Here is a 56,452-nt window from a genome sequence, read left to right as displayed (position 1 = left end):
GAACGCGAGCAGAAAACCGGGATACGGCTCGGGCGTGAGTTGCGAGCGGCTCGATTTTGGAATCCGGTATGACAGCGGATTGAAGTAAAGCTGCATGTTCGCATGCTGGCTGGCCGGATCGGTGCTGAAGAAACCGCCAGCCTGGTTCACGCTCATCGCAAGCGGTCCTTTGCGCGTCAGCAGGTATTGCAGACCGAGTTTCAGCTTGCCCAGAAGCGAGCCGAAATCGCCGTTCAGCGTCGGCATGTTCGCGCGATAGTAGTAGCTCGCGCAAAGATGATCCTGCAGGTTCTGACCGACGGCCGGCAGCGCATGCACGACAGGAATGCCGTGGCGCGCAAGCAATTGCGCCGGGCCGACGCCGGACAGTTGCAGCAGCTTCGGGGTATCGACGGCGCCTGCGCACAGCAGCACTTCACGCTTCGCGTTGAACGTTCGCGTGACGCCGTTCTGCGAGACTTCGACGCCGGTGGCACGCCGTCCATCGAATAACACGCGCGTGGTCAGCGCATGATGTTCGATGCTCACATTCGAGCGTTTCAGCGCCGGTTCCAGATATCCCACATTGCTCGATGCGCGCTGGCCGTTGCGCGTGTTGACGTCATACACGCCCACGCCTTCGATTCGCGCGCCGTTGAAGTCGTCGTTGCGCGGGATCTTCAGCTCGTCGCAGGCATCGAGGAAATGGCGCGTGATCGGATGGATGCCATCTTTCATCGATGTCACTTGAATCGGGCCGCTCGAACCATGCACGACGGTGTTTCCAGCGGCATGCGTCTCGAGCTTGCGGAAATACGGCAGCACGTCTTTATACGACCAGCCCGCGTTGCCGGCTGCAGCCCAGTCGTCGAAATCGCGTGGCGCGCCGCGCACGAAGATCATCGCGTTGATGGAACCCGAGCCGCCTTGCACCTTGCCTCTCGGCGCGTAGATCTTGCGGCCGGCAAGTTCCGCTTCGGGCTCGGAGTAATACATCCAGTTGCACGCGGGATCGTAGTAGGTCTTCGCGAAACCCACGGGTATCTTGAACCAGAACGAATCGGCCGTGCCGCCGGCTTCAAGCACGAGCACGGAATGTTGTCCCGATGCCGACAAGCGCTCGGCCAGAATGCAGCCCGCCGATCCGGCGCCAACGATGATGTAGTCGTAAGTCATATTCAGTTACTCGCTTCAGCCTTTGGCCGGAGAAGAATCCCGTACATCGGCGGGCTTTGACGCCATCTGCAGATGCAGACGATCGCCGGTATAAGGGGAATGCGCGCGCACCACGTCCATGTTCAGTTCCACGCCGAGTCCCGGCGCTTTCGACGGGATGATGTAACCGTCTTCCCACTGAATCGGCGTCTTCAGGATCTGCGCATGAAAACCGTCCCACGTGCCGATGCTTTCCTGAATCAGGAAGTTGGGCGTGCACGCGGCGAGTTGAATGCTCGCCGCAGCGCCGATGGGGCCGTTGTAGAGATGCGGCGCGATTTGCGCGTAATAAACCTCGGCGAGCGTCGCGATCTTCTTGGCTTCGAGCAGGCCGCCGCAACGCGCGACGTTCAGTTGAAGAATCGATGCCGCGCTCGCTTGCAGCAGCTTGAAGAATTCGTACTTGGTGGTCAGCCGTTCGCCGGCCGCAATCGGGATGCTGGTATGGCGCGCGACTTGCGCCATCGCGTCTTCCTGGCCGGGCGGCACGGGCTCCTCGAACCACAACGGATCGTATTTTTCGAGCCGCTGAGCCAACCGGATTGCCGACGATGGAACCATCTGCCCGTGCGTGCCGAACAGCAGATCGCAGCGGTTGCCAATGGCTTCGCGAATGCGCTTGCAGAACGTCTCGCAGCGTTCGAGCACGTCCAGAGAAAGCTGATGGCCCGAGTACGCGGTGTACGGTCCGGCGGGATCGAACTTGACCGCGGTGAAACCGAGGTCCGCGTTCTTAACCGCGCACTCCGCGGCGAGATCGACGTCGTCGTAATCGTATTCACCGGCGGCGTTCTTCGGGTAAAGATACGTGTACGAGCGCAGCCGTTCATTCACGAGGCCGCCCATCAGTTCGTACACGGGCTTGTCCGCCGCCTTGCCGATAATGTCCCAGCACGCCATTTCCAGGCCGCTGACGACGCCCATCATCGTGAGGTCGGGGCGTTGCGTGAAGCCGCTCGAATACGCTTCGCGGAAGAAGCGCTCGACGTGATGCGGATCGTGGTTCTGCAGATAACGCCCGAACACGTCGTCGATGATGTGCGCCATTGCTTTCGGATGGAACGTCGCCGAATAGATTTCACCCACGCCTTCAATGCCGCAAGCCGTTTTCAGCTTCACGAAGATCCAGTACATGCCACCGAGATGCGGCGGCGGCACGGCTACGAAATGCGTTTCGAGGGAGACGATTTTCATCGGATGGCGTCCTTTGCAACGGTCTTGCGCATGCCCATCAGGGCGAGGGCGGCCACGCCGCCGATCACGCTGACCACGGCAATGTAGGAGAAGTAAATCTGATAGCCGGGAAGGCCGGGGAAATGCTCGGTGGTCCAGCCGTTCACGAGCGGCAGGAACACGTCGGGTGAATAACCGATCAGCGAAACCAGGCCGATCGCCAGGCCCGTGATGCGCAGCGGAATGCCGCAATCATCGAGCAGCGACCAGTAGAGACCACGAATGGCGTACGTCAGGATGCCGATGACCAGCACCACGACCGCAATGACCGCAACGCCCACGCGTGGTTCGATATGCATCGTCGGCAGCACGGCCAGCGCCACGAGTCCGATCGCGGCGAGGAACAACGCGGTGCTCAGAACGCCGAGCGTGGAAAAACGATCGCCGAGATATCCGCCGCCAATCCCGCCGATGGGCCGCATCCATAGCTTGAGCGTGGTGAGCGTGCCGGCCATCACAACGGTCATTTTCAGATCACCGACCTGAAGGTACGCGGAGAAGCTGTAGGTCGCCCAGAAGATCTGGTATCCACAGAACACGACGGCGGCCATCAACCAGAGCTGGGGGATACGCATCAGCGTGACGAGGTCGCGCCATAGATTGTGTTTCTGCGACAGGTTGTCCGCTGCTTGCTGAAGCTCCTGTTGCGTGGCGGGCGGTTCTTTCACCATCACCATCAGCAATCCCAGGCCGATACAAAACCCCGAATATAGATACACGACGTAGCGAAAACCGACGTTCGTCGGCAAGCCGTGTTTTTCGGTCGCGGCGGCGAAGATCACGAGCGCGATGGTCGCGAGCAGCGCTTCGATCAAACCCCGGCCGCCATCCAGCAGACCGAAAAAACGGCCTTGTTCGTCGTGCGCGGCGATTGTTTTGACGCGCTTTAGAATCGATGCCCAGAAGGTCAGGCCGGTGGTCAAGCCCCAGCAGCAGAACACGACGAGCAGCACGGGGAGGCTCGGCGCGGTCGAATAAACCAGCCCGAGCGCGCCGGTCGCGATCAGCGAAAAGCAGATCAGGAAACGTGGCGCGATGCGGTCGGCAAGCCAGCCGCTCGGCAAATAGCAAAGCAGGAAAACTGTGCCGAGGATGGAATACAGATACCCGAGCTGGCTGTTGTCGATATGAAAAAACTCGAGCATCGGCGTCTGGTACACCTGACGCAAATACAGCAGCGGGTAGATTGCGCCAGCGGCAATGACCAGCAGCAGGAGCTGGATGTATCGTTGCGAGCGGCTTGTTTCGACGACTGCCGGCGTGATGCCGGTCAAGGTTTTATCCACGATAAGTCTCCTTCAGCGCGCTCCGAAGGCGCGCTGTTTTTATCGATCTATGCAGGTTGGGGAAAAGTCAGTACTTCAGAACCACAAGGCGGGTCTGCGTGAATTCGAGCATGCCGTGCTTGCCGTCGTCGCCGCCGAGTCCAGAACGTTTCCAGCCGGCGTGGAAACCTTGATACGGATCGGCAGGCGTGCGGTTCACGTACAACTCGCCAGCTTCGATCTCATTGGCCACACGCATGGCGGTGCGATAGTTCTCCGTATAAAGCACCGAAGACAGACCGTATTGATGGTCGTTGGCCATCGCGAGGGCTTCGTCGAGCGTGTCGTACGAGATCACGGGCAGCACCGGTCCGAAAATTTCCTCGCGCACGATTTCCATGTCGTGGCGGCAATTGAGCAGCAAGGTGGGCGGATAGAAATAGCCGGCGGTGTCGGGCAACGTTCCGCCGGTTGCGACGGTTGCGCCTTCGGCGACGGCGCGTTGCACCATCGCGTGAATGTTTTGCTGCGCCGACCGGCTGACCAGCGGTCCCATCTTCGACGCGTCCTTTGAACGATCGCCGAAACTCACCGCGCTCATCTTCTCGCGCAGCAATTCGACAAAACGGTCATGCACGCTGGCATGAACGTAGACGCGTTCCATCGCGGTACACAACTGCCCGCAATGCGTGGTCTTCGATCCAACGATCGCGCTTGCTGCGGCTTCAAGATCGGCATCCGGTTCGATGATTGCCGGCGCCTTGCCGCCGAGTTCCAGCGAAGGTTTCGCGATGTTCGACTTGCAGTAATCCAGCACGATGCGTCCCGCGTTCACGCTGCCGGTCAGCGTGATCATGCCGACGGCCGGATGCGTGCAGACCGTCCCCGCGGTCGCGTGGTCCATGGCGAGCACGTTGAAGATGCCTGCGGGGAGGCCCGCTTGCTGCGCGGCTTCGGCGATTTCGAAAGCGGACGTGGGCGTGTTGTTGCTCGGCCGGACCACGACCGCGTTGCCCGTGATCAGCGCGGGCGCGACCTTGCGCAGGAGCGTGTAGACCGGGTAGTTGAACGGGATCAGGCACGCAACCACGCCAATCGGCTCGCGATGCAGCACGAGATTTTCGTTGGGTGTATCGCTGGGGATGACTTCGCCTTCGATCCGGCGCGCCCATTCGGCGTGGTAACGGGTGATATCGGCGGCGTAGCGGGCTTCGTTTTCCGAATCCGCCAGGCTTTTGCCCGATTCCAGCGCCAATGCCGCGCCGATCTGCGGCGCACGTTCGACGATGGCGTCGGCGAAACGGCGCAAATGTTCGCCGCGCTTGATCGAGCTCAGCTTGCGCCACGTTTTCTGCGCCCGCGATGCGGCTTCCACGGCGGCGAGCGCATCGTCCTCTGACGCCAGCGTGACGCGCGCGACGATCTCGGCGGTGGCGGGGTTATCGACATCGGCAAACCGATCGGACGATGAGTCGATCAGGCGGCCGTCGATGAAGTTACGGTAGGTGCGCATCGTGATTGCCCGGGAAAGAAGCGCCGCAGCGGATCCGCGACGTGAATGGCGGTAGTTTTAGCGGGCGTGACACTGAGCCACAAGCGATTAAATCTCGACCCGTCCATGCGTAAAACGCACACACGGCGGGAAGCTTTGCTGATGCATCGATGCCAACGGCGAGCTACCATGCAAAAACCCGCAGACCTCGCTGGACCAACCGGAGGAGACATCCACATGTCGCAACACTTTGACGCCATCGTGATCGGGACCGGACAAGGCGGCGCGCCGCTTGCCGTGAAACTTGCCGAAAGCGGCAAGCGCACGGCGGTGATCGAACGGTCGTTGTTCGGCGGGACGTGCGTGAACGTTGGCTGCACGCCGACCAAGACGTATGTGGCGAGTGCCCGGGCGGCATACGTCGCGCGCCACGCGGCGGAGTATGGCGTGATCCTGGATGGCGGGGTTCGCGTGGACCTTGCGCGCGTCAAGGCGCGCAAGGACGAGGTGATCGGCGAATCGCGTAAAGGCGTGGAGAAGTGGTTGCGGGGGACATCGGGCGTGACGGTTCTCAATGGTCACGGGCGGTTCACCGGACCGCATTCCGTCAGCGTGCAAGGCAACGACGGCCAGCAGCACGAACTCTCGGCGGATGCGGTTTTCATCAATACCGGGACGCGCGCGACCGTGCCGGAAATCGAGGGCCTGGCGGAAATCTCTTATCTGACGAATTCCACGATTCTCGAATTGACTTCCCTACCCGAACATCTGGCGATTGTGGGCGGAAGTTATATCGCGCTGGAATTCGCGCAGATGTTCGCGCGTTTCGGCAGCCGCGTGACGGTGCTCGTTAGAGGCGACCGGGTGTTGGCGCGCGAAGACAAGGATTTTGCGGAGCAGGTTCAGAAGGTTCTTACACGCGATGGCGTGGAGTTTCGCTTCAACACGGAGACGTCGAAGGTCGAGGCGGCGGGCGATGGCGTGCGGATTTTTCTTGGCGCCGGAACCAGCATCGATGCATCGCATTTGCTGTTTGCCACGGGACGCACGCCGAACACCGACGACCTCGGGCTGGAGCACGCGGGCATTGTGCCGAACAAGCACGGTCTGATCGATGTCGATGGCCAGCTTCGTACCAAAACGCAAGGCGTCTGGGCGCTCGGCGATGTCAACGGGCGCGGCGCGTTCACCCATACGTCGTACAACGATTACGAGATCATTGCGTCAAACGTGGTCGATGGCGAATCACGCAGCGTCGATTCGCGGATCATGTGTTACGCGGTTTTTGTAGACCCGCCGTTCGCGCGGGTAGGCATGAGCGAAACCGAGGTCCGCAAGGACGGCCGCCCGGCGCTGATCGCCACCATGCCGATGTCGCGCGTCGGCCGGGCACGTGAGCGCGGCGAGACAGACGGGTTCATGAAAGTGCTGGTCGACGCGCAGACAAAAAAGATTCTGGGCGCGGCAATCCTGGGTATTGAAGGCGATGAAGCGATTCATACGTTTATCGACATCATGAATGCCGACGCGCCTTACACCACGCTGCAGCGCGCGATGCATATTCATCCGACGGTGAGCGAGCTGATTCCTACGCTGTTAGGGATGTTGAAGCCGCTTGAATGACTCAACTCCGTCGGCGCTTGATGCGCTCGGCGATCGCCGGGCTTTTGAGCGAAGTTTCGTAGGCGGATCGATCGTTCAAGGCCGAGGAATCGCCCGCCGCGATGGCGCCGAGTTGCCGTTTCATCGACCTTACGACGCTCGGTTCGCAAGCGCGCAGGGCATCGACATATTCCGCCGTTCGCGTCGTCAACTGATCGGCCGCGACCAGATCCGTCAGAAAGCCGATGCGCAACATCTCCGGCGCATCGATTGCCATGCCGGTGAGAAACAGCCGCTTCGCCTGTGCCAGCCCCAGCTCGCGGACATATCGGCGCATACCGTCCGGGTAGTAATGCAAGCCGATGCGCGCCGCCGGCATGAACATCCGCGAACCTTCAATGCCGATCCGGATATCGCAGCACAGCGCAAGATCCGTCGCGCCGCCGTACACGCTGCCGTTCAGCGCACAGATCGTGGGAAGCGGACACGCCTCGAGTTCGTTGAGCACGCTTTCAAACGAATCATCGATATCACCGGCTGCGAGCGCTGAAAGCGTGTAGCCCGAGCTGAACGTGGCCGGGCCGGTGCCGGTGACTACCAGCGCGAAAGTCGTGTCATCGGTTGAAGCGGCGGCAATTGCCTCACGCAGTCCCGCAACATCTGCAGGATCGATACGATTGTGCTGCTCCACGCGCGTCAGCCGGATCGTGACCACGCCCTCGTGCCGCGACCACGAAAACCCTTCACTGACGCTCGTCTCGGTCATATCCGTTCACCCCGCAGGCGTGGCTTCCTTGTCTTTTTTCGCGGCTTCGTCGTTCGCGGCGGCGTCGCGTGTTTCCGGCATGGCCAGCCACACCAGCGCAACGGCCAGCGCGCCCGCTGCCGCAAGCCCGAAAAAGCTCGTATTCACCCCGAACTTGTCAGCGACAAACCCGGCAATCGCCGTACTCAACGTCGCGCCAATACCCGCCGCAAGACCGAAGAAACCGATACACAAGTTGTACCGGCCTTTGCCGCCGGCAACGTCGGCTGCGATCAAAGGCAGCATCACGCCGAAGACTGCCGCGCTGATACCGTCGAGCATCTGCACCGGCACGAGCAGATAAGGGCTGCTCGCGCTGCTGGCCGCCGCGAACAGCAGCGCGCGCAGCGGCAACGCCGAAAAACCGAGGATCAGCACCGGCCGCCGGCCCCACGTCTGCGCCTGTCGCCCAACCCACGGCGACAATCCCGCCACGATGAACTGCGGCACGATAATGCACGCCGCGATCACCAGTTGAACGTTGTCGCCCATGTGCGCGGTGACTTCGCCGGCGGCAAGATTCAGCATCGCCGCATTGGACAGGTGGAACAGCACCACGCACGCGGCAAAGGTCAGCAAGCGCGGATCGCGCAGCAAATCGCGCAGGCTTTCCGGGCGCTCGCCGTCGGCTGAACTGAGGGCATCGGAAATTGTCGAGCCAGCTTTCGATGCCGCTTTTTTCATGCGCGGCACGACCGGCGGCATCTCGTGATGGATCATGTTCAACGCGACCAGCGCCGGCAACGCGAGCGCGGCCGTCAGGAAGAACACCGAGCGCAGCGACAAATACTCGCCGAACACGCCCATCAACGCCGCGGTCAACGCGCTGCCGATCGACGCCCATCGCGCATTGCGTCCAAGCCGCGTGCCGAGATCGGCGCGCGAGACGAGGGCGAGCGAGATGGCGGCCATCGCCGGCACGAGCATGCAACTGGCGAATCCATGCAGCACTTCGGCCGCAAATACGGAAACGAATGTGGGGCTCGCGCCGAGCAGCAACGCGCTGATGATGATCGCGATGATCGCGGCGGCAGCCGCGCCTTTCTTGTTGCGCAGGGCGTCGACGAGCGCGCCGGCCGGCAACTGGCTTGCCATTGCGCTGATCGTGCCGACGCTCAGCATCAGCCCGATCTCGCCCTGCGTCCACTTGTTCGCCGCGAGATAGGAAGCGATGAACGGCCCAAAGCCGGTCTGCACATTCGCGACAAAAAAGTTCAGCCAATCCAGCGCGCGCAGACTTCGTGCAGTAACCATATTTCAGATCGTCCTCATTGTTTCGAGGGCCGTGCGGCGGATGCTGCGGCCGCCACGGGTCCCGAGGACGTTGAAGCCGGTACTGCCGCTGCCGCTGCTGCTGCCGCCGATGCCGGTTCCGAGGCCGCGGCGGGTTCGGCCGGAGGAACGACGGGCGAGATGATCTTGATCGGCTGATCGGGCGAATAGGTCGGTGCGGCCTTGATCTGTGTATCGGTGAAATCCAGTTGCAATTGCAGCACCTTGTTGCGCGAAACCACGTGCAGGTCCGGCCAGTTGGCCGCGACTTGCCGCTTGTCGCCGGCGAGGGAATCGGAGAGATCGATGACAAGCGCCTGCGGTTGCGCCTGCGAATCGATCAATACATCGACCACCCGGCCCATGCGCGCGCCGCTTTTTTGCGTGACGTTCGAATCGACGAGTTGTGCGAGAGTCGGCGGGACTTCGGCGACGGAACCCGGTTTCGGCGGCGCTTCCGCCTTCTTACCGGCGGCCGCTTGCGGCATGACAAACGTCACGGGCGCTTTCTTGTCGGCCGGATTGAAACGGAACGCGCTCCACGGGAACGTGACCTTGCGGTCGCCCACGCCGAGGAAGCCCGACAGGTTCACGATCATGAGCTTCGGCTTGGCGGCGGCATCCACGTACATGTCCACCGCGCGGCCGACGATCTTGCCGTCGCGCTGGATCTCGCTGTCGAGCAGGCCATGGATCTGCTCATGCTGCATGATGCGTGTGGTGAGAATCGGCGGCGGAGGCGGCGGCACCTTCTCTTCGACGGGCGGTGGCGGCGGTGGCGGCGGTTTCTTCGGCACGACGACGCGGCGCTTGGGCTTCGGACGCGGCGCTTTTTGCTCGACGGGCGGTTGCGTGGCAACGGGCGTGGAAGCCGGTTCCTCTTCCGGTTCGGCGGCTTCGGGCTCGCTCGCCGGCTGCGGCGTCGATAGATCGATGATCGGCGCCGGCGGCTGTGTCGGAAACAGGCTGCATCCGGACATGACCGAGACAAGCGCCAGGCCGATCAGGATCGCAAGCGTCCTGGCCATTGCGCGCCAGTGCCAGTCATACGCTCGTGGCGGAAGGCCGCCCCGAGGTAAGCCCTGCAGTAAGCCACCACTCATCACAAGAGCTCCATGTTGCCGGATCGCCTTCAAAAGAGTCGTGCGCCGCCGATCCAGATCATCGATGGCGCGGGTTTATCGGTATGTGCTGACTCGGAAGGTCAGACGCCCGACGGTCGCGACTTCGCTTCGGTCGCCTCGGCGAGCCGCGCAACCGTGTCGGGGGCGCCCATTTTCGCGGCAGCGTCGCGTGCGGTAAAGCCATTTGCGTCCTTGGCGTCCGGATTCGCGCCGTGCGCAATCAGGAATTCGACCATTTCGACGCGATTGAACATGGCCGCGATCATCAGCGCCGTGCGGCCATCGGGCGATGCGCCTTCCACGTCGGCGCCATGTTCCAGCAAGGCTTCGATGACCGGCTTGTAACCCTTGAACGCCGCGCCCGCAATCGGCGTCTGGCCGTTGTCGTTGCGCAGGTTCGGATCGGCTTTATGCTGCAGCAGGACACGCACGGCGTCGGCGTGGCCGTGATAGCTCGCGAGCATCACGAGCGTGTCGCCCTTGTCGTTACGCATGTTGGGCGGCAGGCCCTTGTGCAGCAAAGCGTCGAGCATGGCGGCGTCGCCGCGGCGGGCGGTATCGAAGACTTCGGCCGCGAAGTTGATGAGTTCTTCGCTCATCGTCTCCTGGTTCGGCTTTTGCTCGCCGGAAGGGGTATCGGTTGGCATGAAAGGCTCCATGGAGTGGGGTGGACCAAGTCGCGCCGGGGCTTGTTGCGCATGGCCTGGGCCGGGGCGGTCTTCCGGATTTCGGATGCTTGTGCACGATGCCGGCGTTCAAGTGCGTCAGGATACACAGGTTTGATCGAGGGCCGCACGAGGAAGCAGGATTCGGGCCGCGCCAAGCTGGGCGTCCGCGATACCGCTTTTGGTCGACGCCGATCTTCCCTTGACCCGCGCTAATCGCGCGCTTACGCTCGCCACCACTTCACCTGGAGATGCGCCTTGAGCACTGATCGTCCCGACAGCCTGCGCCGTATTGCGCCGGCTGCCACACGTAATCGCGATGTGATCCGCGATGTCCTCGTGCGCGTGTTGCCGAAGAGCGGAATCGTTCTCGAGATTGCGAGTGGCACTGGTCAGCACGCGGTGCATGTCGCCGCGGCGCTGCCGGACATCACGTGGCAGCCGAGTGACCCGGACGAGAAGTCGCTTGCGTCCATCGAGGCATGGCGGGCCCACGCCGCGCTCGCCAATCTGAACACGCCGGTCGCGCTGGATGTGCGAGCCACGCCATGGCCCGTGCCGGACTCGCTCGCGGGGATAGTCTGCATCAACATGATCCACATTGCGCCGTGGGCGGCGGCCGAAGCGCTGTTCCGTGGCGCCGGCGAACGGCTGACCAACGGCGGCGTGCTGTTCCTCTACGGACCGTACAAACGCGACGGCGCGCACACGGCGCCGTCAAACGAAGCTTTCGATGCCCAGCTTCGCGCGACCAATCCCGATTGGGGCGTGCGCAATATGGAGGACGTGGTGGAACTGGGCCGCCGCGCGGGTCTGACGATGGAAGAAACTGTGTCCATGCCTGCCAACAACTTCAGCCTCGTGTTCAGGCGGGCGCGGATCTAGGCTGGTTTATCGGGGAAAATCCGCAAAATTTTCTGCTCCGATGCCCGCCCCGCACGCCTTCGCCGAACTTTAAGGATGGCGCGTTTGCGCCTCAAATGGCCTCTCGCGTGTAGACTGCGGTAGACCCGTAGGTTGCATCGTCTCCCCAAAACATCTTTTCGCCAATTTCGGCTTATCTTTAGCCGATTTTTCGCCGATACCCTCAAGCGGAGGCATCGTACATGCATGTAGCGCTGCAGCAGGAAGCCGTCACGAGCGGCACGCCCGCCGAACAACCTCAAAAAACGCCGCGCGACCTGCGTCGCGTCGATATCAACCCCGATCACTGGTATCCCGTTGCGTGGTCGCGCGAGGTCAAGCGCGGCAAGGCGCATGGCGTGAAGTTTGCCGGCGACCCCGTCGTGCTGGTCCGTACCGAAAGCGACAAGGTGTTCGCGCTGGAAGACCGCTGCGCGCATCGGCAAGTGCCGTTGCATGCGGGCGTGGTCGACGGCGAATCCATCCGATGCTGTTATCACGGCTGGACGTACGACTGTTCGGGCAAATGTATCGACGTTCCATATCTCGGACGCGAGCGTCTGCCCAACGGCGTGCGTTCGTACCCGTGCCGCGAGGAAGCCGGACTGATCTTCATTTTTCCGGGCGATCCGCTGCTGGCTGAAACCGTGCCGTTCCCGGCGCTTGGTTCCGTCGGCGATAAAGCCTATAAAACCCGCCGCTTCGGCCGCGAGGTGAAGTGCCATTACACCTTCATGCACGAAAACCTGATGGACATGAACCATCAGTTTCTGCATCGCAAGCAGATGGGTCAGATGAAGGCGCGTTCGGTCGGGCGCAGCCGGGGCGAAGACTGGGTCGAAGTGAACTACACGTTCGCGCGCGAAGAGGGCAAGCAGCCGATTGGCGAAGCGCTCGTATTCAGCCAGAAACGCGGCACGAAGCCCGACGAGAACAACAAGGATGTGATGACGATCCGTACGGAATATCCGTACCAGACGCTGCGGATCCGCACGAAGGACCAGACCATGGTGATGGATCTGTGGATTGCGTACGTGCCGCTCGACGCCGAGCAGCGTACGAACCGTACGTTCGGATTGTTGTCGATCCGGCGGCCGAAGATTCCGGGAATTCTCGATGCCGCCTGGCCGTTGCTGGTGTGGTTCACCGAGCGTATCTTCAAGGAAGACCGTTGGATCGTGGAGCGCGAGCAGGAAGCACACGACCGGCAGGGCGCCGATCATAATCACGAGGTGTTTCCGGTCATTCTCGAACTTCGCTCGCTGCTGACTGACTGTGGTGCGCCGCTTCGGGAACCTGCGGTGGAACGTCGCGTGCATATGATCCAGCCGGTGACGGACTGATATCGTACGTAGCGCTGTAGTTATGTATCAACCAGAGAGGTCGATCATCATGGAACCCAACCCGACAGAAGACCGCGTCACGCCCTCGGTCAACGTCAATGAACCGCCCGAGCAGGATCATTTCGATGCCGCGATCAGCCACGTCGACAGTTCGTATTCATCGGGCGTGCTGGCCGCCAAGGCTGCGAAAGGGATTTTGTACAGCGTGATCGAAACGCTGGGGACGCTTATCGGCGATCCGGATTTGCCAGAGCACGCGCGCTCTGGCTATCAGGCGCTGCTTGTGAGCGCGGAAGAACTGCGTTCACGGATCGATTAACAAAGGCTCACAGCCAGCCTGGGGTAACGCCCAGGCAATAATTTAAGGTCAACCACGGAGCACATTATGAGTAAAGCCCAGGACGCAAAGAAAACCGAGAAAAAGGTCGCCCTCAAATCGCCGAAGGAAAAGAAAGAGGCAAAGAAGCTGAAGAAGGAGGCGACCAAGCGGCAGTAAGCGCAACGAGCACGCGGTGACTATGTAGGCATCAGAAATTTAGCCGATGGTCCGGTACAAGATCATCCGGCATGGGAGCTCCAGACATCACGTTGTAGCAGCGTTTCGAACTCCAGCGGCCCGCCTTCAGGCGGGCCGTTTGCATTGCCCCAACGGTTGTTCGACGAGCAACGGATACGGGGAATCTCAAAATTCTGTATGATAATGATTCTCAATAACGTATCCAGACCCGCGATACTCGTCCCGGGCAGGACGAGCGCGCGCTTTATATCGATGCATGACTTTTTCATGCCGGCATCCGTTGTGTTCGCGATCGCCGGTTCCCTGTTGTTCTACCTTGCCGCGCCCGGGCAGCGCTGGCTGAGCGCGCCGCTTGCGCCCCGGCTTTGCAGGACGCTTTCGGCCGTGTTCATGTGCGCGGCGATTGTGATCGGGGCGGGCGGGCTGAATCCCGCTACGTCGCTTGCCGTCGTGTTCACTGCGGCCATGGCGTGCCTGACGGCGTGTCCATTTATAGGCGTGGTTATTGCCGTAATGATCGCGCGGTCGCCGTCTCAGCCTCATTCGCCGGACGCGTCGCGGTGACTTCGAAGACTGGCCGGTCCGGCAAGAAAGTCGAAGTCACATCGCGCGATTGGACGCTCAAGACGCTGGCGGGAGCTGCCGGCGGATTCGGGTTGGGGATCGCCGCGAGCGGGTTGCTCGCCTGCCTCACGCCCGGTCCGCTCGATGCCCAAAACAAATTCCAGGTCGCAATGTGGCTCGTGCCGCCCGTGTGGATCGGCGCGATGAGCGTGAGCTTCGTGTTTCGCAGCGGACTGCGCGCGTGGCTGTGGCTCGGCGGCGCCAATGCGCTCGGTTTCGCGATGCTTGCATTGGCTCGTCATTTCATTGTTCGCTAACTGAGAAAGCATGCGCAGCGACGTCATTCGCGTCTACAAGACGGTCCATACGTGGACAGGCATCATTGCCGGACTGGCGCTTTTTATTGCGTTCTATGCGGGCGCGGTGACCATGTTCAAAGACGCGCTCGACGCGTGGGTCACGCCGCCCGTCACCCGCACACAAGTGTTTCCGATGTCGCAGGCGCCATTGGTCATTCAACAGACGCTGGCGGCTTTTCCCGCTGCGCGGCGGCAGTTCACGTTGCGGCTCGAACCTGAAGGGCGCGCCAGTTTGTCGTGGCGCGAGCGCGGCAAACCGCAGCGCGTTTCCGCCACGCTCGATACCGACGGCCACCTGGAGACGCATACCCGCGGGCTGTCGGACGCCGCGAGGTTTATCGATATCCTGCACATGACGGCCGGTATTCCCGGCGGTTTCGATGTCGGCATGGGCGTAATGGGCGTGGTCTCGCTTGTGTACGGGCTCGCGCTGGTATCGGGCGTGATCGTGCTGTTGCCGAGCCTCATCAAGGATCTCTTCGTGGTGCGCGTGGGCAAGAACCTCAAGCGGATGTGGCTCGATGCGCACAACGTGGTCGGCATCTTGAGCTTGCCGTTCCATGTGGTGATGGCTTTATCGGTCGTCGCGTTCGGGTTGAACGATTACATCTTTCCGGTACAGGACCGGGTGATCTACGGCGGCACGCTTGATGCCACCATCAAAGCGCAGAACCCGTATTTCGCGAAGGCGCCAATCGTGCCCGGCGTTGATCCCACCAGATTGCTTCCGCCCGAGCAAATCCTGGCCGCCGTGAAACAGCGTGCGCCGGTGTTCGAGCCGGCCGAGCTGAGTTATCGGGGCGCTGGGGAACCGGGCGCGACCGTGTTCGTCGCGGGTGACGATCCGCGTTATCTGGCTCGCAGCGGGGGTTTCGCGTTGCTTGATCCCGTGACCGGCCGTTTCCTGAATGCCCAATTCCTGCCCGGCGCCGATGGCACCGCGTGGTCCGCCGCCACCAGCGCCTTCTTTGCGCTGCATTTCGGCAGTTATGGCGGCGGGACGATTCAATGGGCTTATTTCTTCCTGGGACTCGGTGGCGCTTTCCTCTTTTATTCGGGCAACTTGCTCTGGATCGAAAGCCGCCGCAAGGCCGAACGCCGTGGCGAAAGCATCGTGGTCAAGCAGCGGGCGGCCACGTATTTCATGGCCGCGCTGACGGTCGGCGTGACGCTCGGTTGCGTGGCAGGCATTTCCGCGACGCTCGCCGCCGGCAAATTGTTAAGCGGACGGGTTGCCGATCTGCCGGCCTGGCATGCGCGGATCTACTACACGGTCTTTCTTGCCAGCATTGGCTGGGCGTTCCTACGCGGCGGGGCGCGCGGATCGGTCGATCTTCTGGCGCTGACCACGTTCGCGACCTTGCTCGTGCCGGCGGCATCGGCGATTGGATGGCTGCTTCCATCGACGGGAATGTGGTTTGAATCTGCCACCGTTGGCGTCGATATTTGCGCGCTGATTGCTGCGGCGTGTTTTGGGTGGATGTTGCGGGTGACGGCGCGGCGAGTCAGAACCGGTGCGCGGGATAGCGTTTGGCGGCAACCGGCGCGCAGTGAACAAAACGCGTAAGCCAATAAAAAAAGCGCCGGCGAAAATCTATCGCCGGCGCTTCAAAACACAAGACCAGAACCGCCTTAAAAGTCCGTCGTCATCGAGAACAGGAACGTGCGCGGCGCGCCTTGCGTCAAGTACCCTTGACCCGATGTCGCAGCCGATTCCCAGTATGCCTTGTTCGCCACGTTCAGAACGCTGACACGGAAAGTCGTGTTCTTGTGGAACACATTGGTCGCGTAACGCGCGCCGAGATCGAAGCGGTTCCACGATGAAATCGATGCCGTATTGGCGACATCGAAGTATTGCTTGCCCGTGTGCAGGTAACGTGCCGTGAACGTCAGGCCGGGGACCATCGGCAGGTCGTATTCCGCGCCGAGATTGAACAGGAATGCGGGTACGCCGGTTGGACGGTTGCCGTCGGTCAGGCCGCCGGCGGTGTCGAGCAATTCAGCCTGGATATAGGAAGCGCCCGCCAGCAATCGAACGCCCTTGTACGGCTCGCCCGTGATCGACGCCTCGAGCCCGCGATGCCGTTCGCGCCCGTTCGCTGCAAAGATGTTGTCGCCATTCGTGTACGCACTCGGTTCTTCGATCTGGTAAGCGGAGAAGGTCGAACCGAAGTGATTCGTATCGTATTTGACGCCGACTTCGTATTGCTTCGAGCGCGAGGGCGCCAGGTTCGTGCCGAAGTTGGATGCCGTCGACGGCGCCGGTTTGCCTTGCGCCAACGCTTCGCTGCGATTGGCGAAGAACGCGACGTTTTGCCAGGGCTTGATCACGAGCCCGAGAATCGGCGTGGTGATGGAATCATTGTACGAAGACGTGAGCGTGCCAGTGCCCGTGTCGTAGTTGTTCTGGTGCAGTTCCTGGCGGCGGGCGCCGAGCGTGAACAGCACGCGATCGTTCAAGAAGCCCAGCGTATCCGATACCGCCACGCTTCGGATCAGCACGCGATCGGTGACGAACGGATCGGCGAAATTGCCGACCGGGCTCGCTCCGGGGCGCGGCACTTGCGGCGTGTTGTAGAGGTCCGTGTTGTACGTGTTCGAGAAGTCGAAAGCCGAACGGTCTTCAATACTCGTGAGCGATCCGCCCAGGGTCACGAAATGCGAAACAGGGCCGGTGCTGAAGCGCCCGCGAACGCCGCCTTCAGTCGAATATGCATCGGTCTTGCGCGGCACGCCGAGGCGAAACGCCGTGGTCAATCCAGTATCGCCGTTGAAGTTCGGCGATGAATAATCGCCGTGCTCGTTCGCGTGATGCACGCCACCTGCCACGTACGCGGTCCAACCCGGCATGAAGTCGTATTCCGCGCGCGCAATACCCACGGTGTCTTCGAGCGCGGTGTACGACCAGGGCTGCGCATAGTTATGCGTCGCGGAAGGGACCGCTGGAATCACGATGTCCGTGCCGCTCAGGTTAACCGTCGGACGGCCTTCGTTTACACGTTCGCGCTGATAAAGGAAATCGCCGTAGAGACGCAACTTGTCACCGCGATAATCCAGCGACACGGACGTGGCCGTGCTGCGCTTGTGTTCATCGTCGACACTGGTTTCGCCGTCGCGCACGAAGCTGTTCACCCGCACACCGAATTGTCCTTCGCTGCCAAAACGGCGGCCCACATCGACATGCGTTCCGAGTTCGCCGGAAGCCGTGCCTTCAACGGTTACGCGGGTCAGGGGTTTGTCGTCGGCGCGCTTCAATTCGAGGTTCACGCCGCCGCCAATGGCGGAGCCCGTCGGCGATGCACCGCTCAGGAAGGCATTTGCGCCCTTGAAGACGTCAACGCGTTCGAGCGTTTCTGTCGCCACGAGCTGACGCGGCGTAATGCCGTAAAGACCGTTGAGCGAGATGTCGTCACCGTTGAGCACGAAGCCGCGGATCACGAACACCTGTGACTGGTTGCCGAACCCGAGTCCGGAACGCACGGACGGGTCGTTGTCGAGGACGTCGGCGAGGGTGCGGGCCTGCTGGTCTTCAATCAGCTTCGAGGTGTACGTGGTCATGCTGAACGGCACGTCGATCATTTTCTGGTCGCCCAGTACGCCGAAACTCGCGCCGCGTGCAACCTGACCGCCGCTATACGTCGGCGCAAAGTCGCCGGGGAGCGCTTCTGCTGTGCCCTGAACTTTCACCGCAGGCAGGGTCTTGTCGGCGGAGTCTGCCGTCGGGGCGCTTTGTGCATACGCATTTCCCGCAACACTAATAGCCAGCGGCATTGCCGCGCGAAGGAAGACGTAACGCACGGCAGCGGACACCGGCCGGACGCGAAGCGGTTGCTGTTTGTTTGGAAGCATCGAAGGAGCGGAGTAGCGAAGTGGTCGTGATTTCGCCCCGTTGTCGATCAAGTAGACGATCGGCAACGGAGCGGTGCTTTGTAGTGGGGTTATGTATGGACTTGCGAATCTGGATTTACAGCTGAACAACAAGACCTAACAAACGAGCGGATTATACACGAATGCGAATCGTTATCATTTGTGGCACAAAAAAACGACACGCCTTGGTTTTTACGGTGGCGGGCTGGTTTTCTGAGAAATAGACACGCGCTTCGACGGAAAAGCGAGGGTTCACGCGTCGCCGACCCACCGTTCCTCTGACGCTTTCAAGTGCGAGCGAATAGCGGCCTGCGCGGCGATCGGATCACGCGCTTCGAGCGTCCTGAGAATGCGTTCGTGCTCGGATAACGCCACGCCCCACGTGGTGATGTTTTCCGAAAGCACGCTGGCTTTTGCCGCGATCGGATCGTTGCGGCCATCGAATAGTTCGCCGACGAGCCGCGTCAGCACCGAATTCCCAGCGATTTCCGCGATAGCAATATGAAACTGGCGGTCAGGTTCCAGCGGCGAACGGCCCGCCGCAATCAAATCGCGCATGACGTCGAGCGTTTTTTGCAGCCTGGCGGTGCCATCGGAAGTAAGCCGCGTGCACGCCAGCACGATCACCGACCCTTCTATTGCCGCGCGCGCCTGCATCAACTCGGTCGGGCTTTCGCCCATCGCGGTCAAAGGTGACGTTTCGCTGCCAACCTCACAAACATAAACGCCCGAACCCATGCGGATTTCGACTTGTCCGCGAATCTCCAGCGCAATCAAGGCTTCGCGCAACGACGGACGCGATACCCCCAACTGCTGCGCAAGCTCTCGTTCTGGCGGCAAACGGGCGCCCGCCTGAAAGCTTCCGTGCCGGATCAGCGTGTTGATCTGATCGGCGATGGACTGATACAGCCGTCGTGTTTCAACAGGTTTAACAAGAGAAGTCATGGAGATGGATGCGATGTCCGGGCTGAAGCGTGTAAGGTGGCTTGACCAATTATGCTTAATTCGCGCCAGCATCGCCCGGAGCTTATGTCTTTGGATATAAGGGTAAATACCGCGATTCCAGTACAGGCATAACGCCATTATCATTAGCGACAGGTCAGGCCGCATCGCCAAACACTAAATTGGCTTGACCACTTTGATTGCAGGATCGACTTGGGCGAACTGCTACACATCGAGGAGACAAAACCGATGCATCCGTCCCAATCAGTCTCTCGGGCCGTGCGATGAACGTGACGGCCGAACCGGGCGTGTCGTCCCCGTCCGTCATGTCAGCGGATTCCTTGCTGCGCTTAAACGGCGTGGGCAAGCGTTTCCCGGGCGTGATTGCGCTGCAGAACGTCAGCTTCGATGTTCGCGCCGGCGAAGTTCACGCCATCTGCGGCGAGAACGGCGCGGGCAAATCGACGCTGATGAAAATCGTCAGCGGGCAATACCGGCCGGACGAAGGCGAAATTTATCTCGATGGCCGCGTGCAGCATTTTGCGTCCACGCTCGATGCGCAAGCCGCCGGCATCGCGATCATTCATCAAGAGCTGAACCTGATTCCGCATTTGTCGATCGCGGAGAACATCTTTCTGGCGCGCGAGCCGAAGCGCGGATTGTTTATCGACCGGGCGCGGCTTGCCGCGGATTCCCAGGCCGCGCTCGACCGGATCGGGCTGCCGCTGAAACCGCGGACGCTGGTCGGGTCGTTGTCGGTCGCGCAGCAGCAGATGATCGAAATCGCGAAGGCGTTGTCGCTCAACGCCCGGCTTCTGATCATGGATGAGCCCACGTCGTCGCTGACCGAATCCGAGACGGTGCATCTGTTTCGCATCATCAAGGAGCTGCGCAAGTCGGGCGTGGGGATTGTGTACATCTCGCATCGGCTGGACGAGCTGGCGGAGATCGCGGATCGCGTGACCGTGCTGCGCGACGGCCGCACGATTTCCACCGATGACTTTGCTGCGACGACCATCGAACAGGTTGTCTCGCACATGGTCGGGCGCGATCTCGACGATGTTTTCCCTGAACGCAAATCGCAGCCGACCACCGAAGTCCTCTTGAGCGTCAACGACCTCAAGCGTCGCGAAGTGTTCGGGCCGGTGAGCTTCGAACTGCGTCGCGGAGAGATTCTCGGCTTTGCGGGGCTGATGGGTTCGGGACGCACGGAAGTGGCGCGCGCGGTGTTCGGCGCCGATCCGGTGGACGGCGGCGAAGTGCATCTGCGTGGCCAGAAGTTGTCGATTCATTCGCCTATCGACGCCATCCGCAACGGCATTGCGTATCTCTCGGAAGATCGCAAGGGCAACGGCCTCGCGCTGCAGATGACGGTGGCGAAGAACATCACGCTCGCGAACGTCGAGGCGGTTTCCGGCGCGGGCGGATTCATCCGCTTCGAGGAAGAAGGCAAGGTCGCGCGCAAATATATCGATGCGCTCGGCATTCGCACCCCAAGCGCAAACCAGATTACGCGCAATCTCTCCGGCGGCAACCAGCAGAAGGTGGTGATCAGCAAATGGCTGTTTCGCGAATCGAAGATTCTTTTCTTCGATGAACCGACGCGCGGCATCGACGTCGGCGCGAAATACGCCATCTATGAACTCATGGACCGGCTGGCCGCGCAGGGAATTGGCGTAGTCCTAATCAGTTCGGAATTGCCCGAGATCATGGGCATGACCGATCGCGTCGCCGTGTTCCACGAAGGCGAAATAGCGGGCGTGCTCGAGACCCGCAAGACCAATCAGGAAGAAATCATGCACTACGCATCAGGACGGACGACCCATGCTTGAGATGACCACCGATCCCGCTCATGCCGATCGCGCACGCGCTCGTGAACGACGCCGTGACCTGATACAAAAGTTCGCCGCGCTCGGAAGCCTGGTGATGCTCGTGATCGTGTTTTCCGCGACGAGCAACGCGTTCATGTCGCTGGGCAACGGCATGACGGTCGCGCTGCAGGTGACGTCCATTGCGTATCTGGGGTTGGGCGCGACCTGCGTGATCATTACGGGGGGTATCGATTTGTCGGTGGGGTCGGTGCTCGCGCTCTCCGGGGTGTGCGCCGCGTTGCTCGTGAAGGCGGGCGTTCCGGTGCCGATCGGCATGCTGGGCGGCGTGATCGTCGGGGCGATTTGCGGAGCATTCAACGGCATCTTCGTGACGCGCATGGGCTTGCCGCCGTTTATCGCCACGTTGGGGATGATGCTCGTCGCGCGGGGCGTCGCGTTGCAGATCACGGGCGCACGGCCGGTGTCGGGTCTCGGCGATTCGTTTGCGGAACTCGGCAACGGGTCGCTGTTTCGTATCGTGCGGATGGGTTCGGACGGTTTCCCCGATGTCGTCTTTCCCGGCATTCCTTATCCCGTGATCATCATGGTCGTGCTCGCCGTGCTGGTTTCGATCATGCTCAGCCGGACATCGCTCGGGCGGCATATTTATGCGGTCGGCTCGAATGCGGAAGCGGCGCGTTTGTCGGGCGTGAACGTGAATCGCGTGAAGTTGTTCACGTATGTCCTGTCCGGCGCGCTTGCCGGTTTGACGGGCTGCGTGCTGATGTCGCGGCTCGTGACCGCACAGCCGAACGAAGGCGTGATGTACGAACTCGATGCCATCGCCAGCGCGGTGATCGGCGGAACGTCGCTGATGGGCGGCGTGGGGACGATCTCGGGCACGGCCATTGGCGCGTTCGTGATCGGTATCTTGCGCAATGGCCTGAACATGAACGGCGTATCGAGTTTTATCCAGCAGATCATCATTGGCCTCGTGATCCTGGGCACGGTGTGGATCGACCAGATTCGAAACCGGCGATGAGTTTTATCGGACGCAAGGGTCTTTGTGAAAGCGTCCGAGGGGCAGAAGCGAAATGGGCCGCAGAGGCCATATAAAACCAAGGAGCGAGACATGAAACTGACTACGAAAGCGATGTTTGCCACCGTGCTGGCCGTTGCCGCGAGCACCGCTTTTGCCGCGGGCGGCGAGATTGCGGTGATCGTGAAGAGCGCCGATTCCAACTACTGGCAAAACGTCAACAAGGGCGCGACTGCGGCGATGGCGAAGCAGAAGGGCTACACCATGACCTTCCAGGGGCCGACCGCCGAATCGGATATCGCGGCCGAAGTGAACATGGTCGAGAACGCGGTGAACCGCAAGGTCTCGGGCATCGTGCTGGCGGCGTCCGATCCGGATGCGCTCGTGCCGGCCGTGAAGAAGGCGTGGGAAGCGCATATTCCTGTGGTGATCATCGACTCGGCGCTGTCCGATTCGGGCAAGCAGTACTACCAGGCTTTTCTTTCCACCGATAACGCCAAGGCCGGCGAGCTCTGCGCCCAGGCGTTGATCGCGAAGGTCGGGCAGACGGGCAAGATCGCGCTGATGTCGTACGTGGCCGGAGCGGGTTCCGAAGCCGCGCGTGTCGGCGGATTCCGCAAGTATCTGGAAGCGCATTCGAAGCTGACCGTGGTCGGTCCGTTCTACTCGCAATCGCAAATGGCGAACGCGCTGAACCAGACGACCGACGTGCTCGCGGCCAATCCCGACCTCAAGGGCATCTTCGGCGCGAATGAACCGACGGCCGTTGGCATGGGCCGCGCATTGGCGCAATCAGGCAAGGCTGGAAAGGTCGTGGCAATCGGCTTCGATGGCAACCAGGATTTGCAGAACTTCGTGAAGGACGGGACCATCCAGGCGATCGCCGTGCAGGGTTCTTATCAGATGGGCTACAAGGGCATCGAAACGGTGGTTCAGGTGATCGAGAAGAAAGCGCCGCCGAAGTTTGTCGACACAGGCGTGGTGATGGTCGATAAGGGCAACATCGACCAGCCGGTCGCAAAGAACGTGTTGTATTGACGTTTTGCGATTGATCGCGATGCGGAGGAGCCTTCCGCATCGCTAAAATAAAGTTAGTGAAAACAACGAAAGAAGGAAGTTGAAAACGAGGCCCACAGGTCGTTGATCGGTTAATTCAAGGTGGAATAAGCGTCAGCAGCTAATTGACATGGCTACAAAACGTAGTCAAGATAACGTTAATTAAAAGCTCGGCGCGAATTTCCGCATCGCGAATTCGCTCGTTCAGGCAACACCTGGGGACTCGGGTCATGGAGACGTATTACCTTGCCGTCGACGTTGGCACGGGCAGCGTTCGCGCTGCCTTAGTCAACGGACGTGGAAAAATAGCCCGCATGGCGGCGCGCGAGCACGAGCAGATCGTGCCCCGTTACGGCTGGTCCGAACAACGTCCCGCCGACTGGTGGCAAGGCGCGGCCGGCGCCATTCGCGAAGTGCTCGAAAGCGTGCCGAACGCGGCCGCGAACATTGCGGCAATCTGTGCTTGCGGGCAAATGCACGGCACGGTTCTGATCGATGCAGACGGCCAGCTCACCCGCGAAACCGCGCCGCTCTGGAACGACAAACGCACGCTCGGTGAAGTCGAAGCCTTTCGGGCGCAACACGACTCGACCTCGTATCTTCCGCTGACGGCAAATCCCGCCACGCCCGCGTGGCCCGGTTTCAAGCTGCAATGGCTTAAACAGAACGAGCCGCAAGCGTACGAGCGCGCGACGACCGTCTTCATGTCGAAGGACTACATCAACTTCCGTCTCACGGGCGAACGCGCGTGGGACTGGAGCGATGCATCGACAAGCTTCCTGATGGACCCGCAAACGCGAACCTGGTCCCAGCCGATGCTCGATGCACTCGGCCTCGATATCGCCAAATTCCCGCCTATCCGCTCGCCGCAGGAGATTCTTGGCAGCGTCACGACTGAAGCCGCGAAGGCGACCGGTTTGCGTGAGGGCACGCCGGTGCTGGTCGGCGGCGCGGATTATCCGTTGTCGGTGCTCGGCTCGGGCGTGTATGCGCCGGGTCTCGGATCGGACATCACCGGCACGTCGTCGATCATCACCGTCATCGCCGATACCCCCATGCTGCATCCGGAGGTATCGAACGTGGCGACGGCTGAAGGCTTGTGGGGCCGCTTCATGCTGCTCGATTCCGGCGGCGATGCGATGCGCTGGGCGCGCCGTGCGTTCCACGAAAACACTTTGAGCTACGACGCCGTCGCACAGAAAGCAGCCGAAGCGCCGGTCGGTTCCGAGGGGCTTTTTTTCCTGCCTTATCTCACCGGCGAGCGCCTCGGCGAACACTCGAATTCACGCGCGCAATTCTTTGGCATCGGCGCGAAACACGGCACGGCGCATTTGCATCGGGCGGTTTTGGAGGGCGTTGCGTTCGGCGTGCGACGGCACATTGGCGTGATCGAATCGGCCGGCGTGCGCATGGAACGGCTCGTTGCCGCGAGCGGCGGCGCGAAGGCCGCGTTGTGGCTCGATATCAAGGCGAGCATGTATCGAACGCCCATTCTCGTGCCGGCCGAAGTGGAATGCGGCGTGATGGGCTGCGCCATTCTCGCGGCTACCGCGCACGGCCAGTTCGCGCGTCTTGGCGACGCCGTCGCCGCGTTCGTCCAGTTCGAGCGCGAAGTCCAGCCGGACCCGCACGCAGCCGATACCTACGACCGGATGATGCCGATCTTCGAGCGGCTCTACGCGAGCTCGCAACAGTTCTACGACGACCTTGATCGTCTCGCCGAGACCCATGCATGACGCAAGCAATCAAAGCAGTTTTGTGGGATATGGACGGCACGCTCGCCGACAGCGAAGCGCTGCATCTCGCGACGCTCGTCGCGGTACTGAATCATCACGGCATCAAGGCGGACGACGACCTGCATGCATCGATATTCGGCAAGACCGCACGCGAAGTCCATACATTGTGTTGCGAGCGTTTTGGCGTCGATTTCGACTACGACCAATGGTCGATGGCACGCGCGCGCCACTACGTTTCCGAAGCGATAAACATGCGGCCGCGACCTGGCGCCTTGGGCGTGTATCAAGCCGTGCGTGCAGCGGGAATCCGTCAGGCGATCGTATCGAACTCACCGCGCATGTTGCTCGAAGCCGGACTTCGCGCGCTCGACTTGCAAGACCCGCAACTCATCTCGATCAGCGCCAGCGATGTCCGCGCCGGCAAGCCTCATCCCGAACCGTACGAACGCGCCGCGTGGCTTTTGCGGATCACGCCGGATGAAGCAATCGTCGTCGAGGACAGCCCGACGGGCGCGCGCGCGGCCATCGCAGCAGGCATGCGCGTGCTGGCGTGGCCCGAACATCCGGATGCTGCGCCGTCATTTCCTGACGGCGCCGAACTGGTTTTCTCCGAACACGAACTCGCCGCCGCACTCGGCGTTCAAATAACTTCCTGATCCACGACCATGCTCCGAACCAGCATTTTTCCCTCGCGATACGTCCAGGGCGCAGGCGCGCTCGATTCCCTCGACGCCGAACTTGCGCGGCTGGGCACGCACGCCGCGTGTCTCGTCGATGCCAACGTCGCGGCGTTGTTGCAACCGGCTTTATCGAAGGCGGAGCGCGTGAAGCTCGTCGTGCGTTCAGTCGATGCCGCCTGCACCGAGCGTTCGGTCGCCGCTGCCGCCGATTGGATTCGCGAGAGCGGGGCGGATATCGTGGTGTCGTTCGGCGGCGGCAAGGTGGTCGATACGGGCCGCGCCGCCGCCGACGACCTGCGTCTGCCGTTCGTGTGCGTGCCGACCATCGCCGCGTCCGATGCGCCGTGTTCGGCGCTCGCCGTGATCTACGACGAAGAAGGGCGTGTGGTGCGCGATCGTTTCGTGCGTCGCAATCCGGATCTCGTGCTGCTCGATACCAGCCTGATCGTGCGCGCGCCGGTGCGGTTTTTTATCGCGGGAATCGGCGACGCGCTCGCCACATTCTATGAAGCCGATGCCTGCCGTCGCGCATACGCGAACAACCTCTGCGGCGGACGCGGAACGGCGCTCGCGTTCGAAGCCGCGAAGCTCTGCCGCGATACCTTGTTCGCGCACGCCGTGCAGGCCGTGGACGATTGCCGTGCGCAGATCGTCACGCCGGATTTCGATGCCACGCTGGAGGCGACCGTGCTGCTTTCGGGCGTGGGCTTCGAGTCGGGCGGCGTTGCGGCGGCGCATGCGATTCATCATGGACTGGCTGATCTGCCTTCATCGCGTGGTTTGTTGCACGGCGAGAAGGTCGCGATCGGCGTGCTGGCTTCGCTGTTTTTATCGGCGGTGCCTGATGACGAGCGTCAGCGCGTTTTCAGATTCTGCCGCGCGGTCGGATTGCCGACGCGGCTCGCCGACATCAACGTGGACGTCACCAATCAAGCCGCGCTCGAAACCGTCGCGAAGCGTGCGTGCCGCGCGGGCGAAATCATCCACAACGAACCGTATCCCGTCGATGCACCGCTCGTCGTCGCTGCATTGAAAGCGATGGACCGTTACACAGTCCGATAAGCGGCGCGCTTCCAAACCTCAATCTGAACTCACGCGAGAAACATCATGGCAACTGAACTCAAAGGTCAGGAAACAGCGGCGTTCCGCCCAGGGCTCTTCGATGGAAAGAAGGTGCTTGTATCGGGCGCGACGAGTGGTATTGGTCTTGCGATTGCGCAAGGGTTTGCAGCGCTGGGCGCCGACGTGATCGCGACCGGCAGCTCCGCGCGAAAGCTGGAAGCATTGCGCGCGGACTCGACGCTCAAAGGCATCCGCTTCGAGCAACTCGATGTCCGCGACAACGACGCAATCAAGGCGTTCGTCGGAAGCCTTGCCGAACTCGATGTGCTCGTGAATGCGGCGGGCGTTGCGCGTCCCGCCGATGAATATCGTGACGACGTATTTCGCGAAGTGATCGATGTGAACCTGACCGCCGCCATGCGTCTAGCAATGGCATCGCGCGACATGCTCGAGCGCGCGCATGGGGCGATTGTCAACGTGGCGTCGATGCTGAGTTATATCGCCGATGTGGAAGTGCCCGCGTATTGCGCGAGCAAGACGGGCATTCTCGGTTTGACGCGTTCCCTGGCGCACGCGTTCGGGCCTGCAGGTGTGCGCGTGAACGCGATTGCGCCGGGCTATCACCGCACAGATATGACGCGTGCGCTTTGGGAAGTGCCGGCAAGCGCGGACAAGATCGCGGCGCGCAGTGCGCTCAAGCGCTGGGGCGAAGTCGATGACCTCGTCGGGGCGACGTTGTTTTTGGCGTCACCGGCGTCGGCGTTTATCACGGGCGTGACGTTGCCGGTCGATGGCGGGTATGCGAGCGGGGTTTAAAGACGCTGGCGTTAATCGCTCTTCGGGACCCATGTGACAAACAGCGGTGAACTGTGCATGTGATCGCGGTGTTTCCGGAGGCTGGCCTAACGCGTGTCGATGTAACTGTACATGGTGCACGGCCCGGAAATGTCGCCACAATGCGGACTTATCGCGGGTGCGTTTCATCCAACAGGGGCATGGACATGAACCGTCGTTATGTCACAGCGGACGTCTTTACCGAAACACAATTCCACGGCAACCCGCTCGCCGTCGTACTCGACGCCGAAGGTTTGTCGACCAGCCAGATGCAGGCGATCACCGCCGAATTCGGCTACAGCGAAACCACTTTTGTATTGCCGCCGCGAGACCCTGCGAATACCGCCTGGGTGCGCATTTTCACGCCGAGCCGCGAGATTCCGTTCGCAGGACATCCGAACATCGGCACGGCGTTTGTTCTCGCGACGCGCGCTGCGGCAAGCGGCAAGCCTCTGCCGGACCGGCTCGTGTTCGAGGAGGCCGCGGGTCTCGTGCCGGTTACGCAAATGAAAGATGGCGGCCGTGTGGTCGGAGCAGAGCTTACGGTGCCGGAACGGCTGACGCGCGCGTCGGCGTTATCGGCGGAGAGCGTGGCCGCGTGTTTATCGCTTGATCCAGGCGATATTCGTACCGATGCCCACCCGCCGCAAGTGGCGTCGGTAGGCTTGCCGTTTGTCGTGGCCGAGCTTGCATCGAGGGAGGCGTTGCGCCGGTGCGTTCCGAGCCTCGTGGACTACAAGAAGGTGTTGCCCGTCGACGGCGCCACATCCATCTACGCCTATACGCGCGACGTTGGCGACGACACTTCGAGCGACATTCAAGCGCGCATGTTCACGCCGCGCATGACCGAAGATCCGGCAACGGGCAGCGCGACGGCAGCGGCAGTTGCGCTTGTTGCCGACGTGCGAGGCGTTTCCGAACTTTTGCTGCGCGTGGGGCAGGGCGTGGACATGGGCCGGCCGAGCATTCTGATCACAACCGTCGATGTCCATGAAGGACAGTCACGCGTGCGGATCGGCGGGAAGTGCGTGAACGTGATGGAAGGCTCGTTTTCGCTCGAAAGCTGAGCCGGCATGAGTTATTACCCCGGATCAAATCACGCCGGTTGAACGCATATCTGCCAGACGCTTCTTCATGTCCAGCACTTCGAGCGTGTGCGCTTCGCCTTTGCGCAACGCGACGCTCGTCGAAAGAATATCGATGATCACGAGCGCGGCGAGACGTGAAGTCGTCGGCGTATAAACATCCGTGTTTTCCAGCGTCTCGGCGATCACCGCAACGTCGGAAAAGCTCGTTAGTGGACTGTTCGATCCGGTAATCACGATCACGCTCGCGCCGCGTTCCTTCGCCGTCCTCGCGACTTCAATCAACGACCGTGTCGATCCGGTATTGGAAATTGCGACGACCGCGTCGCCGGGCTTCAGCATGGATGCCGCAATAAATTGCTGATGCGAATCCTGATGCGCGACGCACGGCACGCCGAAGAGCGGAAACTTCTGCTGCGCGTCCAGCGCGACGATCCCCGAAGCGCCAAACCCAAAGAACTCGATCCGCCGCGCTTTTGCAAGGAGATCGACCGCGCGCCCGACGGCCGCGAAATCCAGTTTCTTGCGCGCCCAGTCGAGGCTCGTAATGGTGTAGTCGAAGATCTTGGTTGCGACGGTTTCTGGATCGTCGCCCTTGCCGAGCACCGAATGCGTGGCGGGCGCGCCGAGCGCGAGGCTTTGCACCACGCGGATCTTGAAGTCCTTGAAGCCGCTGCATCCGAGCGACGCACAGAAGCGCAATACGGTCGGCTCGCTCACCTTCGCGTTGCGCGCGAGTTCTGCGAGGTTGATGTCGGAGATGGAACCGAGGTTTGCAAGAATGTACTCGGCCACTTGCCGGCTGCCGCGGCGTAGATTGGGACGCGCGCGGTCGATCAGTTCGAGGATGTTGTAATCAGGCACTCGATGTTCCTTCGTTCATTATGAACGGGGCGCCGCAAGCGGCGCCCCGAGCTTCATGCAAATGGCCAAGCTTTCCAAGTGTATCGGAACGGCGGAGCCAGGAATCACCGGCGCCAAAAACGCGCGCCGCGCTGCGACAGGACCGCCGCGACAATGATCACGCCCATCACCACTTGCTGATGGTATCCCGGCACGCTCGCGAGATTCATGATGTTGCCGATCACGCCGAGAATCAGCACGCCCATCAGCGTGTTCAGCGCGCCGCCCTTGCCACCCGCAAGACTTGCGCCGCCGATCACCACCGCCGCGATCACGGTGAGTTCGTCGCCCACGCCGACTGTAGGTGCGCCGACGCCCGCACGCGACGTCGAGATGATCCCGGCCAGCGCCGCGAGCAATCCCGAGCTGACATACGTGCCGAGTACATGACGCGCTACCGGCACGCCGGAGAGCCGCACGGCTTCTTCGTTCGATCCGATCGCGCGAACCACGCGGCCCGCGCGCAACCGGTTCAGCGCGATGCCGCCAATCAAGAACACGATCAGCATCACGAGCGTCGGACCGGGGATGCCGAAGTATGAATGACGGCCAAAGTCGAGCAGGGCCTGGCCGGGGTCATCGACGAGAATGGGGGAGCCGTTCGACACGATCATCGCAACGCCGCGCGCAACGGTCATCATGGCCAGCGTGACCACGAACGGCGTCAAACGGAACCACGCGATCAACGCGCCCGATACGAACCCGCAGAACCCGCCGACCACGAGCGTGGCGAGCAGGGCGACCGTCAGCCCGTATTGCGGAATCAGCAACGCCGACAACACGCTGCCAAGCGCCGCGATCGATCCCACCGACAAATCGATACCCCCCGTCAGCACGACCAGCAACATGCCCACCGACATGATGCCGACGCCCGCCACTTGCCGCGAGATATTCGACAGGTTGGGTACGGAGAAAAAGTCGCTCGATACAAACGACGCCGCGATCACGAGCACGATCAGGATCGCGACCGTGTTGAAGCGGCGCGCGACAGACCACCATTGTTTTGCGTGGGCCTGTGCCGAGCTCGCCTGATGCGTTTTCGGGGTGACGGCGCTGGGATTCATGATGCGAGTCTCCGGGTTATTCACAATGCATTTAATGAGTGAGCGTGGCCGGCGCTTCGTCCGGCGCGCGGCGCAACGAGAGCGAAAGGATCTGTTCTTCGCTGAAATCGGCGGGTTGCAGTTCGCCGCGAATCTCGCCTTCGCCCATCACGAGGATCCGGTCGCACAAGCCCATGAGTTCCTGGTGCTCCGATGAAATCACGAGCACCGCCTTGCCGCGTTCGGCCAGCTGGTTGATGAGCGTGTAGATCTCGACCTTCGCGCCAACGTCGACGCCGCGCGTGGGTTCATCGAGGATGATGAGATCGCCGTCCGCGTGGAACCACTTCGCCAGCACCACTTTTTGCTGGTTGCCGCCGGAGAGCGTGGAGACGTCTGCGTCCATGGAACGCGCCTTGATGCGCAGTTGTTCCATCAGCTTCTGCACGAACGCGCGCTCGCGGCCGAAGGCCAGGAAGCCGCCTGGGCCGCTTACCGACTTCAGCGCGGCGAGCGTGGCGTTGACGCGAATCGGCATCGATAAAACCGCGCCCTGGCCCTTGCGGTCTTCAGGCACGAAACCGATACCGGCTTTGACTGCGGCCATCGGCGAGCGGATCGCCATGACCTTCTGATTCAATTCGATGGTGCCGGAATCGCGCGTATCGGCGCCAAAGATCAGGCGCGCGACTTCCGTGCGTCCCGAGCCGATCAAGCCGCCCAGACCGACCACTTCACCGGCACGCAGCGTGAACGACACGTTGCGCACGGCATGGCCGCGCATCAGGCCCGTGACCTTCAGCACTTCGGCGCCGAGCGTTGCGTGGCGTTCTGGAAACAGCACGGAAAGAGGGCGCCCGACCATCTTGCGGATCAGGCCGTCCATGGTGACATCGGCGGGCTTGATGGTGTCCACGCGCTTGCCGTCTTTTAGCACCGTGATGCGATCCGCGATGGCAAACACTTCTTCCAGCCGGTGCGAGATATAAACGATGCCCACGCCGCGCGAGCGCAATTCGCGCACGATCTCGAGCAGCTTGTTCGCGTCCGATGGCGCGAGGGCGGCCGTGGGTTCATCGAGTACGAGGAGCTTGACCTGACGGCTCAGCGCCTTCGCAATTTCGATCACCTGACATTGGGCCGCCGAGAGTTCGCCGACAAGCGCTGCCGGATCGATATCGAATCCCAGACTTGCGATCAAAGCACGCGCATTCTTGCGCAGCGATCCCCAATCGATCACCGCCGGCAACGCGCCCAAAAACACGTTTTCCGCCACCGACAGATCCGGCGCCAGAGCCGTTTCCTGATGGATCACGGCAATGCCTTCTTCCATCGCCGCATGCGGGTTGCGAAAGGACATCTCGCGTCCTTCGACCTTGATCGTGCCGGAATCGGGTTGATGACCGCCGCCGATGATGCGCATCAAGGTGGACTTGCCCGCGCCGTTCTCGCCAACGAGCGCGTGGACTTCGCCGCTCATGACATCGAAGTCGACGCCCTCGATGGCATGAATGCCGCCGAAGCGTTTGTCGACGCCATTGAGCGCTATAAAGGGAATCATATGAGGGTGTCTCCAGAATGCGAGGCGCACCGGACGGACCGGCGCGCTTGCATGGTCCCGCGGGCTTTAGAAAATCGCCTTGGGGTTGTAGTACTTGTCGACGTTGCTCTTGGAGATCGCGGCGGACGGCGTGTACGAGATCTTCGGCACGCTGGTGGCTTCGCCCTTCGCCGCCTTCACGCCGATATCGACCGCCGTACGCGCGACCAGCGCCGGATCGTTCAGCGCGGTTACGCCGTACTTGCCTTGCTTGATCAGGTTGAGCGCTTCCTTCTGACCATCGGCGGCGGCAACAAGCGTGATACCGGTACGGTTCGCACTTTCGATCGCGCGGCGTGCGCCCAGCACCATGCTGTCGTTTTCGCCGAGCACCATGTTGATGTCCTTGTTCGCGACGAGCAAATCTTCCATCGCCTTCAGGCCGCCTTCGTCGGACCAGTTGCCCCAGCCTTGTCCCACGATCTGCAAGTTGACCTTCCCGGTCTTCGCGAGCTGCGCTTCGACGATCCCTTCGATCACGCCATCGCGCCGTTCCTTGCCGACCGGATTGCCTTTCTCGCCCGAGATCAACGCGATCTTCAGCGGCTTGTCGCCGAGGGTATCGACGACCCATGAACCGACCAGCGCGCCATTCTCGCGATTCGACGATTGCACGAGCGTCAGATAATTCGCTTTCGGATCGAGCGTGCTGTCGATCACCACGACTTTCACGCCCGCCGCGGTCGCCGTGTTGACCACGTTGACGAGACCCTTCGGATCAGCCGGATCGATGATCAGCACCTTGATGCCGCGCGTGAGCATGTCTTCCACGTCGGAGATCTGCTTGCCCATCTTGCCTTGTGCGTCGGCGGTGATCACGTCGTTGCCGAGTTCGGCCGCGCGCGCCTTGGCCGATTCCATCGCGGCGGAAAAGTACGGCGCGTTGAGCACCTTCATGGAAATGCCCACTTTCATCTTGTCGGCTGCCATCGCCGGGGATGCTGCGATCACACCTGCGACTGCCAGCGCCACACCACACATCACCTTCTTCACGAACCGCGTCATGTCTCCTCCTTTTGTTGGGGTTTGGCGGTTTTAAACGACGTTCAACAACAACTTGCCTGGGTTCAAAATGTTCAACGGGTCGAGTGCGGCTTTCACGGCGCGCATGGCGGCCAGTTCTGCCGGTGTTCTCGATAACGCGAGCACCTTCAATTTCTTCGTGCCTATGCCGTGTTCCGCCGATACCGATCCGCCCATCGCGCCGGTCACGCCGTAGACCACTTCCTGCACCTGCGGCGCAGTGGTCGGCGGCCAGTCAGGCTCCTGCACGACGATGTGCAAATTGCCATCGCCGAGATGGCCGTAGATCAGGATCGTGGCGTTGGGCCAGCGTTCGCGAAGCTGCTTGTCGCATTCGTGTGCGGCGCGGCCGACGTCGGTGATCGAGAAGCTCACATCGAAGGAAACGCGGCCCGGAATCAGGCGCTGGTATTCGCCGGGGGCATCGCGTATGGCCCAGAACGCGGCGGCGTCCGACTCGGATGAGGCGAGGGCGGCGTCAGTGATAAGCCCTTCCTCGAGCATCTGCGCCAGGAAATCTTCGAACGCGTCCGCCTGACGTTGCGGGTCGGCGCCACTGCTTTCGAGCAACACGTAATACGCATGCTTGCCTTCCAGCGGCGCGCGTAATTCCGGCAGGCGCGACAAGACGAAGTCGTAGTAACCCGGCCACATGACTTCGAACGCCGATACCCCCGCGGGCAAGCCTTCCTGAGCGCGGCGCAGCAACGTGGTGACCGCATCGTAGTTCGGCAATCCACACCACGCCGTCGATACCGCCCGTGGTTTCGGCCTGAGCCGCAGCACGGCGCGCGTGATGATCGCGAGCGTTCCTTCGCTTCCAATCAGCAAGTTGCGCAGGTCGTAACCGGTGTTGTTCTTGATCATCTTGCGCAGGCCGCCAACAATGCTGCCATCGGCGAGCACGGCTTCTATATCCAGCACCTGGTCGCGCATCATTCCGTACTTGATCACGCGATTTCCCCCCGCATTCGTCGCGAGGTTGCCGCCGATCGTGCAGCTTCCGCGTGCGCCCAGGTCCAGCGGAAACATGAACCCGGCGGCATCGGCGGCTTCCTGCACGACCTGCAGCGGCGTGCCGCACCAGACCGTCATGGCGGCGCCGACTTCATCGATGGATTCAACGCCGTTCATCAACTCCATGCTCAACGCGACTTCTCCGCCGAGCATGCAAGCGCCGCCGGCAAGACCCGTCAGTCCGCCTTGCGTGACCACCGCCTGCTTGTGCTCGTGGCAAATGCGCATCGCCGTCGCAACCTGTTCGGTCGTGCGCGGCCGGATCAGCGCAAGCGGTTCATCGCAGGGCATGCGGCTCGAGTCCGAATTCTTGCGGCCCGCGAATTCGTCCGGAAGCCCGACGACGTCGGCTCCGAGCGCTTCACGCAAGGCTGCGACTGCAGCATTGGGCTGAGTGCGTTCGGAGGGCTGCTTGTCTTGCATTGAAAGTCTCCAGCGAATGGGCCGTGCATGTATCGGCGAGCGATCGATTAAACCCAAGTTGAGCAGAAGTAACGTTGTCTCCGCATACCTTGAACGATAGTATAGCTATCATTAGCGGGAAAAACAGGAGCGAAATGGCGGGGAAAACCCTGATGTTTTGCATTTAACTTAAAGCTATCATTATTAAAACTAACGTTCGCTTCGCGTTGTTTCATTCAGTGAAGCGACTTGCACTTTCCAGGAGATGGACCCGATGCAATGGCCTGAACCACGTTCCTTCGATGTCGACTTGCAGTCGGGCCTGATGATCGGCACCGGCTCGCGCTATCAGAAGTTCCTGCGCGACCTGAGCGGGCTCTATGCCGACAGTGCCGCCTTCGATGCCCTCGCAGCGACGCGCAGCGATGAGGTCGTCTATGAAGTCACCGATCACAAGCCGAACAGCAATCCAGGCGACTTGATCACCGGCGTCACGCGCATGAGCCCGGGCAAGGTTGGCGACGAATACTTCATGACGCGCGGCCACATCCACGCGGCGATCGACCGGCCGGAGCTTTATTTCGGGCTGAAGGGTTACGGCGTGATGCTGATGGAATCGCCATCGGGCGATACACGCGTGGTCGAAATCAAGGCGAACACCGCGTGTTACGTGCCGCCGCGCTGGATTCATCGTTCGGTGAATCTGGGGCAGGAGGATTTCGTGATGCTGTTTTGTTACCCGGCGGATTCGGGGCAGGATTACGCGATCATCGAGCAATCGAATGGCATGAAACTGCGCATTGTCGATGACGGTGCGGGCTCTTGGCGCAGCGTGCCGAATCCGGATTACAAGGAGCGCACGCAGGAGGAAATCGATGCACTGCTCGCGCGCGGTGCATTGGCTACTGAAGGGGCGACACGATGAGCGCTCCCAAGAAGTATCAAGCCGCATCACGCCCGACGTTCTATTTCATCGGCGTGACGACGGCACAGAGTTCCATCATGCGTGTGTTCCCCGAATGGGCGAAGCATCTCGGTCTCGGCGATGTCGAAATCAAGGGCATCGATTTTCAGCCGCACGCGGCGCCCGAGGCGTATCGCGAAGCGGTCGAATTCCTGAAGCATGACCCGTTGTCGGTCGGCGCGCTCGTGACCACGCACAAGATCGACTTGTATGCGGCGTGCAAGGATCTCTTCGATGTCATCGATCCAACCGCCGAGGTCATGGGCGAGACCAGTTGCCTCTCGAAGCTGAACGGCAAATTCATCTGTCACGCGAAGGATCCGATTACATCGGGTTTATCACTCGATGGATTTTTGCCGGCAAATCATTTTGCCGATACCGGAGCAGAAGTCTTTTCGATGGGCGCGGGCGGTTCGACCATCGCACTGACGTGGCATCTGATGCAGAAGGAACGCGGCGCGAACCGGCCGTCGAAAGTGATCGTATCGAACCGGTCTGCGGGAAGGCTGGAAGAGATCGAGCGCATTCATCGCGAACTCAAATTCGATGTACCGTGCGAATATGTCGTCGCGCCCAAAGCCGAAGACAATGACGCGGTCCTCGCGCGTTTGTCGCCGGGCGCGCTCGTCATCAACGCAACGGGTCTGGGCAAGGATGCGCCGGGTTCGCCGTTGAGCAACGCGGCCGTGTTCCCGGAGCGAGCGGTCGTGTGGGACCTGAATTACCGTGGGGATTTGATCTTCCTCGATCAGGCGCGCGCGCAGGAAAGCACCCGCAAGCTTCAAATAGAGGACGGCTGGACCTACTTCATTTATGGATGGACGCGCGTGATCGCGGAAGTGTTCCACGTCGAGATCCCGGTGAGCGGTCCCGGCTTCAATGAAATCAGCCGCATTGCGGCGCAAGCGGGAAAACCCGCGCCCGCCAAAACAGCTTAAGGAAAAACCAGGCATGTATCTCGACAAGTTCAAGCTCGACGGCAAGATCGCCGTGGTCACGGGCGCTGCACGCGGTATTGGATTTGCAACGGCCGAGGCGCTCGCTGAAGCCGGCGCGCTTGTGGTTCTCACGGACATGAACGCGGAATTGCTCGATAAAGCCGCGGCGGATCTCGCGGCCAAGGGGCACCGCGTGGAAACCGAATTGCTCGATGTCACCGATTCAACCGCTGCACAACGTGTGAACGATGCGGTCGTCGCGCGTCATGGGCGCGTGGACGTGCTCGTGAACAACGCAGGCATTGCGATTTCGAATCATCCTGCCGAGACCATGACGGATGCGATCTGGAACAAGGTTATCGATGTCAATCTCAACGGTGTGTTCTGGGCCTGTCGCGCGTTTGGGAAGGGCATGCTCGAACACGGAACGGGGAGCATCGTGAACGTGGGGTCGATGTCGGGTTTTATCGTGAACCGGCCGCAGGAGCAGGCGAACTACAACGCGTCCAAGGCCGGCGTGCATCATCTGACGAAGTCGCTCGCGGCGGAGTGGGGCGCGCGTGGCGTGCGCGTGAATGCGGTTGCTCCAACGTATATCGATACCGAGATGAACACCTATGTGTATCAGAACAAGGAGATGTTCGACAAATGGGTCGGCGGTACGCCGATGAACCGGCTTGGACGCATGGATGAAGTCGCATCGGTGATTCTGTTCCTTGCAAGCGACGCGTCGAGCCTCATGACGGGATCGATCGTTCTCGCCGATGGCGGTTATGTCTGCTGGTGACGTGTCGCTGCTGAACGAGAATTTTTCCGTGTCCCTCCGTGAGCGGCTGGCCGATCGCGCAACAGCGCCTCGCGATGGAGAGGTCGTGTTGTACTGGCTCGGGCAAGCGGGGTTTATGATCGAGTCCGGCAAGTTCAGGATGTTGATCGATCCATATCTGTCCGACTCGCTCGCGGAAAAATACACGGGTACGAAGTTTCCGCATACGCGCATGATGGCCGCGCCTATCACGACCTCCGAGCTGGATCATGTGGATCTTGTGATGTGCACGCATCGGCATACGGATCATATGGACCCGGGGACGCTGCAACCGCTTGCCGAGCACCTCCCAGATCTCCGGTTCGTTGTTCCCGCAGCGGTCACGGATGAAGCAATCAAACGATGCGGCGTGGGCGTCGAACGGCTGATTCCGGTGAACGCCGGTGAGCGGATCGAGGTTCTTCCAGACTGTTTCGTGTCACCGGTTCCCTCAGCGCACGAGACGCTGGATATGGACGATGAGGGACGTTATCCGTGGCTGGGTTATGTCATCGAAGCAGGCCGGACGCGGTTGTATCATTCGGGCGATTGCGTGCCGTACGCGGGACTTGCCGAAGCGTTGGCAATGTTTAAACCGCACGTCGCGATGCTCCCCGTGAATGGCCGCGACGCCGAGCGCAGCGGCAATGGCGTGCCCGGCAATTTCACGCTCGATGAGGCCATCGCGCTCGCGAAGGAAAGCGGCACTGATGCATTGATCGCGCATCACTACGGTCTCTTCGACTTCAACACCATCCCCGCCGATGTCATCGACAAGCGCATTGAGCGCGAACACGACAATGGCTTCGCCATGTTCCGCGCGCAAACCGGAACTGCCTGGCGCGTGAAGTGCTTGAAATAAGCGCGGGATGATTTTGCTGCACCGCGCTTTTTACTGTTTCATCGCTCCTGTCGCAGCGCTGCCCGACGCCCCCTGCGGTGACATCGCTTTTTGCCGCTGCTGCATCAGCGTTCCCTGATTACCCGATGTGCTCGTTCCCGCGCTTGCAGGCTGAGCCATCGATTCACCCGCGCTCGCGGGATTGCCTGGCGCAGCGGTCGCATTTCCACTTGTGGTCTTGTTGCCGCTGTTTTGCGCATAAGCGCTTGCCCCACCGATACTCGCCAGCAGGCACGCTGCCACGATCATGGTTTTCATGATGACCTCCATTTGGTATTGAGTTTGAGCAGCGCTGTCTGGCGCTGCACTGCTTCTAACTAGCAGCATCCCATGTGCCCAGCCCGCCGTGCTGCAGTGCGGTTTTTATCGCGGCGACGCAGGCACAAGGTGTGTCGCAGGCGGTGACAGTGTGTTTCCCGGCTGCGAGTATTCGGTTATCCAAATCGCTTCATAACCATGGCACGTATCGCTCGGTACGACTTATGCATGGCCTGATCGGCGTGTTGATTCCGGCACAGTGCCGCTGTGCAACAGGAGATCCGATCGATGGCATTTGAAGAGCAGCTTCAGGACTGGCGCGAGAGTGCGTTGCGCGTCGAACAGAGCGTGGCGAAGGCGGTGATCGGTCAGCACGAAACTGTTCGCCTCATCAACGTGGCGTTGTTTGCTCGCGGGCATGTGTTGCTGGAAGGCGGCGTCGGGGTCGGGAAAACCACTGTGCTGCGCGCGTTCTCGCGGGCGATTGGCGGTGACTTCGGACGGGTGGAAGGCACCATCGACATGATGCCGGGCGACCTGATCTATCACACGTATGTGGATGCAGAGGGCAAGCCGCGTATCGATCCGGGTCCTTTGTTGCGGCACGGCGAAAGGCTCACCACGTTCTTCTTCAACGAGATCAATCGTGCCCGCCCGCAAGTGCAGTCGCTGTTGCTGCGCGCGATGGCCGAGCGCTCGGTCTCGGCGTTCGACCGGGAATACCACTTTCCGCACATGATCGTGTTCGCCGACCGCAACAAGGTCGAACGGGAAGAAACGTTCGAACTGGCGTCGGCGGCACGCGACCGGTTTCTCTTCGAACTGAACATGCCGACGCCGTCGGACACCAACGTGCGTCGCGCGCTGGTATTCGATCCGGTTTTCCACGACGTCGATGCGTTATTGGAGCAAGTCACACCGGGCGTGGTCCGATGGGAGGAACTGAACAGCATCGGCGCGACTATCCAGCGCAGCGTGAGCGCAAGTCCGACTATCGAGCGATACGTGCTCGACATCTGGCAGGCAACCGAAAACCCGCAGCAATTCGATATCGCGCTTGAAGGTGTCGATATGCAGCGGCTCATTCTCGTAGGCGCAAGTCCGCGCGGCATGAGTGCGTTGCTGCGAGCCGCGCGGGTGATCGCGTGGCTTGCCGGCCGCACGCATCTGATACCAGAGGACGTTCACGCCGTGTTGCTGCCGGCGCTCGGACACAGGGTGTTTTTCACGCCCATTTACGAATTGCGCCGGCAGGAACTCGCGGAAGGGCTGATCGCGCAGATCATGGCAAGAGTCGCGGTGCCTTGAAGTCATGAATACCATGAACGCGATGCCAGAATTTCACTACCGGCTGCCGATGCGCGCCGGCGGTTCTCGTCCCGGTTCGCATCCCGGATCGAGCTTCGGCGCGGGTCAGGCGTTCGCCATGCACGCGCGCCTCTTCGATCATCCCGATCCTCGCCGCGTGGACCTGCGTGCGAGCATGCGCGCGATTCCCGCTGAATGGCTCGTGCGGGTGCATCTGCAAAGAGTTGCGGTGCCGGTGTACGTGGTGATCGATGTATCGGCGTCGATGCATTTCGGCCAGGCCAAAACCAAGCTGGATATCGCGGCGGATTTCGTGGAAGCGCTGGGCTACAGCGCGTTTCGTGCAGGGGATCAGGTCGGCATGCTCGCCTTCGACGCAACCGAGCGCGAAGAGCTCTATTCGCCGGCGCGTTACGGTCAGGGCGTGGGCGACGTCATGGCGGGCATCGTGCGCGAGGCGGCCAAGTCGGCAGGTGTGGCCGGTGGTATCGATGGACTGGAGAAGTCGGTCGCAAAACTGGCCGGGCGACAGGGCATTATTTTTATCGTGTCGGACTTTCACTGGCCGCTCGCGCGCTTGCCCAAGGTGCTCGATACGCTCACGCATGCCTATGTCATTCCGATGATCGTATGGGATCGCTCGGAGATCGAGCCACCCGGTCACGGTTCGCTATTGAGCGTGGACGATTCAGAAACGGGCGCGCGCCGGACTTTATGGCTACGCGACAAGACGCGCAACGACTGGCGCGAAGGCGTGCAGCGCCGGCGCACTGAAATAAACACGCTCTTCGACAAACGCGGCCTGCGGCCGTTTTACATTGAAGGTGCATTCGACGCCGAAGCGTTGTCGAGATACTTCCTGGAAGCAGCCGCATGAAAGTTCTTGTGCGCGGGCTCAAGGCCATCATGTTCTGCTTGATCATGTCAACGGTGCAAGCCGCGACTGTAGAGCAGCCGCGCGCATTCGGCCATGTGATCGGCGATGTACTCACGCAGCGCATCTTGCTGACTGAGCGGGGCAACATAGCGATGCCATCGACGGGACGTGTCGGCGTCTGGTTCGAGCGTCGCAATCCACGAATCGAACACGATGCGCAAGGCCGCGCATGGTTGAGCATCGACTACCAGGTCACGAACGCGCCGCAGACGCTGACCACGATCATGCTGCCCTCGCTAACGTTGAACGTGCCCGGCGGCAGTGCGCTGCTGGTTCCCGAGTGGCCTGTAAGCGTGAGTCCATTGACACCGCAGACGGCATTTTCAACCGGCGATCTCCAGGCGCTGCTTCCCGACCGGCAGGCACGCATTCCGGCAACCGCGCCGCTGCGCCGGCAGTTGACCTGGGCACTCGGTCTGCTCGCGTTGACGCTTCTGACGTGGTTCGGCTGGTGGCAATGGCGTAACCGTCAAGATGCCGAACGCCTGCCGTTCGCGCGCGCGTGGAACGAGATGCAGCGCTCGAAGCCAACAGATAAAGACGCCGGCGCCCATGGCTGGTTATGCCTGCATCGGGCGTTGAACGAGACGGCGGGGCAGGTCGTGCACGGAGGAACACTTACGTCGTTATTTGCAAGGGCGCCTTATCTGCAGCCACTTGAACCGCAGCTTGAACGTTTCTACCAGCACTCCGGCGAGCGCTTTTTTGCATCGTCTGAGGCGTCTTCATCCGATACACAATTTTCCCTGCGCGACTTATCCCGCTCGTTGTACCGCGCGGAAAAGCGCCGCGCCGATGGGCGTCGCGCCGATGGGCGGCAGCGATGACATTGCCTATCGATTTCGCCCACCCCTGGGTGCTCGTGCTTCTGCCGCTCGCGCTCTTACCCTTGCTGCGCCGCCGCGGCGACACGCTGAGTTTTTCGTACATCGGATGGCTGCCAGTCGATCAGCTCGGACGCGCAATTGGATGGCTTTGGAGAGCTTGCGCCGTGCTGACCATTCTCGCGATCATCATGGGCCTGGCAGGCCCTGGACGGTCGAACCTGACGGCGCTGCGCACGGGCACCGGCGCTGAAATCCTGATCCTGATGGACCGCAGTTCGAGCATGGATGACGCCATGGGCGGACAGCCTATCGACTCGCGCGGCATGTCGAAGAACGAAGTGGCACGGCGTTCGATCAGCCGTTTCGTCGATGAACGCCCCAACGATCGCCTGGCTTTCATGATGTTCGGCATCAGCCCGATTCCCGTGGTGCGTTTCACTGCAAACCACCGGATCATCCTCGATGCAATCAGCGGCACGGGCATTGGCCGAGGCATGGCGGACACACAGCTCGATCGTGGACTGAAGGCGGCCATCGGCCAGTTCGACGGACGCAGCTTCGACGCACGCCGCGCCATCGTCCTGGTCTCCGACGGCGGTGCGCGGCTCGACGCGCAAGCCCGGCGAAACATTGAGGAAGGACTCGCGCGCAATCGTATCGACTTGTATTTCATCTATCTGCGCAGCGGTGTTTACAGTCCAGACCTGCGAGCGGTGGCCGCCAACGATGCATCCGCGGAAGCCGAGTTGCATCGGTTCTTCCTCACGCTGAAATCGCCGTATCACCTCTATCAGGCAAGCGACGCCGACGCCATGGCAGCCGCGATGGCCGACATCAACCGGCAGCAGAAATATCAGGTGTCGTTCGTCGAACAATTGCCGCGCCAGGATAGAAGCTCGTATTGCTTCGCCGTCGCGCTGGTGTTCTGCACCTTGCTTCTCGCGCTGCATCTTATTCAGGTCAGGAGCTGGGCATGAAGCGCTCGACAGTGCACATTGCCTTCGGCGTCATCGCGCTGTGTTGCGCAGCCGTTGCCGCGTACGACGGGCTGCAACTGAAGCATGCAAATGACATCGCGCAGGGTGTTGCGAATCCGCAGAATCAAAGTATTGACGCACCCGAAGTCCGGCTTGCACGTGCGATGGTCTTATCGAAATCACGCGCTTATCCTGACGCGCAAAAACTCTACGATGCCCTCATTCAGGACGAGGATTCCGCCGACGTCGCGAAAGACGCGTTGTTTAACCTGGGCAACATGTACGTGCGTCAGGCGACGGGCGAGGGTAGCTCAGGTCCGGTCAGATCCTTGCCGCTTCTCGAACAAGCCAAGCAGCGATACCGCCAGTTGCTACGCGCAAATCCGGATGACTGGGACGCGCGCTACAACCTCGAGCGCGCGTTGTGGCTCGCGCCGGAAGCTGCCCAGGGCGCCGATGAACCCGACGTCAAGGAACAGCACGATGTGAAGCTGCGCGGTGCGCAAGCCGAGGATCTGCCGTGAGAATCCTGGCATTCATGCGCGGCTTGCTAGGCAAACGACAATGGCCGATCACGCTCGCGCTGTTATTGCTGATCGCCGCGCTCGTTTTGCCGCCGATGAAGTTGCCACGCGACAACGCGAACTACATCGTCACTTTCGATATCACGCAAAGCATGGACACGGAGGATGTCGGCACGAGTCAGGTCCCGTTGAGTCGCCTTGATTTCGCGCGAGCGGCCACGCGCGAGACGCTCGGCAAATTGCAGTGTGGATCGAAGGTGGGATGGAGCGTCTTTACCGGCCAGCGGACCTTGTTGTTGATGCCGCCTATTGAGGTATGCAGCAACTTCGACGCGCTGCTGTCGTCTCTCAATGAGATCGACGGCCGCATGCGCTGGACCAACTGGAGCCGCGTGGCCGAAGGCGGGATTTATTCGGCGGTGCATACGGCGCAGGAAGTCGGGTCGAATACCGCGGTCATCTTCTTTACCGACGGGCAGGAAGCGCCGCCGGTGCTGCCATCGAATGATCGGGTTCGCGCGATTGCCGACAGCAAGGTGCACGGCTGGCTGATCGGTGTGGGCGGCGACCAGCCCGTCAACGTGCCGAAGACCGATGCAAACGGTAACAAGACTGGCTTTTGGCGTGCCGATCAGGTAATCCAGGTTCCGACCATTCCGGGCAAACCGACGACGGTCGAGAGCCATGAAGAGTTGTCGTCGTTGCGCGCGGAGTATCTGGCTTCGGTGGCGTCACGCATCGGCTTTGGTTATGCGCGCTTGCGTGAACCTGCCTCCTTGACCAGCGCGATGCTGGATCCGAACCTGACTCATCGCGAACCCGCCGCGACGAACGTCAACTGGTGTCCCGCACTGCTTGCTTTGCTGTTGCTCATTTGGCGGTTCGTACCTTGGCGCGGACTACGGGTTTCGCGTCGCGCAGTCGTTCCCGCGAGTGTGCCCATCGTGCGTCCCGTTGCTGCTTCGCGCACCGTCACTCAAGACACGAAGGATCGTGGATTGCCGCAATCAGCAAATCCAGAAATGCGCCTACGGCTTTAGGCAACGTCCGCCCGGCCATGGTCTGTACTTGCAGCGTGCGCTGATGCAACTCCGGATTGCTGATTGGAATGGCCGCCATCTTGTCGGGCTTGAGGCGGCTGCGTACCGTCAGATAACCCACGAACGTCACGGCCTGCGTCTGCTGGACGAAGCTTTGCAGCGCGCCGCCGTAATTGCTCACGAACACAGGCTCGAAGTTGAGGCCTTCCAGGCTGCAGGAGATATCGAATAATTGGCGCACGGTCACGCCTTCGCCGTAGATCGCAAGTGGCCATGGCGTGAGATCCGCCAGAGATACCGACTCTTTCTCGGCGAGCGGATGATCCTGCGTGACCAGCGCGAAAATCGGCGCCCGCTGTGCGTAATGCACGTTCACGTCTTTCTCCGGAGCGACGCTGAAGCATACGGCGATATCGGCGGTGCCGTCGCGAACGTGCTGCGTCGCCTCGGTGGGCGCGGCGACATCGAGCTGAAAATGCGCGGCGGGCCAGCTCTTCAGGAAGTGCGCGAAGACCTGCGGCAGAAAATCACGCGCAACGCCTTCCGAGCTCGCCACGCGGATCGTCGCGCGGCTTTCGGTCGTCAGCCCGCGGATTTCTTCCGTTACACGTTCCTGTTCCATCAGGCTGCGGTGAGCGTGCGCGGCAAGGAGGCGGCCGGCTTCGCTCAGCACCATGCCGCGCGGCCGGCGCTCGAACAAGGGCACGCCCATCTCGTCTTCCAGCTTCGCGACCTGTCGGCTTATCGCCGAGACGGCCACGAACAGGCGCTCGGACGCCTTGCTCAGCGAGCCGCTTCGAGCAACTTCCAGGAAATATCGTAGCGCGGTGGTTTGCATGATGCGTCTCTATCGAAAGCGATTCAGTACCGGGAGCTTTGCCTTTTTGGCAACGGAAACTGCCAAATATTGTCATTGTCCATAAATATCGGCGGTATCAAGATCGCGTCATCGATTTTTTCTACCTGAAGAACCGGCGTGCCTTGTTTGCCTGAAGGCGCGCTTCACTGGAGAAAGAAGTGACACGCGAGTCCGCTATTCAAGCCGCTGCCGACCTGTACGATTCCGGCGCTTTTCTCGAAGACCTGCGTCGCCGCGTGGCGTTTCGTACGGAAAGTCAGGAGCCGGAAAGCGGTCCGTTGCTGAGCGCGTATTTGGTCGATGAAATCGCGCCGTTGCTGGCCGAACTGGGATTCACGTCACGGCTGGTCGATAACCCGGCGCCCGGCGCGGGGCCGTTTCTGGTTGCACATCGCAAGGAAAGCGACGAACTGCCCACCGTGCTGACATACGGTCACGGCGATGTCGTCAGAGGATATGACGCGCAATGGCGCGAGGGTTTGTCGCCCTGGCAGGTCACTGTTGTCGACGATCACTGGTATGGCCGCGGCACCGCCGACAACAAGGGCCAGCACAGCATCAACCTCGCCGCGCTGAAGGCCGTGCTCGACGCACGCAATGGGCAGCTCGGCTTCAACCTCAAGCTGCTTTTCGAAACCGGCGAAGAGGTCGGCTCGCCCGGCCTGCACGCCGTGTGCGAAACCTTGCGCGACGAACTCAAGGCCGATGTCCTGATCGCTTCGGATGGCCCGCGCCTCGGCGCGGCGCGCCCCACGATCTTTCTTGGTTCACGCGGACTCGTGAACTTCAAGCTCACCGTGAATCTGCGCGAGGGTGGTCATCATTCGGGGAACTGGGGTGGCTTGCTGCGCAATCCGGGCGTGGTGCTGGCAAACGCAATTGCATCGATGGTCGATCAGAACGGCCGCATTCTGGTTGAAGGCCTGCGTCCACCCGAAGTGCCGCAAGCGGTGCGGCGTGCGCTGGATGGAATCGTTGTAGGCGGCAACCCGGGCGAACCGGAAGTCGATACCGATTACGGCGAACCCGGTCTCACGCCCTCCGAACGCGTGTTCGGCTGGAACAATCTCGAAGTGCTGGCGTTCCGTACCGGCAATCCCGAGAAGCCCGTCAATGCGATACCGCCGCACGCCTTCGCGTATATGCAGATCCGCTTCGTGGTCGGCACGAACTGGGAGGACCTCGAGCAGACCGTGCGCCGTCATCTGGACGAGCATGGATTCGGCATGGTCCATATCGATGTCGACCGCGGTGCGCCGGCGACCCGCGTGGACCCGGACAACGCCTGGGTCCAGTGGGGGCTGAATTCGCTCGCACAGACCACCGGCAAGAAGCCCGTGCTGTTGCCGAATCTCGGCGGGACGCTTCCCAACGATGTCTTCGCGGAGATCATCGGCATGCCGACGCTCTGGGTGCCGCATTCGTATCCCGGATGCTCGCAACACGCGCCGGATGAACACATGCTCGGGCCGGTAGTCGAGGAAGGTTTGCGCATCATGGCCGGGCTCTTCTGGGACCTTGGCGAGCAAGGTGTTCCAGGCGCGGCCCCCATGAATCAAGCTGCGGGGAATACGCGATGAGCACCGACACGGCCACCACCGTCATTCCGGATGCAAAGCGCCACACGGGCATCTACAAGCTGATAGCCGCAACATCGATAGGCAATGCGCTCGAGTTCTACGACCTCGTGGTCTACGGTTATTTTGCGGCAACGCTCTCGAAACTGTTTTTCCCAACTACCGATAAAACCGTCTCGCTGCTGCTGACCCTCGGCACTTTCGCGCTCTCGTATCTCGCGCGTCCGGTTGGCGCGTTCGTGCTCGGTTCCTACAGTGATCGCAAGGGCCGCAAGGCGTCGCTGACATTGTCCATCGCGATGATGACGCTTGGCACCGGCATGGTCGCCTTGATGCCGAGCTATGCGGCGATCGGCGTGCTCGCGCCCATCGGCATCTTTGCATCGCGGCTGTTGCAGGGCTTTTCTGCTGGCGGCGAATTTGGCAGTTCGACCGCGTTCCTGACCGAGCACGCGCCCGCGCGCAGCGGCTTCATGGCGAGCTGGCAATTTGCGAGTCAGGGCGCGAGCGTGCTGGTTGCATCGGCGTTCGGCGCGGTGTTGACAAGCACGCTGACACCCGCGCAGCTCGAAGGCTGGGGATGGCGGATTCCGTTCTTATTCGGATTGCTGATTGGTCCGGTTGGCATGTATATCCGTCGTCATGTCGATGAAACGCCGGAGTTCGAACGCACCGCAACGGCAGCGTCGCCGATCCGTGAAGTCCTCGCGACGCAGAAGGAACGGCTGCTGGTTTCCATCGGCTCGCTCGTGCTTACGACGACTGCAAACTACATGTTGCTGTACATGCCGACGTATGCATCGCGCCAGCTTGGACTCTCGCCATCGTCCGGGTTTATCGCGACGCTCGCAGCGGGGTTTATCGTGATGGTGCTCACGCCAATGGTCGGCCACTGGTCCGATAAAGTCGGCCGCACGCGCATCATGCTGGGCGCCGGGTCGCTCTTCTTCGTCACCATTTATCCGGCTTTCATGTTCATGAACGCGCATCCGTCCATGCTGACGCTGCTCGCCGCCGTGGTCTGGGTCGCGGTGCTCAAGGCTATTTATTTCGCGCCGATTCCCGCGCTGATGTCGGACCTGTTTCCAACCCGCACGCGCACCACAGGCATGGCGGTGGGCTACAACGTAGGCACCACCCTATTCGGCGGTTTCACGCCGCTTGCCGTTGCTTCGCTGATTGCGCTGACGGGTAACAACCTCGCGCCGGGTTTGTACCTGATGCTCGCCGCCATCATTAGTCTTTTCACATTGGTATGGGCGCGCAAACGCCTGAAAGTGCACTGATTCAGTTCGATGAACACCTTGGAAATGAACGACATGCAAAAGGATTTACCGCAGGCCATGAAGGACGCCATCCAGTTTTCCAACGACCACGAAACTGCCTGGGATCGCAGTGTGAAAGGCATGTGGGGCGTTCATCCCAACGATCCTCCTCCCTGGAACACGCTGCTCGGACCGGTGCATGATCGCGGGCCGGTGTCGGGCGCGATTTCCGTCGATGGCCGTTTGTTGACGTCCTGGGGCGAACCGGATCGTGCCGATCTCACGTTCAGTATCGCCAAGACGTATCTGGCTTTGCTTGCGGGCGTCGCGCACGACCGCGGCCTGCTGCCGGATGTAAATGAGCCGGTGCAAAAGCGCGTGCCCGGCATCGGTTTCGACGATGAACACAACGCCCAGGTCACATGGGCGCAATTGCTGCAGCAGACGAGCGAATGGACGGGCGACTATTTCGGCCTTCCGGACCAGGCGGATCATTATCGGGCGGTGACGTTCGGTGCGCCGCCCAATGGCAAGAAGGGCGACCTGCGGCCGGTGCAGACGCCCGGCACGTACTGGGAATACAACGACGTGCGGATCAACCAGTTGTCGCTCGCGCTGCTGCATCTGTTTGGACGGCCGTTGCCCGATGTATTTCGCGAAGCGATCATGCGCCCCGCCGGTGCCAGCGATAACTGGAACTGGGTCGGTTATGACAACGCGTGGGTCTATATTAACGGTCAGCGCGTGCAATCGGTGCCAGGCGGCACGCACTGGGGCGGCGGCTTGTCGATCAGCGCGAATGATCAGCTAAAAGTGGCTCAGATTTTTGTTAATGACGGAAAGGTCGACGGGCGGCAAATCATCTCGCGCGAATGGATCACGCGCATGCAAACGCCTTGCGGTCTCGCGCCTTATTACGGTTATCTCGTATGGCTCAATCACGAACGCCGCGTGTTTCCGAGCGTGCCGGCATCGAGTTATTTTGCGATCGGCGCGGGCAGTTCGTTCATGTGGATCGAGCCGGAGCGGAAGATGGCGGTAGTCGTTCGCTGGTTGAATTCCGCTCACGCCGACGAGTTTTTTGGTCTGGTTTTGAAAGCGGTGGACGAGGTATTGACGCGTTAATCCAGCGCTGCAATTCCCTGCAGCCACGCGAGAAGCGGCCTGAGCTTCTCGCGATACTCATTGCGCGGCGGATGCACGAGGTAATAACCCGAGCCCGATTCCAGCACGCGCTCGAATGGCGCCACCAGCGCGCCGTTCGACAAATTCTCCTGCACCAGATTCAAATCCCCCAGCGCCACGCCCATTCCGCGAACGGCAGCACCGAACGCGAGGTCGAGCGTATCGAAGACCTGCTCACGATACGTATGCGCCGCAAGTTCATCGCTTTCCTGCTGCAGCCATAACATCCAGCCGCGTCGCCCGAAGCTCGAATGAAGCAGCGTGTGCTGCTTCAGATCCGCGGGCGTGCGCAAAGGTGGCTCGCCGTGCGCCGTCTGCGGCGAACATACGGGCGTCAACCTTTCGCGCATCAGGCAGGTCGCCTCCAGTCCATCCCAGCGGCCGTTGCCGAAGAGAATGGCGGCATCGAGCGTGCCTTCGCCGAAATTCGTCGGCAGGAACCAAGCGGTATCGATATTGAGCTGCGTGCCAGGCACATCCGCATAGAAGCTCGGCAGACGCGGCATCAGCCAGCGCGCGGCGAGCGTGGGCGTCACGCGCAAGGTCACGGTCTGGCCGCCTGTGCTCGTGACGTGCATGGATCGGCGGGCCGTTGCAAGCAATTCCTCGACGATGGGAACCAGCCGCTGGCACTCCGCCGTCGGCACGACCATGCGCGTATGGCGCACGAAAAGCGCGCAGCCGAAGTACTCCTCGATCTGCTGGATGTGCCTGCTGACGGCGCTCTGGCTCAGGAACAACTGCTGTGAAGCGGCCGTGAAATTGCCGCAGCGTGCGACCACCAGCAGCGACTGCAGCACGTTGAACGGTGGATATCGCTCGATTTTCATTTATGCAAGTTGTGCATGGTAACCATGAGATTTTACCGTTTGTCGGTAAAAAATTGGCGTTCATAAAATCGGTTGAATCGTGCGGGCGGTTGGGTTCTTGATCGTCGTCCACGGCTGCAAACAATCCGTTCCAGGGAGATTTCGCATGAGCCAACATTCAGACCGGCTGTGGGGTGGACGCTTCAAGACCGGCCCGTCGGCGGCGCTCACTGCGCTGTCACGGTCGGACCCGAGCTTTTTCAGGCTTGCTCCTTACGATCTCGCCGGGTCCCGGGCGCATGCGCAAGAACTCCATCGCGCGGAAATCCTCAATGCCGATGAGTTGCAGCTATTGCTAAAAGAGATGGACACGCTCGAGGCGCAGTTCCTCTCGGGCGAAGTTGGGCCCACTCTCGACGACGAAGACGTGCACACCTTCCTGGAACGCGAACTGACGCAACGTCTCGGCGCAACAGGAGGGAAGTTGCGCGCCGGCCGCTCACGCAACGATCAAGCAGCGAATGATCTGCGGCTCTTTCTCCGCGATAAGGCCCGTACGCTCACGCAGGCGGTCATCGATTTGCAGAATGCATTAATCGAGCAGGCGAACGCGCACGTGCATAGCGTAAGCGCCGGCTTCACGCATCTGCAGCCCGCACAGCCGATTGTGTTCGCGCATCACTTGCTCGCGCATGCGCAGTCCATTTACCGCGATATCGACAGGCTCGTCGACTGGGACCGGCGCAGCGCGCGCTCGCCGTTGGGCGCGGCGGCGCTGGCGGGATCGGCGATCTGCAGGCGGCCTGAATTATCGGCGAAGGAACTCGGGTATGACGCGCCGTGCGAAAACTCCATCGATGCAGTCGCTTCGCGCGATCACGTCGCCGAATTCGTGTTCGTTGCGAGCATGTTGTCTGTGAACCTGTCGCGGCTTTCGGAGGAAGTGATCCTGTGGACATCGCGCCAGTTCGGCTGGGTCGCGCTCGACGACGGCTACGCAACCGGCAGTTCGATCATGCCGCAGAAAAAGAATTCGGATATTGCGGAGCTGACGCGCGGCAAGGCGGGGCGTTTGATCGGCAATCTGAGCGGCTTGCTTGCCACTTTGAAGTCCTTGCCGCTCGCGTACAACCGCGACCTCGCGGAAGACAAGATCGCGGCGTTCGACAGTATCGATACGCTCGAACTCGTGCTGCCCGCCATGGCCGGCATGATCCGCACGATGCATGTGAACGTGGAGGAAATGCGTCGTCAGGCGCCGCTCGGTTTCACGCTCGCGACCGAAGTCGCGGACTGGCTTGCGTTGCGCGGCGTGCCATTCAGCGAAGCGCACGAGATCACTGGCGCGCTCGTGAAGGTGTGCGAGGAGCAGGGCATCGAACTCGCGGAGGTATCGGTTCAGACGCTCGCTAAAGTCGATACCCGGCTCGAGGCCGCCGTGCTCGATCACGTCACGCTGGATGCCGCGGTTGCGGCGCGCAGCGGCTACGGTGGTACGGCGCCAGTTCGCGTGAAAGAACAAATCGCGCGTCTTCAGGCAGCGCTCGACCAACAACTCGCATGGGCGACGTCATACGGAGGTCCGCAATGCTGAGTGCATCGAAGGAAGTCGCGCCCGCGGACATGATCGCCGACGACGCCACGCAACTCGAATATGTGCGCAGACGCCATTGGGGACGATATGTGGCGTCCGCACTCATCCTGGCCTTCGTGGTGTACATCGGCCTCGCGTTTGCGCATGGGCAGATCGAATGGAAGTACGTTGCGCGCTTCTTCACAGCGAAATCGATCCTGACCGGCCTCGGCAACACGATCATCATGACCGTCCTCGCCATGGCGCTTGGCGTGGCGCTCGGCGTGATCACCGCGATCATGCGGCTCTCGACCAACCCGGTCCTTCAGACGGTCGCGCAAGCCTATGTATGGCTCTTTCGCGGCACGCCGGTGATCCTGCAGTTGCTGCTGTGGTTCAACCTTGCGCTCGTGTTTCCGTCGGTAGGCGTTCCCGGGCTCTTCGAGTTTCGCACCGTCGACATCATGACACCGTTCTTGGCGGCCTTGCTCGGGCTTGGCATCAACCAGGGGGCGTACACGTCGGAAGTGGTGCGCGCCGGTTTGCTTTCCGTCGATACCGGCCAGTACGAAGCGGCAAAGTCCATCGGCATGCCGAGGCTGCAGGCGCTGCGCCGGATCATCCTGCCGCAAGCCATGCGCGTGATCGTGCCGCCTATTGGCAACGAACTTGTCGGCATGGTCAAGCTGACGTCGCTCGCGAGCGTGATCCAGTATGCCGAAATGCTGCACAACGCCGAGAACATCTACTACGCCAATGCGCGCGTGATCGAATTGCTGATGGTCGCCGGCATCTGGTATCTCGTCGTGGTGACCGTGCTCTCGTTCATGCAATCGCGCGTGGAACGGTTTTACGCACGCGGCGCGGGTCGTCCGTCGGGCCGGCAATGAAGGAGACATCGACTATGAATTCAATCATCCGCGCGGTCGATGTACGCAAGTCCTACGGCGAGTTCAAGGCGCTGCAAGGCATCACGCTCGATGTCCCCAAAGGCGAAGTGCTGTGCGTGATCGGGCCATCGGGTTCGGGCAAGAGCACGTTCCTTCGATGCATCAACCAGCTCGAAGAAATCAACGACGGCGCGCTGTGGGTCAACGGCGAACGCATTGGCTACAGGCGTGTGGGGAACAAGCTGCATGCGCTATCGGAAAAAGAGGTCGCGCGCCAGCGGCTTGCGACCGGCATGGTGTTCCAGCGCTTCAACCTGTTCCCGCACAAGACGGCGTTGGAGAATGTGATCGAAGGGCCGGTGCAGGTGTTGAAGCGGCGGCGTTCCGAGGCCACCGAAGAAGCCAGGTCGCTGCTTGAACGCGTTGGTCTCGGCCACAAATGCGATGCGTTCCCGGTGGAGTTATCGGGCGGTCAGCAACAGCGCGTAGCCATTGCGCGTGCGCTCGCCATGCATCCGCAACTCATGCTCTTCGATGAACCCACGTCCGCCCTCGACCCCGAACTCGTTGGCGAAGTCCTTGCCGTCATGCGCGATCTCGCCAAAAGCGGCATGACGATGATCGTCGTCACGCACGAACTCGGTTTCGCGCGTGAAGTGGCGAATCGGGTCGTATTCATGGACCAGGGGCAAATAGTTGAAAGCGGTACGCCGGAACAGGTGCTGTCGAATCCCCGACATAGGCGCACGCAGGACTTTATCGCCGCGGTGCTGTCCTGATCCTCTAAAAGAACGAAATCAAATGAAAGCATCCTTCCGTCCGCGCGCGCTCGCCGCATTTTTCTTCGGCGCGATGGCGCTCAATATCGCTCACGCCGATACGCCTTCCGTCATTGGCAAGACCACGCTGGTTGCGGCTATCGTGCCGAACTATCCGCCGTTCGAATACAAGGACCCGGCCACGGACAAGCTGATGGGCTTCGACGTCGACCTGGGCGAAGCGATTGCCGCGAAACTCGGCGTCAAGCTGCAATGGGAGGAGACCGGCTTCGACCAGATGATGAGTGCGCTGACCACGAATCGCGTGGACGTGATCCTGTCGGGCATGACCGATCTGCCGTCACGCCGCGAAGCCGTGAACTTCCTCGACTACGTCACGGGCGGTCCGCAGTTCTACACGGTCAAGGCGCGCGCCGGCGAGTTCAAGAGCACGGACGCGCTGTGCGGCAAAACGGTTGGCGCAAGCCGCCGTACCTCATGGCCCGACGACATCACGAAATGGAGCAACGAGAACTGCGTGAAGGCCGGCAAGAAGCCCGTGAACGTAACCGGCACGAACGGTTCCGCCGATGCCCGCGTGCAATTGCGCCAGGGCCGTCTGGACGCGGCGGTGCAGGGCGGCGAGACGCTGCCGTATCAGAACTCGGTTGAAGAGAACGCGTATGTTGCCATCGGCAAGCCGTTCTTGTCGCAGTACAACGGCATCGGCATGGCAAAGGGCAACGCCGCGCTCAACACGGGATTGACGACTGCGCTCAACCAGCTAATCGCCGATGGCACGTATCAGAAGATCCTCGTGAAATGGGGCTTGCAGGAACACGCTGTGAAGAAGGCGGTCATCGATGCCAATAACTGATTCCGGAAAACCGCGCTGGCCGGACGCAAAAAAATCCTGCTTCGCACTGGCCTTCGATCTCGATGGCCCGACCGGCGACGCGATGCTCGACGGTTCGATCTGGAACAACCCGTCGTACTTCACCTTGGGCAGTTACGGACCTTGGCGCGCGTTGGGCCGCTTGCTCGATATGCTCGCGGAACGCAAGGTACCCGCTACGTTCTTCGTGCCCGCGTGGGTTCTCGAAAACTGGCCGAAGCAATGCGCGGCGATCCTCGAAGGCGGCCACGAGATCGGCTATCACGGCTACAAGCACGAAGCATTCTGGACGCTGGATCGCGATGGACAACGCGCGGTAATGGAACGCTCGGCGGAAGTCTTCGATAAATATCTCGGCATGCGCCCGGTTGGTTTTCGCACGCCATCGGGCGACTGGGGTCCCGATACCATCGACGTCCTGATGCAAGCCGGCGTGCGCTATTCAAGCTCCATGCGCGGCGATGATCGGCCGTACTTCCTGCCCGCGCCGAACGGCGATACCCCGATGGTCGAAATCCCCGGACGCTGGGAGATGGACGACTATGCATCGCTTGCGTACCACCGCAATCCGAACTTTCCGGCGAGCCTCGATCGCATTGCGAGCTACGACACCACGCTCGATAACTGGCGTCGCGAGTTCGACGGATCGCATCGCGACGGGCTGTGCCTGACGACGCTGTTTCACCCGAAAGTCTCGGGTAAGCCGGGGCGTATTGCGTTGCTTGAGAGCCTGCTCGATCACATGCACGCAAAGGGCGATGTGTGGTTCGCCACGTGCCGCGACGTTGCGCAATGGTGGCTCGACATGCACACGGAGGCCTGAGCGATGAACATTTCGCGTTGGCCAAACAACGCACGCAGCGCGGTCGTAATCACGGTCGATTTCAACGACGAACACGGCATTCTCACGCAGGAACCGCGTATCGCGGGCCGGGAAAAATCGTTATCGGTCTGGCGCTATGGCGCGAAGCGCGGTGTGGATCGGGTGCTCGATGCGCTAGATGAGTTCAACGTCCAGTCAAGCTGGTTCGTGCCCGGTCGTGTTGCCGAGACGCATCGCGAACTGGTCACGCGCATTCATGCGCAGAAGCATGAGATAGGCAATATTGGTTACGTCTGCGAGGACTTCGACACGCTTACGCTCGATGCACAAAAAAACGTCTTTAAAAAGGGACAAGCGGCGCTCGAGCATGCGCTCGGCATACGCGCTGAAGGCTTCCGCTCCTTCACGGGAAACTGGGCGCAGGGCTTTGCGGATTTTCTCCGCGATGAAGGCGTCACGTGGTCATCGTCATGGCGCGGCGACGATCTGCCGTATTTTCATGTGCCGGACAACGGCACGCCTTTGAAAAAACCGCTCGTTGAATTGCCATTGCACTACGAGCTCGAAGACGAGCCTTACTTCGCGTATAACCTCTCGCCGGCGGTTCCTGTCGGGCAACCGCGCATTCCGTCGTATGGTGAAGTGCTGAAGAACTGGAAGCATGATTTCGCGGCGTTTCATCGGTTCGGATTGTGCTTCGTGTTGAGGCTGCATCCGGAGATCATCGGCACGGCAGGGCGCATCGATGTGTTGCGCGAATTGCTCGCCGATATCCGTGCACATGACGATGTCTGGTTCGCGACCGGCGCGGATATGGCCGCGTGGTGGCATCAAAGCGTCACGGGCAACGAGCCCGGTCATCCGGTCGAAGTGTATGCACGGCACAAGCAGGAGCAGGCATGAACGCGCGCGAATCGACGCTGTCTCAGCGGCTTGCGGGGTTTGTCGTGGGGACCTCCTCTGAGGTGGTCCCGGTCGCGGTCGTGCACAGGGCGAAGCGCCATATCCTCGATACGCTCGGCGCGTCGCTCGGCGGTGCAACGGCCGTCGAAGCACGGAGCGTCCGTGTGGTGATGAGCATGGGTAGTCAAGGAAACGTGCGCGCATGGGGCACATCGCAGAGCTTCAATGCGCGCGACGCGGCGTTCGTCAATGGCGTCGCTGCGCACGCCCTGGAACTCGACGACGCCGGCGGTTGCGACCACTCCGGCGCAGTTGTCCTGCCCGCAGCGTTCGCCGCGCTTGCATGCACGGATCGCCCGATATCAGGCCAAGAATTCCTGACGGCAGTGATCTTGGGATACGACGTCGGGCGCCGCGTGCTCGAAGCGTGCGGCGGATACTCGCCGCACAACAACGCCGGATGGCATTCCACCATGACCTGCGGCGTGTTTGGCGCGGCCGCTGCGAGCGCACGCCTGCTCGGGCTCGAGGCCATGCAAACCGCCGCCGCACTCGGCCATGCAGGAAGCTTCAGCGGCGGCTTGTGGGGTTTCATCCACGATGCATCGCAGACCAAACGCATGCACACAGGACGCGCTGCAGAGAGCGGACTGCTTGCCGCGTTGCTCGCGCGCGAGGGTGTCAGCGGCCCGACACATGTTTTCGAAGACGTGTGGGGCGGTTTCTTCAACGCCTTTGCACGGGAAACGCAGCAACCTGATGCGTTGCTAGCGGATATAGGCGTGGTTTGGAAACTGATGCGCTGTTCGATCAAACCGCACGCGGCGTGCCGGAGCACGCATGCGGCGGTCGATGCCACACTCGAACTCTTGCAAGGACGCGCGGCGGACCTGGACAAACTGGTCGGCGTGCATGTCAGCCTGAGCGCGTTCGTGAACCAGATGTGCGGCGGCCGCGATCTGAACACACTTGCGTCCGCGCAGATGAGCTTGCCGTAC

General features: G+C 61.2%; 54 protein-coding genes (2 of these 54 only partly in view). 35 read left to right on the top strand and 19 right to left on the bottom strand.

What is annotated here, in order from left to right:
• The 4 genes from HB633_RS11910 to aldA form a co-directional block, all read right to left on the bottom strand.
• A protein-coding gene (locus HB633_RS11910; protein WP_213778318.1) for a GMC family oxidoreductase N-terminal domain-containing protein crosses the window boundary here: on the bottom strand, positions 1-1,155 show its 5' portion. It extends 510 nt beyond the left edge of the window; the window shows 1,155 of its 1,665 coding nt (coding positions 1-1,155); the start codon lies at positions 1,153-1,155; its stop codon lies beyond the left edge, outside the window.
• Between the two features lie 15 nt (positions 1,156-1,170).
• Positions 1,171-2,388 (bottom strand): mandelate racemase/muconate lactonizing enzyme family protein, encoded by a 1,218-nt coding sequence (locus HB633_RS11905; RefSeq protein WP_213778317.1) that lies wholly within the window; start codon positions 2,386-2,388, stop codon positions 1,171-1,173.
• Positions 2,385-3,713 (bottom strand): MFS transporter, encoded by a 1,329-nt coding sequence (locus HB633_RS11900; RefSeq protein ID WP_346730302.1) that lies wholly within the window; start codon positions 3,711-3,713, stop codon positions 2,385-2,387. The genes HB633_RS11905 and HB633_RS11900 overlap by 4 nt, the downstream gene beginning before the upstream one ends.
• Positions 3,714-3,780: 67 nt before the next feature.
• Positions 3,781-5,205, bottom strand: coding sequence for an aldehyde dehydrogenase (gene aldA / locus HB633_RS11895; RefSeq protein WP_213778316.1), 1,425 nt, complete (start codon positions 5,203-5,205; stop codon positions 3,781-3,783).
• 216 nt (positions 5,206-5,421) lie between these two features.
• Between aldA and HB633_RS11890 the strand changes: the two genes are divergently transcribed.
• Positions 5,422-6,807, top strand: coding sequence for an FAD-containing oxidoreductase (locus HB633_RS11890; protein ID WP_213778315.1), 1,386 nt, complete (start codon positions 5,422-5,424; stop codon positions 6,805-6,807).
• A 1-nt stretch (position 6,808) separates the two neighbouring features.
• Here the strand turns inward: HB633_RS11890 and HB633_RS11885 are convergent, their stop codons facing one another.
• The 4 genes from HB633_RS11885 to HB633_RS11870 form a co-directional block, all read right to left on the bottom strand.
• Complete coding sequence (locus HB633_RS11885) at positions 6,809-7,552, bottom strand: enoyl-CoA hydratase/isomerase family protein (protein WP_213778314.1); 744 nt, start codon at positions 7,550-7,552, stop codon at positions 6,809-6,811.
• A gap of 6 nt (positions 7,553-7,558) precedes the next feature.
• Positions 7,559-8,845: an MFS transporter gene (locus HB633_RS11880; protein ID WP_213778313.1), complete on the bottom strand. Its 1,287-nt coding sequence runs from the start codon at positions 8,843-8,845 to the stop codon at positions 7,559-7,561.
• A 14-nt stretch (positions 8,846-8,859) separates the two neighbouring features.
• On the bottom strand, positions 8,860-9,966 hold the full coding sequence (locus tag HB633_RS11875; protein ID WP_255580893.1) for a hypothetical protein: 1,107 nt from the start codon (positions 9,964-9,966) through the stop codon (positions 8,860-8,862).
• 101 nt (positions 9,967-10,067) lie between these two features.
• A complete protein-coding gene (locus tag HB633_RS11870) occupies positions 10,068-10,634 on the bottom strand; it encodes an ankyrin repeat domain-containing protein (RefSeq protein WP_213778312.1) in 567 nt (188 codons plus the stop codon).
• A 276-nt stretch (positions 10,635-10,910) separates the two neighbouring features.
• Here HB633_RS11870 and HB633_RS11865 point away from each other — a divergent pair, with 276 nt between their 5' ends.
• The 3 genes from HB633_RS11865 to HB633_RS11855 all read left to right on the top strand — a co-directional run bounded on the left by HB633_RS11865 (position 10,911) and on the right by HB633_RS11855 (position 13,217).
• Positions 10,911-11,537: a DUF938 domain-containing protein gene (locus tag HB633_RS11865; protein WP_255580892.1), complete on the top strand. Its 627-nt coding sequence runs from the start codon at positions 10,911-10,913 to the stop codon at positions 11,535-11,537.
• 221 nt (positions 11,538-11,758) lie between these two features.
• Complete coding sequence (locus HB633_RS11860) at positions 11,759-12,898, top strand: aromatic ring-hydroxylating dioxygenase subunit alpha (RefSeq protein ID WP_213778311.1); 1,140 nt, start codon at positions 11,759-11,761, stop codon at positions 12,896-12,898.
• 49 nt (positions 12,899-12,947) lie between these two features.
• Positions 12,948-13,217 (top strand): hypothetical protein, encoded by a 270-nt coding sequence (locus HB633_RS11855; RefSeq protein ID WP_213778310.1) that lies wholly within the window; start codon positions 12,948-12,950, stop codon positions 13,215-13,217.
• A 239-nt stretch (positions 13,218-13,456) separates the two neighbouring features.
• Here the strand turns inward: HB633_RS11855 and HB633_RS11850 are convergent, their stop codons facing one another.
• Positions 13,457-13,684, bottom strand: coding sequence for a hypothetical protein (locus tag HB633_RS11850; RefSeq protein ID WP_213778309.1), 228 nt, complete (start codon positions 13,682-13,684; stop codon positions 13,457-13,459).
• On the opposite strand from HB633_RS11850, the gene HB633_RS11845 reads away from it, so the two are divergent.
• The 3 genes from HB633_RS11845 to HB633_RS11835 are packed head-to-tail and all read left to right on the top strand — an operon-like array spanning position 13,683 to position 15,905.
• On the top strand, positions 13,683-13,979 hold the full coding sequence (locus tag HB633_RS11845; RefSeq protein ID WP_213778308.1) for a hypothetical protein: 297 nt from the start codon (positions 13,683-13,685) through the stop codon (positions 13,977-13,979). The genes HB633_RS11850 and HB633_RS11845 overlap by 2 nt on opposite strands.
• Entirely contained in the window at positions 13,976-14,296 is a 321-nt protein-coding gene (locus HB633_RS11840) for a hypothetical protein (protein WP_213778307.1), read from the top strand. The genes HB633_RS11845 and HB633_RS11840 overlap by 4 nt, the downstream gene beginning before the upstream one ends.
• A gap of 10 nt (positions 14,297-14,306) precedes the next feature.
• Positions 14,307-15,905, top strand: a complete 1,599-nt coding sequence (locus HB633_RS11835) for a PepSY-associated TM helix domain-containing protein (protein ID WP_213778306.1) — start codon at positions 14,307-14,309, stop codon at positions 15,903-15,905.
• Positions 15,906-15,970: 65 nt separating this feature from the next.
• Here the strand turns inward: HB633_RS11835 and HB633_RS11830 are convergent, their stop codons facing one another.
• Together HB633_RS11830 and HB633_RS11825 are read right to left on the bottom strand one after the other, a co-directional pair.
• Positions 15,971-18,109 (bottom strand): TonB-dependent siderophore receptor, encoded by a 2,139-nt coding sequence (locus HB633_RS11830; protein ID WP_255580916.1) that lies wholly within the window; start codon positions 18,107-18,109, stop codon positions 15,971-15,973.
• A 348-nt stretch (positions 18,110-18,457) separates the two neighbouring features.
• Positions 18,458-19,150 carry a FadR/GntR family transcriptional regulator gene (locus tag HB633_RS11825; protein ID WP_213778304.1) on the bottom strand — a complete coding sequence of 231 codons (693 nt, stop codon included), beginning with the start codon at positions 19,148-19,150 and terminating at the stop codon, positions 18,458-18,460.
• Positions 19,151-19,431: 281 nt separating this feature from the next.
• Here HB633_RS11825 and HB633_RS11820 point away from each other — a divergent pair, with 281 nt between their 5' ends.
• The 8 genes from HB633_RS11820 to HB633_RS11785 all read left to right on the top strand — a co-directional run bounded on the left by HB633_RS11820 (position 19,432) and on the right by HB633_RS11785 (position 28,432).
• On the top strand, positions 19,432-20,979 hold the full coding sequence (locus HB633_RS11820) for a sugar ABC transporter ATP-binding protein (protein WP_213778303.1): 1,548 nt from the start codon (positions 19,432-19,434) through the stop codon (positions 20,977-20,979).
• Positions 20,972-22,000, top strand: coding sequence for an ABC transporter permease (locus tag HB633_RS11815; protein ID WP_061999457.1), 1,029 nt, complete (start codon positions 20,972-20,974; stop codon positions 21,998-22,000). Before HB633_RS11820 ends, HB633_RS11815 begins: the two co-directional genes overlap by 8 nt.
• Before the next feature lie 90 nt (positions 22,001-22,090).
• Positions 22,091-23,035, top strand: a complete 945-nt coding sequence (locus HB633_RS11810; RefSeq protein ID WP_213778302.1) for an ABC transporter substrate-binding protein — start codon at positions 22,091-22,093, stop codon at positions 23,033-23,035.
• A gap of 248 nt (positions 23,036-23,283) precedes the next feature.
• Positions 23,284-24,789, top strand: a complete 1,506-nt coding sequence (locus HB633_RS11805; protein ID WP_213778301.1) for an FGGY family carbohydrate kinase — start codon at positions 23,284-23,286, stop codon at positions 24,787-24,789.
• Positions 24,786-25,445, top strand: a complete 660-nt coding sequence (locus HB633_RS11800; RefSeq protein WP_213778300.1) for an HAD family phosphatase — start codon at positions 24,786-24,788, stop codon at positions 25,443-25,445. The genes HB633_RS11805 and HB633_RS11800 overlap by 4 nt, the downstream gene beginning before the upstream one ends.
• A 9-nt stretch (positions 25,446-25,454) precedes the next feature.
• The gene (locus HB633_RS11795) at positions 25,455-26,531 is read left to right on the top strand and encodes a glycerol dehydrogenase (protein WP_213778299.1); all 1,077 of its coding nucleotides are present in this window, start codon (positions 25,455-25,457) and stop codon (positions 26,529-26,531) included.
• A gap of 45 nt (positions 26,532-26,576) precedes the next feature.
• A complete protein-coding gene (locus HB633_RS11790) occupies positions 26,577-27,347 on the top strand; it encodes an SDR family oxidoreductase (RefSeq protein WP_213778298.1) in 771 nt (256 codons plus the stop codon).
• Between the two features lie 185 nt (positions 27,348-27,532).
• On the top strand, positions 27,533-28,432 hold the full coding sequence (locus HB633_RS11785; protein ID WP_213778297.1) for a PhzF family phenazine biosynthesis protein: 900 nt from the start codon (positions 27,533-27,535) through the stop codon (positions 28,430-28,432).
• Positions 28,433-28,456: 24 nt separating this feature from the next.
• On the opposite strand, the gene HB633_RS11780 is transcribed toward HB633_RS11785, so the two are convergent.
• The 5 genes from HB633_RS11780 to HB633_RS11760 form a co-directional block, all read right to left on the bottom strand.
• Positions 28,457-29,314 carry an SIS domain-containing protein gene (locus HB633_RS11780; protein ID WP_061999449.1) on the bottom strand — a complete coding sequence of 286 codons (858 nt, stop codon included), beginning with the start codon at positions 29,312-29,314 and terminating at the stop codon, positions 28,457-28,459.
• A 104-nt stretch (positions 29,315-29,418) separates the two neighbouring features.
• Positions 29,419-30,417 (bottom strand): ABC transporter permease, encoded by a 999-nt coding sequence (locus tag HB633_RS11775; protein ID WP_213778296.1) that lies wholly within the window; start codon positions 30,415-30,417, stop codon positions 29,419-29,421.
• A gap of 31 nt (positions 30,418-30,448) precedes the next feature.
• Positions 30,449-31,957 (bottom strand): sugar ABC transporter ATP-binding protein, encoded by a 1,509-nt coding sequence (locus HB633_RS11770; protein ID WP_218626741.1) that lies wholly within the window; start codon positions 31,955-31,957, stop codon positions 30,449-30,451.
• A gap of 66 nt (positions 31,958-32,023) precedes the next feature.
• On the bottom strand, positions 32,024-33,001 hold the full coding sequence (locus tag HB633_RS11765; protein WP_156393009.1) for a substrate-binding domain-containing protein: 978 nt from the start codon (positions 32,999-33,001) through the stop codon (positions 32,024-32,026).
• A gap of 30 nt (positions 33,002-33,031) precedes the next feature.
• Positions 33,032-34,459 carry an FAD-binding oxidoreductase gene (locus HB633_RS11760; protein ID WP_213778295.1) on the bottom strand — a complete coding sequence of 476 codons (1,428 nt, stop codon included), beginning with the start codon at positions 34,457-34,459 and terminating at the stop codon, positions 33,032-33,034.
• 253 nt (positions 34,460-34,712) lie between these two features.
• Here HB633_RS11760 and HB633_RS11755 point away from each other — a divergent pair, with 253 nt between their 5' ends.
• Genes HB633_RS11755 through HB633_RS11740 form a run of 4 tightly spaced genes read left to right on the top strand, consistent with a single transcriptional unit; the run spans position 34,713 to position 38,007 of the window.
• Positions 34,713-35,363, top strand: coding sequence for a glucose-6-phosphate isomerase (locus tag HB633_RS11755; protein ID WP_213778294.1), 651 nt, complete (start codon positions 34,713-34,715; stop codon positions 35,361-35,363).
• Positions 35,360-36,340, top strand: a complete 981-nt coding sequence (locus HB633_RS11750) for a shikimate dehydrogenase (protein ID WP_213778293.1) — start codon at positions 35,360-35,362, stop codon at positions 36,338-36,340. The genes HB633_RS11755 and HB633_RS11750 overlap by 4 nt, the downstream gene beginning before the upstream one ends.
• Before the next feature lie 13 nt (positions 36,341-36,353).
• Positions 36,354-37,127, top strand: coding sequence for an SDR family oxidoreductase (locus HB633_RS11745; RefSeq protein WP_213778292.1), 774 nt, complete (start codon positions 36,354-36,356; stop codon positions 37,125-37,127).
• A gap of 28 nt (positions 37,128-37,155) precedes the next feature.
• Positions 37,156-38,007, top strand: coding sequence for an MBL fold metallo-hydrolase (locus tag HB633_RS11740; protein ID WP_213778291.1), 852 nt, complete (start codon positions 37,156-37,158; stop codon positions 38,005-38,007).
• A gap of 30 nt (positions 38,008-38,037) precedes the next feature.
• Here the strand turns inward: HB633_RS11740 and HB633_RS11735 are convergent, their stop codons facing one another.
• Positions 38,038-38,304: a hypothetical protein gene (locus HB633_RS11735; protein WP_213778290.1), complete on the bottom strand. Its 267-nt coding sequence runs from the start codon at positions 38,302-38,304 to the stop codon at positions 38,038-38,040.
• 288 nt (positions 38,305-38,592) lie between these two features.
• Here HB633_RS11735 and HB633_RS11730 point away from each other — a divergent pair, with 288 nt between their 5' ends.
• Genes HB633_RS11730 through HB633_RS11705 form a run of 6 tightly spaced genes read left to right on the top strand, consistent with a single transcriptional unit; the run spans position 38,593 to position 43,917 of the window.
• Positions 38,593-39,612 carry a MoxR family ATPase gene (locus tag HB633_RS11730; RefSeq protein ID WP_213778289.1) on the top strand — a complete coding sequence of 340 codons (1,020 nt, stop codon included), beginning with the start codon at positions 38,593-38,595 and terminating at the stop codon, positions 39,610-39,612.
• 13 nt (positions 39,613-39,625) lie between these two features.
• Positions 39,626-40,489 (top strand): VWA domain-containing protein, encoded by an 864-nt coding sequence (locus tag HB633_RS11725; protein ID WP_213778288.1) that lies wholly within the window; start codon positions 39,626-39,628, stop codon positions 40,487-40,489.
• On the top strand, positions 40,486-41,376 hold the full coding sequence (locus HB633_RS11720; protein WP_255580890.1) for a calcium incorporation protein MxaA: 891 nt from the start codon (positions 40,486-40,488) through the stop codon (positions 41,374-41,376). Before HB633_RS11725 ends, HB633_RS11720 begins: the two co-directional genes overlap by 4 nt.
• On the top strand, positions 41,373-42,353 hold the full coding sequence (locus HB633_RS11715; protein WP_213778287.1) for a vWA domain-containing protein: 981 nt from the start codon (positions 41,373-41,375) through the stop codon (positions 42,351-42,353). The genes HB633_RS11720 and HB633_RS11715 overlap by 4 nt, the downstream gene beginning before the upstream one ends.
• Positions 42,350-42,877 carry a hypothetical protein gene (locus HB633_RS11710; protein ID WP_213778286.1) on the top strand — a complete coding sequence of 176 codons (528 nt, stop codon included), beginning with the start codon at positions 42,350-42,352 and terminating at the stop codon, positions 42,875-42,877. Before HB633_RS11715 ends, HB633_RS11710 begins: the two co-directional genes overlap by 4 nt.
• Positions 42,878-42,891: 14 nt before the next feature.
• The gene (locus tag HB633_RS11705) at positions 42,892-43,917 is read left to right on the top strand and encodes a vWA domain-containing protein (protein ID WP_255580915.1); all 1,026 of its coding nucleotides are present in this window, start codon (positions 42,892-42,894) and stop codon (positions 43,915-43,917) included.
• Here the strand turns inward: HB633_RS11705 and HB633_RS11700 are convergent.
• A complete protein-coding gene (locus HB633_RS11700; RefSeq protein ID WP_213778285.1) occupies positions 43,850-44,755 on the bottom strand; it encodes a LysR family transcriptional regulator in 906 nt (301 codons plus the stop codon). The two genes, HB633_RS11705 and HB633_RS11700, sit on opposite strands and share 68 nt — an antisense overlap.
• Before the next feature lie 179 nt (positions 44,756-44,934).
• Between HB633_RS11700 and HB633_RS11695 the strand changes: the two genes are divergently transcribed.
• Genes HB633_RS11695 through HB633_RS11685 form a run of 3 tightly spaced genes read left to right on the top strand, consistent with a single transcriptional unit; the run spans position 44,935 to position 48,743 of the window.
• On the top strand, positions 44,935-46,356 hold the full coding sequence (locus HB633_RS11695) for a M20/M25/M40 family metallo-hydrolase (RefSeq protein ID WP_213778284.1): 1,422 nt from the start codon (positions 44,935-44,937) through the stop codon (positions 46,354-46,356).
• Positions 46,353-47,639 (top strand): MFS transporter, encoded by a 1,287-nt coding sequence (locus HB633_RS11690; protein WP_213778283.1) that lies wholly within the window; start codon positions 46,353-46,355, stop codon positions 47,637-47,639. Before HB633_RS11695 ends, HB633_RS11690 begins: the two co-directional genes overlap by 4 nt.
• 33 nt (positions 47,640-47,672) lie before the next feature.
• Complete coding sequence (locus HB633_RS11685) at positions 47,673-48,743, top strand: serine hydrolase (protein WP_213778625.1); 1,071 nt, start codon at positions 47,673-47,675, stop codon at positions 48,741-48,743.
• Here the strand turns inward: HB633_RS11685 and HB633_RS11680 are convergent.
• Positions 48,740-49,633, bottom strand: coding sequence for a LysR substrate-binding domain-containing protein (locus HB633_RS11680; RefSeq protein ID WP_213778282.1), 894 nt, complete (start codon positions 49,631-49,633; stop codon positions 48,740-48,742). The two genes, HB633_RS11685 and HB633_RS11680, sit on opposite strands and share 4 nt — an antisense overlap.
• 145 nt (positions 49,634-49,778) lie before the next feature.
• Here HB633_RS11680 and argH point away from each other — a divergent pair, with 145 nt between their 5' ends.
• The 7 genes in view from argH to HB633_RS11645 are tightly spaced (at most 29 nt apart) and all read left to right on the top strand, a layout consistent with a single transcriptional unit that may run on beyond the window.
• The gene (gene argH, locus HB633_RS11675; protein ID WP_213778281.1) at positions 49,779-51,206 is read left to right on the top strand and encodes an argininosuccinate lyase; all 1,428 of its coding nucleotides are present in this window, start codon (positions 49,779-49,781) and stop codon (positions 51,204-51,206) included.
• Positions 51,207-51,235: 29 nt separating this feature from the next.
• Positions 51,236-52,075: an amino acid ABC transporter permease gene (locus tag HB633_RS11670; RefSeq protein ID WP_255580914.1), complete on the top strand. Its 840-nt coding sequence runs from the start codon at positions 51,236-51,238 to the stop codon at positions 52,073-52,075.
• 14 nt (positions 52,076-52,089) lie between these two features.
• Positions 52,090-52,854, top strand: a complete 765-nt coding sequence (locus HB633_RS11665) for an amino acid ABC transporter ATP-binding protein (RefSeq protein ID WP_213778279.1) — start codon at positions 52,090-52,092, stop codon at positions 52,852-52,854.
• A gap of 22 nt (positions 52,855-52,876) precedes the next feature.
• Entirely contained in the window at positions 52,877-53,710 is an 834-nt protein-coding gene (locus HB633_RS11660; RefSeq protein WP_213778278.1) for an ABC transporter substrate-binding protein, read from the top strand.
• Positions 53,697-54,551 carry a polysaccharide deacetylase gene (locus tag HB633_RS11655; protein WP_218626740.1) on the top strand — a complete coding sequence of 285 codons (855 nt, stop codon included), beginning with the start codon at positions 53,697-53,699 and terminating at the stop codon, positions 54,549-54,551. The genes HB633_RS11660 and HB633_RS11655 overlap by 14 nt, the downstream gene beginning before the upstream one ends.
• Before the next feature lie 3 nt (positions 54,552-54,554).
• Positions 54,555-55,454, top strand: a complete 900-nt coding sequence (locus HB633_RS11650; protein ID WP_213778277.1) for a polysaccharide deacetylase — start codon at positions 54,555-54,557, stop codon at positions 55,452-55,454.
• Positions 55,451-56,452: the 5' portion of an MmgE/PrpD family protein gene (locus tag HB633_RS11645; protein WP_213778276.1), read on the top strand. 393 nt of this gene lie beyond the right edge of the window; only the first 1,002 of its 1,395 coding nucleotides appear in the window; the start codon lies at positions 55,451-55,453; its stop codon lies beyond the right edge, outside the window. The genes HB633_RS11650 and HB633_RS11645 overlap by 4 nt, the downstream gene beginning before the upstream one ends.

The organism is Caballeronia sp. dw_276 (assembly GCF_018449635.1).
Taxonomy (GTDB): domain Bacteria; phylum Pseudomonadota; class Gammaproteobacteria; order Burkholderiales; family Burkholderiaceae; genus Caballeronia.
Note: the sequence above shows the minus strand (reverse complement) of the source record. Positions and strands in the feature narration are given on the sequence as shown.

What these genes read in the sequence shown, in the direction of transcription:
- HB633_RS11790 (WP_213778298.1), top strand. Translation starts at nt 26,577, where the DNA reads ATGGCAACTGAACTCAAAGGTCAGGAAACAGCGGCGTTCCGCCCAGGG.
- HB633_RS11745 (WP_213778292.1), top strand. Translation starts at nt 36,354, where the DNA reads ATGTATCTCGACAAGTTCAAGCTCGACGGCAAGATCGCCGTGGTCACG.
- HB633_RS11685 (WP_213778625.1), top strand. Translation starts at nt 47,673, where the DNA reads ATGCAAAAGGATTTACCGCAGGCCATGAAGGACGCCATCCAGTTTTCC.
- HB633_RS11720 (WP_255580890.1), top strand. Translation starts at nt 40,486, where the DNA reads ATGAAAGTTCTTGTGCGCGGGCTCAAGGCCATCATGTTCTGCTTGATC.
- HB633_RS11650 (WP_213778277.1), top strand. Translation starts at nt 54,555, where the DNA reads ATGAACATTTCGCGTTGGCCAAACAACGCACGCAGCGCGGTCGTAATC.
- HB633_RS11805 (WP_213778301.1), top strand. Translation starts at nt 23,284, where the DNA reads ATGGAGACGTATTACCTTGCCGTCGACGTTGGCACGGGCAGCGTTCGC.
- HB633_RS11885 (WP_213778314.1), bottom strand. Translation starts at nt 7,552, where the DNA reads ATGACCGAGACGAGCGTCAGTGAAGGGTTTTCGTGGTCGCGGCACGAG.
- HB633_RS11755 (WP_213778294.1), top strand. Translation starts at nt 34,713, where the DNA reads ATGCAATGGCCTGAACCACGTTCCTTCGATGTCGACTTGCAGTCGGGC.
- HB633_RS11665 (WP_213778279.1), top strand. Translation starts at nt 52,090, where the DNA reads ATGAATTCAATCATCCGCGCGGTCGATGTACGCAAGTCCTACGGCGAG.
- HB633_RS11870 (WP_213778312.1), bottom strand. Translation starts at nt 10,634, where the DNA reads ATGCCAACCGATACCCCTTCCGGCGAGCAAAAGCCGAACCAGGAGACG.
- argH (WP_213778281.1), top strand. Translation starts at nt 49,779, where the DNA reads ATGAGCCAACATTCAGACCGGCTGTGGGGTGGACGCTTCAAGACCGGC.
- HB633_RS11705 (WP_255580915.1), top strand. Translation starts at nt 42,892, where the DNA reads ATGCGCGGCTTGCTAGGCAAACGACAATGGCCGATCACGCTCGCGCTG.
- HB633_RS11730 (WP_213778289.1), top strand. Translation starts at nt 38,593, where the DNA reads ATGGCATTTGAAGAGCAGCTTCAGGACTGGCGCGAGAGTGCGTTGCGC.
- HB633_RS11810 (WP_213778302.1), top strand. Translation starts at nt 22,091, where the DNA reads ATGAAACTGACTACGAAAGCGATGTTTGCCACCGTGCTGGCCGTTGCC.
- HB633_RS11800 (WP_213778300.1), top strand. Translation starts at nt 24,786, where the DNA reads ATGACGCAAGCAATCAAAGCAGTTTTGTGGGATATGGACGGCACGCTC.
- HB633_RS11880 (WP_213778313.1), bottom strand. Translation starts at nt 8,845, where the DNA reads ATGGTTACTGCACGAAGTCTGCGCGCGCTGGATTGGCTGAACTTTTTT.
- HB633_RS11775 (WP_213778296.1), bottom strand. Translation starts at nt 30,417, where the DNA reads ATGAATCCCAGCGCCGTCACCCCGAAAACGCATCAGGCGAGCTCGGCA.
- HB633_RS11750 (WP_213778293.1), top strand. Translation starts at nt 35,360, where the DNA reads ATGAGCGCTCCCAAGAAGTATCAAGCCGCATCACGCCCGACGTTCTAT.
- HB633_RS11670 (WP_255580914.1), top strand. Translation starts at nt 51,236, where the DNA reads ATGATCGCCGACGACGCCACGCAACTCGAATATGTGCGCAGACGCCAT.
- HB633_RS11690 (WP_213778283.1), top strand. Translation starts at nt 46,353, where the DNA reads ATGAGCACCGACACGGCCACCACCGTCATTCCGGATGCAAAGCGCCAC.
- HB633_RS11760 (WP_213778295.1), bottom strand. Translation starts at nt 34,459, where the DNA reads ATGCAAGACAAGCAGCCCTCCGAACGCACTCAGCCCAATGCTGCAGTC.
- HB633_RS11855 (WP_213778310.1), top strand. Translation starts at nt 12,948, where the DNA reads ATGGAACCCAACCCGACAGAAGACCGCGTCACGCCCTCGGTCAACGTC.
- HB633_RS11660 (WP_213778278.1), top strand. Translation starts at nt 52,877, where the DNA reads ATGAAAGCATCCTTCCGTCCGCGCGCGCTCGCCGCATTTTTCTTCGGC.
- HB633_RS11850 (WP_213778309.1), bottom strand. Translation starts at nt 13,684, where the DNA reads ATGAAAAAGTCATGCATCGATATAAAGCGCGCGCTCGTCCTGCCCGGG.
- HB633_RS11860 (WP_213778311.1), top strand. Translation starts at nt 11,759, where the DNA reads ATGCATGTAGCGCTGCAGCAGGAAGCCGTCACGAGCGGCACGCCCGCC.
- HB633_RS11905 (WP_213778317.1), bottom strand. Translation starts at nt 2,388, where the DNA reads ATGAAAATCGTCTCCCTCGAAACGCATTTCGTAGCCGTGCCGCCGCCG.
- HB633_RS11710 (WP_213778286.1), top strand. Translation starts at nt 42,350, where the DNA reads ATGAAGCGCTCGACAGTGCACATTGCCTTCGGCGTCATCGCGCTGTGT.
- HB633_RS11825 (WP_213778304.1), bottom strand. Translation starts at nt 19,150, where the DNA reads ATGACTTCTCTTGTTAAACCTGTTGAAACACGACGGCTGTATCAGTCC.
- HB633_RS11655 (WP_218626740.1), top strand. Translation starts at nt 53,697, where the DNA reads ATGCCAATAACTGATTCCGGAAAACCGCGCTGGCCGGACGCAAAAAAA.
- HB633_RS11700 (WP_213778285.1), bottom strand. Translation starts at nt 44,755, where the DNA reads ATGCAAACCACCGCGCTACGATATTTCCTGGAAGTTGCTCGAAGCGGC.
- HB633_RS11770 (WP_218626741.1), bottom strand. Translation starts at nt 31,957, where the DNA reads ATGATTCCCTTTATAGCGCTCAATGGCGTCGACAAACGCTTCGGCGGC.
- HB633_RS11830 (WP_255580916.1), bottom strand. Translation starts at nt 18,109, where the DNA reads ATGCCGCTGGCTATTAGTGTTGCGGGAAATGCGTATGCACAAAGCGCC.
- HB633_RS11820 (WP_213778303.1), top strand. Translation starts at nt 19,432, where the DNA reads ATGAACGTGACGGCCGAACCGGGCGTGTCGTCCCCGTCCGTCATGTCA.
- aldA (WP_213778316.1), bottom strand. Translation starts at nt 5,205, where the DNA reads ATGCGCACCTACCGTAACTTCATCGACGGCCGCCTGATCGACTCATCG.
- HB633_RS11875 (WP_255580893.1), bottom strand. Translation starts at nt 9,966, where the DNA reads ATGAGTGGTGGCTTACTGCAGGGCTTACCTCGGGGCGGCCTTCCGCCA.
- HB633_RS11680 (WP_213778282.1), bottom strand. Translation starts at nt 49,633, where the DNA reads ATGAAAATCGAGCGATATCCACCGTTCAACGTGCTGCAGTCGCTGCTG.
- HB633_RS11715 (WP_213778287.1), top strand. Translation starts at nt 41,373, where the DNA reads ATGACATTGCCTATCGATTTCGCCCACCCCTGGGTGCTCGTGCTTCTG.
- HB633_RS11795 (WP_213778299.1), top strand. Translation starts at nt 25,455, where the DNA reads ATGCTCCGAACCAGCATTTTTCCCTCGCGATACGTCCAGGGCGCAGGC.
- HB633_RS11735 (WP_213778290.1), bottom strand. Translation starts at nt 38,304, where the DNA reads ATGAAAACCATGATCGTGGCAGCGTGCCTGCTGGCGAGTATCGGTGGG.
- HB633_RS11835 (WP_213778306.1), top strand. Translation starts at nt 14,307, where the DNA reads ATGCGCAGCGACGTCATTCGCGTCTACAAGACGGTCCATACGTGGACA.
- HB633_RS11845 (WP_213778308.1), top strand. Translation starts at nt 13,683, where the DNA reads ATGCCGGCATCCGTTGTGTTCGCGATCGCCGGTTCCCTGTTGTTCTAC.
- HB633_RS11765 (WP_156393009.1), bottom strand. Translation starts at nt 33,001, where the DNA reads ATGACGCGGTTCGTGAAGAAGGTGATGTGTGGTGTGGCGCTGGCAGTC.
- HB633_RS11785 (WP_213778297.1), top strand. Translation starts at nt 27,533, where the DNA reads ATGAACCGTCGTTATGTCACAGCGGACGTCTTTACCGAAACACAATTC.
- HB633_RS11890 (WP_213778315.1), top strand. Translation starts at nt 5,422, where the DNA reads ATGTCGCAACACTTTGACGCCATCGTGATCGGGACCGGACAAGGCGGC.
- HB633_RS11725 (WP_213778288.1), top strand. Translation starts at nt 39,626, where the DNA reads ATGAACGCGATGCCAGAATTTCACTACCGGCTGCCGATGCGCGCCGGC.
- HB633_RS11815 (WP_061999457.1), top strand. Translation starts at nt 20,972, where the DNA reads ATGCTTGAGATGACCACCGATCCCGCTCATGCCGATCGCGCACGCGCT.